This is a genomic window from Microbacterium sp. LMI1-1-1.1 (assembly GCF_040815675.1).
Taxonomy (GTDB): Bacteria; Actinomycetota; Actinomycetes; order Actinomycetales; family Microbacteriaceae; genus Microbacterium.
The window spans coordinates 504088-561249 of the sequence record NZ_JBFPNN010000007.1 but is presented as its reverse complement, the minus strand read 5'-3'; the positions used below and the strand labels follow the sequence as shown (position 1 = coordinate 561249).

48 protein-coding genes (2 of these 48 cut by a window edge) are annotated in these 57162 nt (G+C 72.6%); 23 read left to right on the top strand and 25 right to left on the bottom strand.

Features of this window, described 5'->3' with window-relative positions; genetic code table 11:
- The 6 genes from MRBLMI1_RS08495 to MRBLMI1_RS08470 all read left to right on the top strand — a co-directional run.
- On the top strand, positions 1 to 824 hold the 3' portion of the coding sequence (locus MRBLMI1_RS08495) for a DUF4350 domain-containing protein (RefSeq protein WP_367729916.1). Its footprint begins 358 nt before the window's first position; only the last 824 of its 1182 coding nucleotides appear in the window; its start codon lies beyond the left edge, outside the window; the stop codon is at positions 822 to 824.
- Positions 821 to 1813: an AAA family ATPase gene (locus MRBLMI1_RS08490; protein ID WP_367729915.1), complete on the top strand. Its 993-nt coding sequence runs from the start codon at positions 821 to 823 to the stop codon at positions 1811 to 1813. Before MRBLMI1_RS08495 ends, MRBLMI1_RS08490 begins: the two co-directional genes overlap by 4 nt.
- The gene (locus MRBLMI1_RS08485) at positions 1813 to 3114 is read left to right on the top strand and encodes a DUF58 domain-containing protein (protein ID WP_367729914.1); all 1302 of its coding nucleotides are present in this window, start codon (positions 1813 to 1815) and stop codon (positions 3112 to 3114) included. Before MRBLMI1_RS08490 ends, MRBLMI1_RS08485 begins: the two co-directional genes overlap by 1 nt.
- 133 nt (positions 3115 to 3247) lie before the next feature.
- Complete coding sequence (locus tag MRBLMI1_RS08480) at positions 3248 to 4270, top strand: 3-oxoacyl-ACP synthase III (protein WP_367729913.1); 1023 nt, start codon at positions 3248 to 3250, stop codon at positions 4268 to 4270.
- Positions 4267 to 6909 carry an alpha/beta fold hydrolase gene (locus MRBLMI1_RS08475; protein WP_367729912.1) on the top strand — a complete coding sequence of 881 codons (2643 nt, stop codon included), beginning with the start codon at positions 4267 to 4269 and terminating at the stop codon, positions 6907 to 6909. Before MRBLMI1_RS08480 ends, MRBLMI1_RS08475 begins: the two co-directional genes overlap by 4 nt.
- A complete protein-coding gene (locus tag MRBLMI1_RS08470; protein ID WP_367729911.1) occupies positions 6906 to 7865 on the top strand; it encodes an NAD-dependent epimerase/dehydratase family protein in 960 nt (319 codons plus the stop codon). The genes MRBLMI1_RS08475 and MRBLMI1_RS08470 overlap by 4 nt, the downstream gene beginning before the upstream one ends.
- 135 nt (positions 7866 to 8000) lie before the next feature.
- On the opposite strand, the gene katG is transcribed toward MRBLMI1_RS08470, so the two are convergent.
- From katG to MRBLMI1_RS08455, 3 genes are all read right to left on the bottom strand, one after another.
- Positions 8001 to 10259 carry a catalase/peroxidase HPI gene (katG, locus tag MRBLMI1_RS08465; RefSeq protein ID WP_367729910.1) on the bottom strand — a complete coding sequence of 753 codons (2259 nt, stop codon included), beginning with the start codon at positions 10257 to 10259 and terminating at the stop codon, positions 8001 to 8003.
- A 23-nt stretch (positions 10260 to 10282) separates the two neighbouring features.
- Positions 10283 to 10702 (bottom strand): Fur family transcriptional regulator, encoded by a 420-nt coding sequence (locus MRBLMI1_RS08460; protein ID WP_367730926.1) that lies wholly within the window; start codon positions 10700 to 10702, stop codon positions 10283 to 10285.
- A gap of 104 nt (positions 10703 to 10806) precedes the next feature.
- Entirely contained in the window at positions 10807 to 11802 is a 996-nt protein-coding gene (locus MRBLMI1_RS08455; protein WP_367729909.1) for a stage II sporulation protein M, read from the bottom strand.
- A gap of 16 nt (positions 11803 to 11818) precedes the next feature.
- Between MRBLMI1_RS08455 and MRBLMI1_RS08450 the strand changes: the two genes are divergently transcribed.
- Positions 11819 to 12667, top strand: coding sequence for an RDD family protein (locus tag MRBLMI1_RS08450; RefSeq protein ID WP_367729908.1), 849 nt, complete (start codon positions 11819 to 11821; stop codon positions 12665 to 12667).
- Between the two features lie 22 nt (positions 12668 to 12689).
- On the opposite strand, the gene MRBLMI1_RS08445 is transcribed toward MRBLMI1_RS08450, so the two are convergent.
- Positions 12690 to 12896: a DUF3499 family protein gene (locus MRBLMI1_RS08445; RefSeq protein WP_367729907.1), complete on the bottom strand. Its 207-nt coding sequence runs from the start codon at positions 12894 to 12896 to the stop codon at positions 12690 to 12692.
- A 162-nt stretch (positions 12897 to 13058) separates the two neighbouring features.
- On the opposite strand from MRBLMI1_RS08445, the gene MRBLMI1_RS08440 reads away from it, so the two are divergent.
- Positions 13059 to 13409 carry a metallopeptidase family protein gene (locus tag MRBLMI1_RS08440; RefSeq protein ID WP_367729906.1) on the top strand — a complete coding sequence of 117 codons (351 nt, stop codon included), beginning with the start codon at positions 13059 to 13061 and terminating at the stop codon, positions 13407 to 13409.
- Between the two features lie 20 nt (positions 13410 to 13429).
- Here MRBLMI1_RS08440 and MRBLMI1_RS08435 read toward each other — a convergent pair whose 3' ends face one another.
- From MRBLMI1_RS08435 to manA, 4 genes are all read right to left on the bottom strand, one after another.
- Positions 13430 to 14812 (bottom strand): DUF5719 family protein, encoded by a 1383-nt coding sequence (locus MRBLMI1_RS08435; RefSeq protein ID WP_367729905.1) that lies wholly within the window; start codon positions 14810 to 14812, stop codon positions 13430 to 13432.
- On the bottom strand, positions 14809 to 17655 hold the full coding sequence (locus MRBLMI1_RS08430) for a glycosyltransferase (protein WP_367729904.1): 2847 nt from the start codon (positions 17653 to 17655) through the stop codon (positions 14809 to 14811). The genes MRBLMI1_RS08435 and MRBLMI1_RS08430 overlap by 4 nt, the downstream gene beginning before the upstream one ends.
- 61 nt (positions 17656 to 17716) lie before the next feature.
- On the bottom strand, positions 17717 to 18040 hold the full coding sequence (locus tag MRBLMI1_RS08425) for a WhiB family transcriptional regulator (RefSeq protein WP_367729903.1): 324 nt from the start codon (positions 18038 to 18040) through the stop codon (positions 17717 to 17719).
- A 149-nt stretch (positions 18041 to 18189) separates the two neighbouring features.
- Positions 18190 to 19356 (bottom strand): mannose-6-phosphate isomerase, class I, encoded by a 1167-nt coding sequence (gene manA, locus MRBLMI1_RS08420; RefSeq protein WP_367729902.1) that lies wholly within the window; start codon positions 19354 to 19356, stop codon positions 18190 to 18192.
- Positions 19357 to 19417: 61 nt separating this feature from the next.
- Here manA and MRBLMI1_RS08415 point away from each other — a divergent pair, with 61 nt between their 5' ends.
- The 3 genes from MRBLMI1_RS08415 to MRBLMI1_RS08405 are packed head-to-tail and all read left to right on the top strand — an operon-like array spanning position 19418 to position 23172.
- Complete coding sequence (locus MRBLMI1_RS08415) at positions 19418 to 20818, top strand: O-antigen ligase family protein (protein ID WP_367729901.1); 1401 nt, start codon at positions 19418 to 19420, stop codon at positions 20816 to 20818.
- Positions 20819 to 20825: 7 nt separating this feature from the next.
- Positions 20826 to 22157: an O-antigen ligase family protein gene (locus MRBLMI1_RS08410; protein WP_367729900.1), complete on the top strand. Its 1332-nt coding sequence runs from the start codon at positions 20826 to 20828 to the stop codon at positions 22155 to 22157.
- 13 nt (positions 22158 to 22170) lie between these two features.
- Positions 22171 to 23172 carry a glycosyltransferase family 2 protein gene (locus tag MRBLMI1_RS08405; RefSeq protein ID WP_367729899.1) on the top strand — a complete coding sequence of 334 codons (1002 nt, stop codon included), beginning with the start codon at positions 22171 to 22173 and terminating at the stop codon, positions 23170 to 23172.
- On the opposite strand, the gene MRBLMI1_RS08400 is transcribed toward MRBLMI1_RS08405, so the two are convergent.
- From MRBLMI1_RS08400 to glf, 5 genes are read right to left on the bottom strand one after another with little or no spacing between them, the layout of a single operon-like run.
- Complete coding sequence (locus tag MRBLMI1_RS08400) at positions 23157 to 23897, bottom strand: ABC transporter ATP-binding protein (protein ID WP_367729898.1); 741 nt, start codon at positions 23895 to 23897, stop codon at positions 23157 to 23159. The genes MRBLMI1_RS08405 and MRBLMI1_RS08400 overlap by 16 nt on opposite strands.
- Positions 23897 to 24688, bottom strand: coding sequence for an ABC transporter permease (locus MRBLMI1_RS08395; protein WP_367729897.1), 792 nt, complete (start codon positions 24686 to 24688; stop codon positions 23897 to 23899). Before MRBLMI1_RS08395 ends, MRBLMI1_RS08400 begins: the two co-directional genes overlap by 1 nt.
- 26 nt (positions 24689 to 24714) lie before the next feature.
- Positions 24715 to 26766 carry an acyltransferase family protein gene (locus MRBLMI1_RS08390; protein WP_367729896.1) on the bottom strand — a complete coding sequence of 684 codons (2052 nt, stop codon included), beginning with the start codon at positions 26764 to 26766 and terminating at the stop codon, positions 24715 to 24717.
- Positions 26763 to 28658, bottom strand: coding sequence for a glycosyltransferase (locus tag MRBLMI1_RS08385; protein ID WP_367729895.1), 1896 nt, complete (start codon positions 28656 to 28658; stop codon positions 26763 to 26765). Before MRBLMI1_RS08385 ends, MRBLMI1_RS08390 begins: the two co-directional genes overlap by 4 nt.
- Before the next feature lies 1 nt (position 28659).
- Positions 28660 to 29802 carry a UDP-galactopyranose mutase gene (gene glf / locus MRBLMI1_RS08380; RefSeq protein WP_367729863.1) on the bottom strand — a complete coding sequence of 381 codons (1143 nt, stop codon included), beginning with the start codon at positions 29800 to 29802 and terminating at the stop codon, positions 28660 to 28662.
- A gap of 158 nt (positions 29803 to 29960) precedes the next feature.
- Here glf and MRBLMI1_RS08375 point away from each other — a divergent pair, with 158 nt between their 5' ends.
- Genes MRBLMI1_RS08375 through MRBLMI1_RS08355 form a run of 5 tightly spaced genes read left to right on the top strand, consistent with a single transcriptional unit; the run spans position 29961 to position 36439 of the window.
- A complete protein-coding gene (locus tag MRBLMI1_RS08375; protein ID WP_367729862.1) occupies positions 29961 to 31883 on the top strand; it encodes a DUF6541 family protein in 1923 nt (640 codons plus the stop codon).
- The gene (locus MRBLMI1_RS08370; RefSeq protein WP_367729855.1) at positions 31880 to 33100 is read left to right on the top strand and encodes a glycosyltransferase family 4 protein; all 1221 of its coding nucleotides are present in this window, start codon (positions 31880 to 31882) and stop codon (positions 33098 to 33100) included. Before MRBLMI1_RS08375 ends, MRBLMI1_RS08370 begins: the two co-directional genes overlap by 4 nt.
- Positions 33093 to 34283, top strand: a complete 1191-nt coding sequence (locus MRBLMI1_RS08365; RefSeq protein ID WP_367729854.1) for a glycosyltransferase family 2 protein — start codon at positions 33093 to 33095, stop codon at positions 34281 to 34283. Before MRBLMI1_RS08370 ends, MRBLMI1_RS08365 begins: the two co-directional genes overlap by 8 nt.
- Before the next feature lie 3 nt (positions 34284 to 34286).
- Complete coding sequence (locus MRBLMI1_RS08360; protein ID WP_367729845.1) at positions 34287 to 35417, top strand: glycosyltransferase family 4 protein; 1131 nt, start codon at positions 34287 to 34289, stop codon at positions 35415 to 35417.
- The gene (locus MRBLMI1_RS08355; RefSeq protein ID WP_367729790.1) at positions 35414 to 36439 is read left to right on the top strand and encodes a glycosyltransferase family 2 protein; all 1026 of its coding nucleotides are present in this window, start codon (positions 35414 to 35416) and stop codon (positions 36437 to 36439) included. The genes MRBLMI1_RS08360 and MRBLMI1_RS08355 overlap by 4 nt, the downstream gene beginning before the upstream one ends.
- On the opposite strand, the gene MRBLMI1_RS08350 is transcribed toward MRBLMI1_RS08355, so the two are convergent.
- The 3 genes from MRBLMI1_RS08350 to rfbA are packed head-to-tail and all read right to left on the bottom strand — an operon-like array spanning position 36423 to position 39713.
- Positions 36423 to 37841, bottom strand: coding sequence for a sugar nucleotide-binding protein (locus MRBLMI1_RS08350; protein WP_367729787.1), 1419 nt, complete (start codon positions 37839 to 37841; stop codon positions 36423 to 36425). The genes MRBLMI1_RS08355 and MRBLMI1_RS08350 overlap by 17 nt on opposite strands.
- Positions 37842 to 37845: 4 nt before the next feature.
- Positions 37846 to 38844, bottom strand: coding sequence for a dTDP-glucose 4,6-dehydratase (rfbB, locus tag MRBLMI1_RS08345; RefSeq protein ID WP_367729785.1), 999 nt, complete (start codon positions 38842 to 38844; stop codon positions 37846 to 37848).
- A complete protein-coding gene (gene rfbA, locus MRBLMI1_RS08340) occupies positions 38844 to 39713 on the bottom strand; it encodes a glucose-1-phosphate thymidylyltransferase RfbA (RefSeq protein WP_367729783.1) in 870 nt (289 codons plus the stop codon). Before rfbA ends, rfbB begins: the two co-directional genes overlap by 1 nt.
- Before the next feature lie 104 nt (positions 39714 to 39817).
- On the opposite strand from rfbA, the gene MRBLMI1_RS08335 reads away from it, so the two are divergent.
- The 5 genes from MRBLMI1_RS08335 to MRBLMI1_RS08315 all read left to right on the top strand — a co-directional run bounded on the left by MRBLMI1_RS08335 (position 39818) and on the right by MRBLMI1_RS08315 (position 44656).
- Positions 39818 to 40708, top strand: coding sequence for a glycosyltransferase (locus MRBLMI1_RS08335; RefSeq protein WP_367729781.1), 891 nt, complete (start codon positions 39818 to 39820; stop codon positions 40706 to 40708).
- A gap of 88 nt (positions 40709 to 40796) precedes the next feature.
- The gene (locus tag MRBLMI1_RS08330) at positions 40797 to 41720 is read left to right on the top strand and encodes a glycosyltransferase family 2 protein (protein WP_367729779.1); all 924 of its coding nucleotides are present in this window, start codon (positions 40797 to 40799) and stop codon (positions 41718 to 41720) included.
- Positions 41721 to 41745: 25 nt separating this feature from the next.
- Complete coding sequence (locus MRBLMI1_RS08325) at positions 41746 to 42966, top strand: lipopolysaccharide biosynthesis protein (RefSeq protein ID WP_367729777.1); 1221 nt, start codon at positions 41746 to 41748, stop codon at positions 42964 to 42966.
- Between the two features lie 96 nt (positions 42967 to 43062).
- Entirely contained in the window at positions 43063 to 43932 is an 870-nt protein-coding gene (locus MRBLMI1_RS08320) for an ABC transporter permease (protein ID WP_367729775.1), read from the top strand.
- Entirely contained in the window at positions 43916 to 44656 is a 741-nt protein-coding gene (locus MRBLMI1_RS08315) for an ABC transporter ATP-binding protein (protein WP_367729774.1), read from the top strand. Before MRBLMI1_RS08320 ends, MRBLMI1_RS08315 begins: the two co-directional genes overlap by 17 nt.
- A 58-nt stretch (positions 44657 to 44714) precedes the next feature.
- On the opposite strand, the gene MRBLMI1_RS08310 is transcribed toward MRBLMI1_RS08315, so the two are convergent.
- The 7 genes from MRBLMI1_RS08310 to MRBLMI1_RS08280 form a co-directional block, all read right to left on the bottom strand.
- Positions 44715 to 46856: an LGFP repeat-containing protein gene (locus MRBLMI1_RS08310; RefSeq protein ID WP_367729772.1), complete on the bottom strand. Its 2142-nt coding sequence runs from the start codon at positions 46854 to 46856 to the stop codon at positions 44715 to 44717.
- A 97-nt stretch (positions 46857 to 46953) separates the two neighbouring features.
- Positions 46954 to 48057, bottom strand: coding sequence for a glycosyltransferase (locus MRBLMI1_RS08305; protein WP_367729771.1), 1104 nt, complete (start codon positions 48055 to 48057; stop codon positions 46954 to 46956).
- A complete protein-coding gene (locus MRBLMI1_RS08300; protein WP_414685834.1) occupies positions 48054 to 49523 on the bottom strand; it encodes an LCP family protein in 1470 nt (489 codons plus the stop codon). The genes MRBLMI1_RS08305 and MRBLMI1_RS08300 overlap by 4 nt, the downstream gene beginning before the upstream one ends.
- On the bottom strand, positions 49520 to 49987 hold the full coding sequence (gene purE, locus MRBLMI1_RS08295) for a 5-(carboxyamino)imidazole ribonucleotide mutase (protein WP_367730922.1): 468 nt from the start codon (positions 49985 to 49987) through the stop codon (positions 49520 to 49522). Before purE ends, MRBLMI1_RS08300 begins: the two co-directional genes overlap by 4 nt.
- 103 nt (positions 49988 to 50090) lie before the next feature.
- Positions 50091 to 51224 (bottom strand): 5-(carboxyamino)imidazole ribonucleotide synthase, encoded by a 1134-nt coding sequence (locus tag MRBLMI1_RS08290; protein ID WP_367729769.1) that lies wholly within the window; start codon positions 51222 to 51224, stop codon positions 50091 to 50093.
- A gap of 72 nt (positions 51225 to 51296) precedes the next feature.
- On the bottom strand, positions 51297 to 51848 hold the full coding sequence (locus MRBLMI1_RS08285) for a PH domain-containing protein (protein ID WP_367729767.1): 552 nt from the start codon (positions 51846 to 51848) through the stop codon (positions 51297 to 51299).
- A 104-nt stretch (positions 51849 to 51952) separates the two neighbouring features.
- Positions 51953 to 52738, bottom strand: a complete 786-nt coding sequence (locus MRBLMI1_RS08280) for a biotin--[acetyl-CoA-carboxylase] ligase (protein ID WP_367729765.1) — start codon at positions 52736 to 52738, stop codon at positions 51953 to 51955.
- Between the two features lie 157 nt (positions 52739 to 52895).
- Between MRBLMI1_RS08280 and MRBLMI1_RS08275 the strand changes: the two genes are divergently transcribed.
- Both MRBLMI1_RS08275 and MRBLMI1_RS08270 read left to right on the top strand, forming a co-directional pair.
- Positions 52896 to 54485, top strand: a complete 1590-nt coding sequence (locus MRBLMI1_RS08275; RefSeq protein ID WP_367729763.1) for an acyl-CoA carboxylase subunit beta — start codon at positions 52896 to 52898, stop codon at positions 54483 to 54485.
- On the top strand, positions 54482 to 54730 hold the full coding sequence (locus MRBLMI1_RS08270) for an acyl-CoA carboxylase epsilon subunit (protein ID WP_367729733.1): 249 nt from the start codon (positions 54482 to 54484) through the stop codon (positions 54728 to 54730). The genes MRBLMI1_RS08275 and MRBLMI1_RS08270 overlap by 4 nt, the downstream gene beginning before the upstream one ends.
- 339 nt (positions 54731 to 55069) lie before the next feature.
- On the opposite strand, the gene MRBLMI1_RS08265 is transcribed toward MRBLMI1_RS08270, so the two are convergent.
- Positions 55070 to 56110: a hypothetical protein gene (locus tag MRBLMI1_RS08265; protein ID WP_367729731.1), complete on the bottom strand. Its 1041-nt coding sequence runs from the start codon at positions 56108 to 56110 to the stop codon at positions 55070 to 55072.
- Positions 56107 to 57162 carry the 3' portion of a sensor histidine kinase gene (locus MRBLMI1_RS08260; protein ID WP_367729729.1) on the bottom strand. It continues 201 nt past the right edge of the window, so 1056 of the gene's 1257 nt are visible here — the last part of the coding sequence; the start codon falls outside the window, past its right edge; the stop codon is at positions 56107 to 56109. The genes MRBLMI1_RS08265 and MRBLMI1_RS08260 overlap by 4 nt, the downstream gene beginning before the upstream one ends.

The following is a 57162-nucleotide window of genomic DNA, read 5'->3' as shown; positions in this document are numbered from 1 at the left end:
TCGAACCGCGGTCGCGCCTGCTCGACGCCCTCGTCGCGGGCTCCTCGCTCGGCGGCGTGACGGACGGGGAGGCGGTGGCGCCGTCGTGCGACCTGCCGGTCGCGCGGGCCGCGGGGCCCGCCGGCACGGGCGAGCTGCTGCTGCCGGGCGACGGCGTGCGCGCCTGCTACCCGCAGGCCGACGGGTTCGGCCTGCTGGTCGCCGAGATGGACGACGGTCGCACCGTGGCCGCCGTCGACGGTCTCGCGACGATGACGAACGACCGTCTCGCCGCGGACGGCAACGCCGCCCTGGCGATCGGGCTGCTCGGCCGCAACGCGGAGGTGGTCTGGTACGTCCCCGCCCTGACCGACGCGGACGCCACCGGCGAGCCGCCGACGCTCGGCGATCTGACCCCGCCGTGGGTGACGCCCGCGATCGTCCTGCTCATCGTGGCGACCGCGGCGGCGGCCGTCTGGCGCGGGCGGCGGTTCGGCCCCCTCGTGAAGGAGCGTCTGCCGGTCATGGTGCGGGCGGGCGAGACCACCGAGGGCCGCGCCCGTCTCTACGCCGCCTCCGGGGACGCCGCGCACGCCCTCGCCGAGCTCCGCCGCGCCGCGCGCACCCGCCTCGCCCGCTCGCTCGGACTCGCGGCGAGCGCCCCGCCCGAGCGCGTCGTCGACGCCGTGGCCGAGCGCCTCGGAGCCGACCGCGCGGTCGTCCGCGGCATCCTCCTCGACACCCAGCCCCGCAACGATCGCGAGCTGGTCCACGCGAGCGACCGCTTACGAGACCTGGAGGCCAGCGTCCACGCCGCCCTCCGTACGGAAAGGAACGCCCGATGACCGACACCACCGCCGGGACCCCCGCCGCTCCCGCCGACGACGCCGCGCTCCGCGAGGCCATGCACCGGGTGCGGCTCGAGGTGGGCAAGGCCGTCGTGGGACAGGACGGGACGATCACCGGCCTGCTCATCGCGCTCCTGTCGCGCGGCCACGTCCTGCTGGAGGGCGTGCCGGGCGTGGCCAAGACCCTCCTCGTGCGCTCCTTCAGCCGCGCGCTCGGCCTCGACACCCGCCGCATCCAGTTCACCCCCGACCTCATGCCGGGCGACGTGTCCGGCTCGCTCGTCTACGACGCCCGCACCGGCGAGTTCGAGTTCCGGGCGGGCCCCGTCTTCACCCACGTGCTGCTCGCCGACGAGATCAACCGCACCCCGCCCAAGACGCAGTCCGCGCTGCTCGAAGCGATGGAGGAGCGGCAGGTGTCGTCCGACGGCGTGACGCGTCCCCTCCCGGACCCGTTCCTCGTCGCCGCGACGCAGAACCCCGTCGAGCACGAGGGCACGTACACGCTGCCCGAGGCGCAGCTGGACCGCTTCCTGCTCAAGCTCACGGTCGACCTGCCCGGACGCGACGCCGAGGTCGACGTGCTGCGCCGCCACGCCGGCGGCTTCGACCCGCGACGCCTCGACGCCGCCGGGATCGCGGCCGTCGTGAGCGCCGACGACATCCTCGCCGCGCAGCGGGCGGCCGCCGCCGTGGCCGTGACCGACGACGTGCTCGGCTACGTGGTGGACCTCGCGCGCGCCACCCGCCAGAGCCCGTCGGTGCAGCTGGGCGTGAGCCCCCGTGCCTCGACCGGGCTGCTCGCCGCCGCGAAGGCGTGGGCGTGGCTCGGCGGATACCCCGCGATCACCCCCGACCACGTGCAGACGATGGTCGTGCCGGCATGGCGCCACCGCATCCGGCTGCGTCCCGAGGCGGAGATCGAGGGGGTCTCGGTGGATGCCATCCTGACCTCGGTCCTGCAGCAGACCCGCGTCCCGCTCTGATGTTCGTCACGGGTCGTCTGGCGCTGCTCCTGGCCGCGGGGGTGGTGCCGCTGGTACTGCTCAGCGCGGCGGGGGTGCCGCCGTGGGCGTTCGTCGGCGCGTGGGTGCTCCTCTGCGCGGCGCTGACCGCGTTCGACGTCGTCGCCGCCGCCGATGCCCGCGCCGTCGAGGTCACCCGGCGCCTGCCGGAACGGGTGCTGCGCGACGAGGCCGTCGCCGGCGAGCTCCGGGTGCGCAACCTCGGCCGCCGGACCCTCCGCGCGGTGATCCGGGACGCGTGGCAGCCCACGGCCGGCGCGCCCGCGGCGCGCCTGCGGATGACGGTCCCGCCCGGCGAGCGCCGGGGCGCCCCGCTGCCGCTGCGCCCCCGCCGACGTGGCGAGCTGCGCAGCGACTTCGTCGTCATCCGCGCGGCCGGCCCGCTCCGCCTCGCCGGGCGCCAGGCCCGTGTCGACGCGCCCGCCCGTCTGCGCGTGCTGCCGCCGTTCACCTCGCGTCGGCACCTCGCCTCGCGCGTCGCCCGACTGCGCGAGCTCGACGGCAACACGAGCCTGCAGGTGCGCGGGCAGGGCACCGAGTTCGACAGCCTGCGGGAGTACGTCCGCGGCGACGACGTCCGCTCGATCGACTGGCGCGCCACCGCACGGGCGGGCACGACCATGCTCCGCACGTGGCGTCCCGAGCGCGACCGGCACGTCGTCGTCGTCATCGACACCGGGCGCACCTCCGCGGCCCGCGTCGGCGACGGGGCGCGACTGGATGCCGCCCTGGAGGCGACCCTCCTGCTGTCCGCGCTCGCGACGCGCGCCGGCGACCACGTGCACCTCGTGATGTTCGACCGGATCGCCCGCGCCCGCGTCACCCGCGTGGACGGCGCGCAGCTCCTGCCGGCGCTCGTCGACGCCATGGCTCCGGTGGAGCCGCAGCTCATCGACACGGACTGGGATGCCGCCCTCGCGCAGGTGCGGGGGCTCGCGGTCCGCCCGTCGCTCGTGGTGCTGCTCACCGCGCACGATGATCCCGAGGCGGCGCGCGGCTTCCTCGCCGCGCTGCCCGCGGTGGCCCGGCGCTCCCGCCTGCTCGTGGCGACGGCCACCGACTCCCCCGGCGACGAGCCCGACCGCACGGACGCGCAGGCCGTGTACGCCGCCGCCGCGGTCGAGCGCGCGCGGCACGACGCGGAGCGCGTGCGCGACGCCGTCGTGCGCGCGGGCGGCGACGCGGTGACGGCGTCGGCCGAGGACCTTCCGCCGCTCGTCGCCGACCGGTACCTCGCCCTGAAGGCCGCCGGGCGGCTCTGACGCGTATCACACCGACCCCCTATGCGCCGGTCGACATACGACGCGGCTTATCCTGGGGGGTACCCTTCGAGCCGTCCGCGCGTCCCCTCCGTGCCCGGGCTGCCCCGTCTACGCACAGGATGCGGGAGATCTCTTGCCAGGAAACGCCACGACCCGCTTCGACGATGTGGCCCTCGTATCGGTGGCGAGCGTCCTGCCCAGCCGTGTGACGACCTCCGACGACATCGAGGACCGTCTCGCGCCGGCCCTCCACCGCCTGCGCCTCAAGCCGGGGCTCCTGCGCCGCGTCGCGGGCGTCAACGAGCGCCGCAACTGGGCGGAGGGCGAGTCCTCGGACGAGGCCACCATCGCCGCCGGTAAGGAGGCCCTCGCCCAGGCCGGGGTGGATCCGTCCCAGATCGGCCTCATCATCAACACGTCCGTGACGCGCAAGCACCTGGAGCCCTCGGTGGCGGTGCGCCTCCACCACGGCCTCGGGCTGCCGAGTTCGGCGGTCAACTTCGATGTCGCCAACGCCTGCCTGGGCTTCATCAACGGCATGAGCCTGGCGGCCGGGATGATCCAGTCCGGCCAGATCCGCTACGCGCTCATCGTCAACGGCGAGGACGCGGACGAGATCCAGGTCAACACCATCAACCGGCTCGTCCGCGAGGACCTCGACCGCGACGCCTTCATGCAGGAGTTCGCCTCGCTCACCCTCGGCTCGGGCGCGGCCGCCGCCGTCCTGGGCCGCGCGAGCGACCACCCCGACGGCCACCGCATCGTCGGCGGCGTCACGCGGGCGGCGACCGAGTTCTACGACCTGTGCGTCGGCAGCGTCGACGGCATGTTCACCGATGCCAAGGCCCTGCTGAAGGGCGGGCTCGACCTCGTCGTCTCCGCCTGGAAGGAGGCGAAGGACGAGTTCTCGTGGACGGGCATGGACCGCTACGTCACCCACCAGGTGTCGTCGGTGCACACCTCCGCCATCGTGCGCGCGGCCAAGCTCGACCGCAGCCGGGTGCCGGTGACCTACCCCCACCTCGGCAACGTCGGTCCGGCATCCATCCCCATCACCCTCGTCGACGAGCAGAAGACCCTGCGCCGCGGCGACCGCGTCCTGCTGATGGGAGTCGGGTCCGGCCTCAACACGGGGATGCTGGAGCTGGCCTGGTGACGGTGACCGGTCGGGCCGCGACGCTCCCCCCGGCGGGCCTGCCCGGGCTCGACCCCGCGCTGTCGCGGCTCGTCGACGTCCCCGGTGCCGGCGCCGACTCCGGCACCACCCGGCGCTGGCACGTCCTCGACACCGGCCCCGCTCTCGCCGCCCGCGGCGTCCAGCCGGTCGGCACGATCGTCGCCGTCCACGGCAACCCGACCTGGTCGTACCTCTGGCGCTCGTTGGTCGCGCAGTCGCTCGACCGCGCGGACGCCGGTCCCGCGTGGCGTGTCGTCGCCGTCGACCAGCTCGAGATGGGCTTCTCGGAGCGGACCGACGTGCGGCGCACCCTGGCCCAGCGCATCGCCGACCTCGGCGCGCTCGTCGAGGCGTGCGGCATCCCGGGTCCGATCGTGACCATCGGGCACGACTGGGGCGGTCCCGTCTCGCTCGGCTGGGCCGTGGAGAACCGGGAACGCCTGGCCGCCGTCATCGCGCTGAACACCGCGGTGCACCATCCCGAGGACGCGCCGCTGCCCTTCGCGCTGCGCGTCGCGACCGCGCGGGGCGTGCTCGCGCACGGCACGACCACGACGACGGCGTTCCTGGACACCACCCTCGCCCTGGCGGACCTCGACCCCGCCGTGCGGGCGGCCTTCCGCTCCCCGTACGCCACCGTCGCCCGGCGCGGCGGCATCGGCGGGTTCGTCGCCGACATCCCGGCCACGGCGGACGACGAGAGCACCCCCGCCCTGCGCCGGATGTCGTCGGGCCTGCGCGAGCTCACGGTGCCTGCGCTGCTCCTGCGCGGACCGAAGGACCCCGTTTTCGGCGAGGGCCACCTCGACGACCTCGCCGAGCGCCTGCCGCACGCCGACGTGCACCGCTTCGAGGGGGCCGGGCACCTGATCGCGGAGGAGCGCCCGTACGCCGAGGCCGTCCTCGACTGGCTGGCCGAGAAGGTCGAGCCGGGGAGGGATGCCACCGGCCCGGCGCCGACGCCCCCGTCGACGGACGCCGACGCCGACACGGCCGCCCGGCTGTGGGACGCGCTGCACGCCCGCCGCGACGACGACGACACCGCCGTGATCGACATGAGCACCGCCCGCGACGGGGAACCGCTGCGGGTGAGCTGGCGGCAGCTGGCCGCCCGCGTCGAGGAGATCGCCGCGGGACTGGACGCGTTCGGCGTCCGTCGCGGCGACCGCGTCTCGCTCCTCGTGCCGCCCGGGCCGACCCTCACCGCCGCGCTCTACGCGTGTCTGCGCATCGGAGCCGTCGTGGTCGTGGCCGACCGGGGTCTCGGCATCCGGGGCCTGTCCCGCGCGGTCCGCGGCGCCGTCCCCGACATCGTGATCGGCGAGACCGCCGGCCTCGCCGCCGCGCGGGCGCTCGGCTGGCCGGGCCGGCGCATCTCGGCCGCGGCCCTGCCCGCGCCGACCGCGCGCGCGCTCGGCGTCGACACGAGCCTCGCCGACCTCGCCCGCGCCGGCCGTGGCCGTGCTCTGCCGCCCGCCCCGCCCGCGGAGGCCGAGGCGGCGGTGCTGTTCACCTCCGGCTCGACCGGTCCGGCGAAGGGCGTCGTCTACACGCACGCCCAGCTGGTCGCGCTCCGGGACGCCCTCGCCGCGCACTTCGACGTGACCGCCGACACGGGACTGGTCACCGGGTTCGCTCCCTTCGCCCTGCTCGGACCGGCGCTCGGCACGCGCTCGGCCACCCCCGACATGGACGTGTCCGCGCCCCGGACGCTGACCGCCGCGGCCGTGGCGTCCGCCGTCCGCGCCTCGGACGCGCGGATCGTGTTCCTCTCCCCCGCCGCGGTGCGCAACGTCGTCGCCACGGCCGACGCCCTCGGTGACGAGGACCGCGCGGCACTCGCGCGCGTGCGGACGTTCCTGTCCACCGGGGCGCCCGTCGCCGTCGACCTCTTGCGGCGGGCGCAGGCGCTCATGCCGAACGCCGTCGCCCACACCCCGTACGGCATGACCGAGTGCCTGCTCGTCGCGGACGTGACCCTGCCCGAGATCGAGCGCGCCGCCGAGACGGGCGACCGCGGGGTGTGCGTCGGGCGCCCCGTCGGCCACGGCCGCGTCCGCATCTCGGCGCTGGACGCGGACGGGCGTGCGACCGGCACTCCGGACACCGTCGCCGGCGTCTCGGGCGAGGTCGTCATCTCGGCGCCGCACCTGAAGCGGGGATACTTCCGGCTGTATCTCACGGACCGCGAGGCCCGTCGCGACGTCGGCGAGCGCTGGCACCGCACCGGCGACGTCGGCCACCTCGACGCCGACGGCCGGCTGTGGATCGAGGGCCGGATGCCGCACGTCATCGCCACCGCCGCCGGCCCCGTGACGCCCGTCGGAATCGAGCAGGACGTCGAGTCCGTCCCCGGCGTCGGACGGGCCGCGGTGGTCGGGGTCGGACCGCGGGGCGCGCAGGTCGTCGTCGCCGTGGTCGAGACCGCCCCGGGCGCGCGGCGTCCCGGACTGGCATCCCCGGATCTGACGGCCGCCGTCCGCGCCGCGACGTCGCAGCAGCTCGCCGCGGTGCTCGTGGTCACGACGCTGCCGACGGACATCCGCCACAACTCCAAGATCGACCGCACCCGCGTCGGCGAGTGGGCCGCGCGGGTGCTCGCCGGCGAGAAGCCGTGAAGGTCCTCGCCACCGGGGCGTCCGGCTTCCTGGGCCGCGCCGTGGTCCGGGCCCTGCAAAGCGCCGGGCACGAGGTCCGCACTCTGCAGCGCCGGCCGTCCGGGGTGGCGGGTGCGGAGGACCGGCGCGGATCGGTGACGGATGCCGCCGTCGTGGCGGCCGCTCTCGACGGCGTCGACGGTGTGGTCCACCTCGCCGCGAAGGTCTCGCTCGCCGGCGACCCCGCGCAGTTCCGGGCGGTCAACGTGGAGGGCACGCGGACGCTGCTCGACGCCGCGTCGGCGGCCGGGGTGTCCCGGGTCGTGCACGTGTCGTCGCCGTCGGTGGCGCACGCCGGTCATGCGCTGGCGGGAGTGGGCGCCGAGCCGGCCGACCCCGCCGCGGCCTCGGGCGAGTACGCCCGCACCAAGGCCGAGGCCGAGCTGCTCGCCCTCGGCCGTGCGGGCGACGGACTCTCGCTCGTGGCGATCCGCCCGCATCTCGTCTGGGGACCGGGTGACACCCAGCTCATCGCGCGCATCGTCGCCCGCGCCCGGCGCGGGACGCTGCCGCTGCTGAACGGCGGGACAGCCCTCATCGACTCGACCTACGTGGACAACGCCGCCTCCGGCATCGTCGCCGCCCTGGACCGCGTCGACGACGTGAGCGGCCGGGCCTACGTGCTGACGAACGGGGAGCCGCGCCCGGTGGGCGACCTGCTCGCCGGTATCTGCCTCGCCTCGGGTGTACGGCCGCCGCGGTTCAGCGTGCCGGCCGGACTGGCCCGCGCGGCGGGCGCCCTCGTCGAGCGGGTGTGGGCCGTGCGCCCCGGCGAGGACGAGCCGCCGATGACCCGCTTCCTCGCCGAGCAGCTGTCCACCGCCCACTGGTTCGACCAGACGGAGATCCGCCGCGATCTGCGCTGGACGCCCGCCGTCTCGCTCGACGAGGGCCTGCGCCGCCTCTCCCGCGCCTGACTCGGCGGCATCCCCTCTCTGCATGTCCCACTCTGTGCAGAAATCAGCCCCCTGACCTGCACGAAGTGGGACACCCACTCCCGGGAACGGCGGAAGGCCCGCCCCCGCGAGGGGACGGGCCTTCCGGACAGGGGCTCAGACCAGGTCGAAGCGGTCCAGCTCGGTGACCTTGCGCCAGGCGGCGACGAAGTCGCGGACGAACTTCTCCTTGGCGTCGTCGGAGGCGTAGACCTCGGCGAGCGCGCGCAGCTCGGAGTTCGACGAGAACACCAGGTCGACGCGGGTGCCGATGCCGACCTTCTCGCCCGAGCCGTCCTTCGTGCCCTGGAAGGCGTGCTTGCCGCTGTCGAGCGGCTTCCACGTCGTGCCGAGGTCGAGGAGGTTCGCGAAGACGTCGTTCGTCAGCGCGCCCGGGGTGTCGGTGAAGACGCCCCAGTCGCTGCCGTCCCAGTTCGCGCCGATCGCGCGGAGGCCGCCGACGAGCACGGTCATCTCGGGCGCGGTGAGCGTGAGCAGGTTGGCCTTGTCGAGCAGCAGGAACTCCGCGGGCAGGCGCGCCTCGCGCGAGGCGTAGTTGCGGAAGCCGTCGGCGATCGGCTCGAGCCAGCGGAACGACTCGATCTCGGTCTGCTCCTGCGACGCGTCGGTGCGGCCCGGGGTGAAGGGCACCTCGACCTCGACGCCGCCGGCGAGCGCGGCCTGCTCCACCCCGGCGTTGCCGGCGAGCACGAGCAGGTCGGCGATCGAGACCTTCTTGCCGTCCGCGGCCTGCGCGTCGAACTCGGCCTTGATCCGCTCGAGGACCTCGAGGACGGATGCCAGCTGCTCGGGGTTGTTGACCGTCCAGCTCTTCTGCGGCTCGAGGCGGATGCGCGCGCCGTTCACGCCACCGCGCTTGTCGCTGCCGCGGAAGGTCGAGGCGGCGGCCCAGGTGGTGGTGACGAGCTGCTGCACCGACAGGCCGCTGTCGAGGATCTGCTGCTTGAGGGCAGCGGCATCCGTCGCATCGATCAGTGCGTGGTCGACGGCGGGCACGGGGTCCTGCCACACGAGCACCTCGGAGGGGACCTCGGAGCCGAGGTAGCGCTCGCGCGGGCCCATGTCGCGGTGGGTCAGCTTGAACCAGGCGCGGGCGAACGCGTCCTGGAAGGCCGCCGGGTCCTCGGCGAAGCGGCGCGAGATCTTCTCGTAGGCCGGGTCGACGCGCAGGGCGAGGTCGCTCGTGAGCATGCGGGGCTCACGGCGGCCGTCCGAGTGCGCCTCGGGGACCATGTCCGCTCCGCCGCCGTTCACGGGGCGCCACTGGTGCGCGCCCGCGGGGCTCTGGAACAGCTCCCACTCGTAGGCGAAGAGGATGTGGAAGAACTCGTTGTCCCAGCGGGTCGGGTGGTAGGTCCAGGTGACCTCGAGGCCGCTGGTGATGGTGTCGTCGCCCTTGCCCGTGCCGTGGCTGTTCTTCCAGCCCAGGCCCTGGTCGTTGATGTCGGCGGCCTCGGGGTTGACGCCCACGTGCGAGTCGCTCGCCGCGCCGTGCGTCTTGCCGAAGGTGTGTCCGCCGGCGATGAGGGCGACGGTCTCCTCGTCGTTCATGGCCATGCGGCCGAACGTCTCGCGGATGTCGTGCGCGGACAGCTGCGGGTCGGGGTTGCCGTTGGGGCCCTCGGGGTTGACGTAGATGAGGCCCATCTGCACCGCGGCGAGGGGACGCTCGAGCTCGCGGTTGCCCGTGTAGCGCTCGTCGCCGAGCCACGTGGTCTCGGGACCCCAGTACACGTCGTCGTCGGGCTCCCACTGGTCGGTGCGGCCGCCGGCGAAGCCGAAGGTCGGGAAGCCCATGTCCTCGAGCGCGACGTTCCCGGCGAGGATCATGAGGTCGGCCCACGAGATCGACTGGCCGTACTTCTTCTTGATCGGCCAGAGCAGACGGCGCGCCTTGTCGAGGTTGACGTTGTCGGGCCAGCTGTTCAGCGGAGCGAAGCGCTGCATGCCCGCGCCCGAGCCGCCGCGACCGTCGGTCACGCGGTAGGTGCCGGCGCTGTGCCAGGCCATGCGGATCATGAGGGGGCCGTAGTGGCCGAAGTCGGCGGGCCACCAGTCCTGCGAGGTCGTCATGACCTGCTGGATGTCGCTCTTGACGGCGGCGAGGTCGAGCGCCTCGAAGGCCGCCTTGTAGTCGAAGCCCTCGTCGAGCGGATCGCGGGAGGCGTTGTTCTTCGCGAGGATCTTGACGTTCAGGCTCTCGGGCCACCACACGCGGTTGGCGGATCCCTGGGTCGGGTGCGGCAGGGCACCGACGGGCTCGCTGTCGGCGGGGGCTTCGCCCACCGGCAGCCGGTTGTCGTCGGGGGCGCCTCCGTCGTGGAAGACGGGGCATCCGTTCAGCGTGTCGCTCATCGGAATCCTCTCGGGGAAGGGTGTCAGGACGTGGCTCGACAGTCGGGGCAGACGCCCCAGAACGTGACCTCGGCGGTCTCGATCGTGAATCCGCTGCCGACCGGCGCGTGCAGGCAGGGAGCGGCTCCGACGACGCAGTCGACGTCGTCGACGCGCCCGCACTGACGGCAGACCACGTGGTGGTGGTTGTCGCCGACGCGCAGTTCGAACATGCCGGGGTGCCCCGCCGGCTCGATGCGGGCGGCCAGCCCGGCCCCGACGAAATCGCCGAGGGCGTTGTAGACCGACTGCATGCTGGTGGCGGGGAGGACGTCGCGGATGCCGGCGAACACGTCGTCGGCGGTCGCGTGCGGGCGTGAGCGCAGCGCGTCCAGCACGGCGACGCGGGTCGCCGTCACGCGCAGGCCGGCCTCGCGGATGATCGCATCCGCCGAGGCATCCATTCGTCCGTCGAGCACTCGATCACTCTAGCTTGTTTTGAATTAATCAAAAACAACACGCCGGTGACGGATCGGATTCGGGATGCCGCCCCCCCCCGGCGGTGCGGTCACCCGGCGACGAGCGTCGGCGTCCCGGCCTCGTACTCGGTCAGATCCCCGGTCTCGCCGAGCCGCACCGCGCGCCGGCCCACGACGAGCATGTAGAGGAGGAAGACGCCGAGGGCCGCAGCACCGATGGCGACCTTCACCTGCCAGGGCCACTCGCGCGGGGTGACGAAGCCCTCCACGACCCCCGAGAGCGCCAGCGCGAACACCAGCCCGACCGCGACCGTGGCGAGGGACCGGCCCTCCGCCGCCAGCGCCTCGATGCGCGTGCGACGGCCCGGGGCGATCCAGGACCAGAAGATGTGGAGCCCCGCGGCGATCGCGACGAAGATGCACGTCAGCTCGAGCAGCCCGTGCGGCAGGATGAACTGGAAGAACACGTCGATGCGGTCGAACGCCGCCATGATCGCGGCAGTGACGCCGACGTTCATCGCGTTGAGGACGAGCTGGTAGACCGGCCAGATGCCGGTGATGCCGAAGATCACCGCCTGGGCCGAGATCCACGCGTTGTTCGTCCAGACCGTTGCCGCGAAGATCGAGTTCGGGTTCTCGCGGTAGTAGGCGACGAACTGCTCGTCCGCGAGGTTCTGGAGCTGCGACTGCGCGCCGAGGGACGCCAGCGCGGCCGGGTCGTTCGAGATCCATGCCGCGAAGAGCGTCGCGATCAGGACGAACACGACCCCGACGACCAGCGTCGTCCACCGCACGCGGTAGAGCGCCGCCGGCAGCTGCAGCACGAAGAAGCGCGGGAGCTGCCGCAGGACGTTCTCCCGCACCCCGGTCAGACGCAGACGCGTCCGCGCCAGCAACGTCGAGACCACGTCGCCCTGCGGCGTGCGGCCGGCGGAGCTCTTGATGTCGGCGAGGTCGGCGGAGGCGGCGCGGTAGCGCGTGACGAGCTCGTCGACCTCCGGGCCGGTCAGACGGCGGGTCCTGCTGAGCTCGTCGAGACGACTCCACTCGTCGCGACGGGCGGCCGTGATCGCGTCGAGGTCCATGTGGTCAACTGTACGCATGGCCTCGTCGCACCCCACGCCGGTCTCGCCCGCCCCCGCCGCAGGGGCGGCCGTCGTCGAGATCGCCCAGGACGAGACCCTCACCGGCGAGGCCGTGGCCCTGGACGTGCAGCCGGTCGGGTTCTTCCTCCGCATCGTCGGGGCGCTGATCGATCTCGTCGTCTCCGTCCTCGTCCTCATCGCCGGGAGCTTCCTGGCCGGCTGGCTGCTGCAGAGCGGCGTCGTCGACGCCGCGGCGCTCCCCATCGTGAGCGTCGTGCTCGTCGTCACCGTGCTCGTGGTCGTCCCGACCGCCGTCGAGACCCTGAGCCGCGGACGCAGCCTCGGCAAGCTCGCCGTGGGCGGACGCATCGTCCGGCTTGACGGCGGGACGTCCGGCTTCCGGCAGGCCCTCATCCGGGCGGTGGCGGGCGTCTTCGAGATCTGGTTCACCCTCGGCACGGTGGCGGCCCTCGTCGGCATCTTCACGCCGCGCGCGCAGCGCCTCGGCGACCTCCTGGCGGGAACGGCGAGCGAGCGGACGCGGACGCGCCCGCTGCCCTCGCCCGCACCCGGCCTCCCGGCGGGTCTGGAGGACTGGGCGCGCTCGGCCGACGTCTCCCGCCTGCCCGACCGCCTGGGCGCGCGTGTGGGACAGTTCGTCCGCACCGCCGACGCCCTCGATCCGGCGAGCCGTCTCCGCGTGGCCACCGGGCTGGCCGAGGCCGTGGCGCCCTACGTCGCCCCGCGTCCGCCGGTCGACGCCGAGACGCTGGTCCGCGCCGTCGCCGCGGTGCGCCGTGACCGGGAGTACCGCGCCCTGGTCTGGGAGCGCGAGCGCGCGGCATCCCTCACCGCCGACCGCTGACGGCCGGGACGTGCGCCGGGTGTCAGGCGCGCAGGGTCTCGTGCCGGACGACAACCCAGCCGCGCGGGACGGACAGCCGGTCGGCGTGGATGGCGCAGAGGTCGTGGGCGTGCGGATCGCCGGCCGGGCCGAGCGGGCCGAGCGCGGCCATCTGGTCGCCGTAGTCGTAGGTGAGGGTGCTCATCGCCTCGCGGGCGCATCCCACCTTCGAGCAGAGTCTGTCGCGCATCGCCGCTCAGCCTAGGCGAGGGCCCCTCCCCCGCCGACCGCGCCGCGCCGCCGACCGTAGGATGGGCGCATGGTGCGCAGACGATTCCGCGAGGCCGCATCGGTCCCCCGCCCGGCGCGTCCGTCCCGGCACGGACGTCACGGCCGGGAGAACCGCAGCCCCGTGGTCCGCCCCCCACTGCCGCCGCTGGACACCCGACCCGAGCGCTTCGACCTCGCGGTGAGCACGGCCGCGGAGTTCCTGCGGTCGGCGTGGAGCGAGCTGCGCGACGTCTCGTTCGAGATCGGGATCATGCCCCCGGCCGCGGGCGACGGCATCCCGCGCTGGCAGGTGCTCCGTGACGAGAAGCGCATCATCCTGTACCGCGTGCCGATCGAGCGTCTGGGGCACCCTCACCAAGACGACGACCTGCATCGACGCATGATGGTCGAGGGCGCCGTCTTCCGCGCGGCCGCCGAGTACCTCGACCGCGACCCCTGGGACCTCGGTCCCGAGCGCTTCCGCTTCCTCTGAGCCGGACGGCCGTCCCCGCGTCAGGGGTAGACGGTGACGGCGGCGGTGGCGGCCTCCGCCGGCCACAGCGGGTAGCCCGCGAGCGCACGGTCCGCCGTGTACGACACCGCGGCCCGAACGGGCGCCTGCGGCGAGAGCGTGTAGACCCCCGCACCGGCATCGACGACCACGCCGCCGTCCCCCGGGACGTCGATCTGGACCGGCGACCCTCCGTCGGACGGGGTCAGCGTCGCCGTCGTCGCCTGCCCGCCGTCCGCGACGAGGGCGAGCCGCGCCCCGGCACCCGGGGCGACGGCGACGACGCTCTCGGCGTCGAAGACGGGCGCCGCGGCGTACCAGGCGAAGTCCGCGCCCTCGCCGAACCCGGTGGTCGACCACACGCCGCCGACCACCGGCGCATCCGCGCGGACGTCGACGGTGTAGGTCCCGGGGGCGATGCCCGACAGGTCGAGGGCGGTCGGGATGCCACCGGCCAGCGGCACCTGTCGCGGGTCCCCCGCCGTCTGCCCGGCGGCGTCGGTGACGGTGACGGTGGCCGTGGCATCCCCTCCCGGGGAGAGCAGACGCACGAAGGAGCCGACCTCGCCCTCGCCGCTGGTGAGGATCTCCACGCCGGGGACGACCACGCGCGTGTCGGCTTGGGCCGCCGGCGCGGCCTGGTCGACCCCGCCGGCGAGCAGGGTCCGCGTGAGGGTCGACTGCAGCGACGCCTGCACGGGTGCCCCGGTGGCGACGACCCGGACGGCCGGGCTCTCCTCCCCGAGCAGCAGTCCCGCGAGGGGCACGATGCGCTGGCCGCGAGCGGGCACGATGACGTCGGCGCCGCCCGGCGGCGTGGAGACGCCCTGCGCGCCGTAGACGGACAGCTGCACCGTCGCGGGCACGTCCCCGGGGTTGCCGAGGACGACGAGGTCGTTCGCGCCCGTGGTCGTCGCCCCCGCGACGAGCCAGGACTCCGCCAGCGGCGGGCGGCACGCGGAGGCGACGAACCCGGCCAGGTCCTCCGCCGCGGAGGCGGCGCTCCCGGCCGCGGCCAGCGGCGCACGCGCCCCGTCCTGCGGCGCCGCACGGAAGGCGGGGGTGTCCGCCCCGGCGTCGCCCGACAGGGTGAACGCCTCGACCTGGGCCGCGCCGCCGCTGACCACGTCGGGCGCGGCCGCGACGCTGAGCGCCCCGGCCTGCTCGATCGTACGGCCGAGCGCGAGGATCGGACCGCTGCAGGCGAGAACGGTGTCGGACGGCGTCGGCAGGGCCTCGACGCTGACCGGGTCGGAGGCCACGACGGGCCAGGGCGCCGCGATGGCGACGACCGTGCCGACGACCGCAGCGGTCGCCACGGCCGTCCCGGCGATGACGCGGGCGCTGGTGGTGGCTAGTCGGACGAGACGGCGATCGGTGCTCATCGGTGTGCTCCCGGGGTCGGGCCGACCACGCGCGGCGTCCGGCGGGCCACCCGGCGGGAGGCGGCGGTGGGCACGGCCAGCAGGAGGGCGATCACGAGGACTGCGAGGGCCGACAGGGCGATCACGCGCGCGATGACCTCGTCGTCGCCGCCGATCGCCGCGCGGGGCTGCACCTCCCCCGTCACGCGCCACAGGTCTCCGCGGGCGGTCGCGCCCACGGCGTCGAGGCGGTCGCGCTGATCGAGCGCCGTCCCCGCCGAGAGGCGGTTGCCCCGGGCGATCTCGTCCTGCCCGTCCGGTGCGGTCTCGAGCAGGACGAACCCGATGCCGCGCGCGGCCAGCCGGGACACGGCGTCGTCGGACGACAGCGTCACGAGGTCGGCTGCGATATCGGCGAGCTCCCGATCGCCGGGGGTCGCCTCCGTGCGCGTGGCCAGGACGGTGCTCTGCCCGCCGAGGGTCGCGCTGCCGCCCCAGACCACGTCGACGCGCAGGCCGTCCGCCCGGGGGTCGAGCACGATCGTGCCGATCGCGGTCGAGCCGCGTCCCTCCGCCGCGACGAACGCGGGCAGCGTCGAGGTCGGGCCGTTCGTCAGCCGGCTGCGCGCCTGGTCGGCGGCGAGGTCCGTCTGGGCCGTGAGAGCGGGGACGGCCGAGACCGTGAGGGCGAGGAGCACGACGAGCGCGCCGATCGGCCGGAGGGCGTGCGCCCGGCCCACGACCCCCGCGTCGAGCGCGACGGCCGCCGCGCACACGACGGCGAGCCACGCGAGGCTGAGGCCGGAGCCCGGCCACAGCGCGACCGGCTCGGCGTGATCGAACGACACCGCGACGCCGACCGCGGCGAAGGCGGTGGCGATCCCCGTCGCCGCGACGACGATGAGGGCGGAGGCGGTGATCCACCGCGGGGTGAGGACCGACAGCACCGCGAGCACGGCGAGGGGCGCCGCGAGCAGCCCCACCCACCACACCGGACCGCCGTCGGTGAAGAGCGACCAGCCCCCGGGGTCGGCGGTCGGGAAGCCGGCGGCCAGCAGGGCGCGGCCGAGGGGGTCGGCGCCCACCTCGTCCCCGGCGTACGGCAGGCCGGGGTCGGCCAGCAGCCCCCAGGGGTTGCCCGCGCGCAGCTGCGTCCACACCAGCGGCGCGAAGACGACGGCCGACGGGATGAGGAGCCAGATGACGCGAGCGGTCCCGCGCCCCGCGACGAGCGCGACGACGATGAGGCCGGCGGACCACAGCACCACGGTGGCCGGGGCCAGCGACGGCGCGCACGCCAGCACGGCGACGAGGAGGATGGATGCCGCCCCCGCGGGCGCCCAGGAACGGTGGGCCACGCTGGCCGAGAAGAACAGCCAGGGCAGCAGCAGGTGCAGGAGCACTGCCGCGGGCCGCCCCTCGACGAGAGCGGCGAGGAACGTCGGCGCGAGGGCCCAGGCGATCGCCACGACGATGCGCAGGAGCGCCGACTCGGTCACCCGCGTCGCCGCGAACCACCCGCCGAGCACGGCCAGCGGGAGGGCGAGGACCCACAGCACCACGAACGCGCGGGACGGGTCGCCCGGGGAGAGGGACCCGAGCAGCGCGACGAGGGAGGCGAACGGGTCGGCCGGCCCGATGGCATCCAGCCCCAGGGGGCGGAGCCCCCAGCCGGCGTCCTCCCAGAGCTGGGACACGGTCGCGCGCAGCGGCAGCAGCCCGCCCCCGCCGAGGACGGGCCACGCCAGCAGGCGGGAGAACAGCGCGGCGGACACGGCCAGGGCGCCGAGCACGACCCACGCCCCGCCACCGGTGAAGAACCGCAGCTCGCTGCGGACCGGAGCCGTCGTGTCACCGTCGCCGTCCAGGCGCAGGCGCATCTCGCCGCGGGTGATCCGGAGCGGCGCGATCCGCGACCAGCCGACGCCGCGGGTCGTGCGGATGCGCCGGCGGGCGCGGGCGACGGCGGCGGGCCGCAGCATGACCAGGAGCGTCGCCCCCCATTCCGGCATCACCCGGTGCGGGGCCTTCGTGATCAGGTGCAGCACCGAGCGCCACAGGGCGAGCGGGAGGAACGAGAGCCAGTGGAACAGGACCGCCGGGGCCGGCGCGTAGGTCAGACGGCGGTGCAGCTCGGCCTGCCGCTGGGCGAAGGCGCGGCGGCGCGCACGGCGGCGGCCCTTCGCCATGGCGGCGACGCCGTCGCCGGCGACGGCGATCCGCGCGGCCGGGACGAGCGAGACGCGGTCGGCGGCGAGACGGGCGCGGATGCAGAGGTCCAGGCCCTCATCGGCGCCGCCGAGGGCGGGATCGAGGCCGCCCAGAGCGCGCCAGGTCTCGCGGCGGACCAGCAGACCGCGGACGTCCGCGCCGAGCACGTCGGCGTCGCCGTCGTGCTGCCCCTGGTCCAGCTCGCCCGCGGCGAGCTCGACGGTGCGCCCATAGCGGGTGACGCTGATGCCGAGGGAGACGATCTCGCCGTGGTCGTCCCACTTCACGATCTTGGGGGCGGAGATCGCCAGCGACGGGGAGAGCTCGAGCGCTCCGGCCAGCCGCTGCAGCGCGTCCGGCTCGGGGGCGGTGTCCTGCGCCAGCAGCCAGACGGCGTCCCCGGTCAGGCGGGGGGTGGCGAGCGCGGTCGCGCGGGCGAACGGCGTGCCCACGGGGGCGGTGATGACGCCCTCCGCGCCGGAGGCGGCGGCGAGCTCGGTGAGAGCCGCGTCCGCGCCGCAGAGGACGATGGTGAGAGCGTCGACGGGCCGCACCTGCGCATCGAGCGCGGCGAGCGTGCGCTTCAGATGGAGCGCGGCGGGCGTGCGTCCCTCGGGGCGCACGACGAGGATGGCGTGAACTCTCGCGGGCATAGCGTGGTCAGCCTAAGCGGGGCCCCCGGCGAACGGCGACGCCGCGCCGGGAGCGCGGGGATCAGGCGCGACGCTTGAGCTTGCGCCGCTCGCGCTCGCTCAGACCGCCCCAGATGCCGAAGCGCTCGTCGTTCTGCAGGGCGTAGTCGAGGCACTGCGCCTTGACGTCGCACGAGGTGCAGATGCGCTTCGCGTCGCGGGTGGAGCCGCCCTTCTCGGGGAAGAACGCCTCCGGGTCCGTCTGCGCGCAGAGGGCGTCGGTCTGCCAGGCGAGAGCGTTGTCGTCGCCGGCTTCGGTGTCACGCCGTACGCCCGGGACACCGAGGTCGACCGGGTCGACGAACCAGTTGTCCGGGACGCCGGATCGATACTGTGACGTCGCCATCTCGTCCTCCGCCTCGCTCGAGCCCCCATGACGCGATTTCGCGTACTCATAATTACACCGGTGTGATTCGCTCCGGTCAAGTCGCGGATACTAAAGGCTCAATGGCGGCTTGAACCTTCACGACGCGCCGCGGGCGTGTCGCGATGCGATCACGCTCCCGGCATGGCGACGAAGACCTCGCCGTCGCCGCGCACCGCGATCGGGCTCTCGTCGGCCGTGACGAGCGCGGCCTGCCCGGGCTTGAGCGTCAGCATGGCGCCGGACGCGCCGGTGACGTGCGCCTCGCCGGCCACGCCGAGCACGAGGGAGACACCCCGCAGGTCCAGGCGAGCGGTGGACTCCCCCGCGGTGAGGTGGCCCAGCGCGAAGTCCGCGATACGCGGGTCGAACACCTCGGCCCCCGCGCCCGCCGGGGACGGGGTGAGCAGCGGCGCCGGCGCCGGGCGGAAGTCGACGAGCGCGAGCAGCTCCGGGACGTCGATGTGCTTCGGCGTCAGCCCACCGCGCAGCACGTTGTCGCTCGCCGCCATGATCTCGACGCCGAGCCCGGCCACGTAGGCGTGCAGCACGCCCGCCGGGACGAAGACGGCCTCCCCGCGACGCAGCTCGACGAGGTTCATCAGCAGCGCGACGACGATGCCCGGATCGGCGGGATAGGCCGAGGACAGTGCGCGCGTCAGGGCGAGCTCCGCGGCGAACTCGTCGGAGGTCGTGGATGCCGCGGCGGAGACGATCTGCTCGATCTCCTCGCGCGCCGCCTCGCCCAGCAGCCACCCGATCGCGGCGCGGAGGGACGCGGCGGCGTCGTCGGCGCTCAGCCGCTCGCGCAGCGCGTCGACGCCCGCTCCGCCGCCGAGCGCGTCCACGAGCCGCCGGGTGGCGGCGATGTCGCGCAGGCCGGCGAGCGCCGTGAACGTCTCGCTGAGCGCGACGATGACCTCGGGCTTGTGGTTGTCGTCCTTGTAGTTGCGCGAGCCGGCGTCGCGCGGGACGCCGGCGGCCTCCTCGCGGGCGAACCCCTCGGCCGCCTGCTCTTTGGACGGATGCACCTGGATGGAGAGGGGCGCCCCAGCGGCGAGGAGCTTCAGGAGATAGGGCAGGTGGGCGGGGACGTCGACGTGTCCGGGCGGGTCCGCGAGCCACTGGTCGAGCGTCATGCCGGACCCGTCGTGCACGCGGGCCGGCGACCCCGGGTGGTCGCCGAACCAGACCTCGGCCTCGGGTGCACCGGTCGGGGTCCGCCCCTCGAGACCGGCGATGAGCGTCGGGCTGCCCCAGGCGTAGTCGCGGGGCGTGTTCGAGATCGCTACCAGCACGGCGTCAGCCTACCCGGGAGGCCCGTCGGCGCCGAGGTCGGACGGGTACCCTGAAGGCACCATGGCCATGCACACCCACCACCCCGTGACGGGGCCGCCCGCGGCCCCGGTGCGCGAGACCACGGGCCACCTGCTCCTGCGGGCGTGGTGCGTCGCCGTCATCGTGCTCGCCCTCGGCGGTGTCGGTCTGGTCAACGCGGTCGGGCCCGTCGCGGCCGGGGTCGTCGTGGTCGGGTCGGCGGTCGTCTCCGCCGTCGTCTGGGCGGTTGTGCGCCCGCCCGTCCTGGTCAGCCGGCTTCCGTGGCTGGCGTTCGGCTACGTCGGCTGGGCGCTGCTCTCGATCCTGTGGAGCGCCTGGCCCGCGGCATCCGTCGTCACCTGGCTCATGCTGGCCGTGACGACCTTCCAGGGGCTCTTCGTCGGGGCGATGCTGGCCTGGCGCGACGTCGTCCGCGCCGTCGCGTCGGCGGCCAAGTGGATCGTCGCACTGTCGCTGCTGTTCGAGCTGGGCGTGTCGCTCCTCGTGCACGGGCCCCTGCTGCCCGGCTTCGTCATCCCCGCCGAGCGGATGGACCCGATCGTCTACTGGTCGCGCGACAACCTCCTCGACGGGGGCCGCATCCAGGGGATCTTCGGCAACGCCAACCTCCTCGCCCCGGCCATGATCGTCGCGATCATCGTGTTCGCCGTCCGCTTCGCCGCCCGCGCCCCGCGCCGCCCGCTGCTGCTGGTGTGGATCGCCGTCGCGGCGTACCTCTTCGTCCGCGCGGGCTCCGCGACCGCCGTGGTCGCCGCGGCGTTCGTCGCCCTGGTCCTGGTCACGGTGCTCGTCATGCGCACCGCCCGTCGCCCCGGCGAACGCACGCGCTGGTACCTGCTCTTCGCCCTCCTCGGCGTCGGCGGCGGCGCCGTGCTGTGGTTCGGCCGGGACGCGCTGTTCGGGGTGCTGGGCCGCTCGTCCGATCTCACCGGACGCGACATGATCTGGCAGGCCGTCCTCGAGCGGGCGAACCAGCACCCGCTGCACGGCTGGGGCTACTCGACCCCGTGGATCGCCGACCAGCCCCTCATCGACGGGTGGATCGTCGATCACGGCGAGACCGTCGTGCAGGCGCACAGCATGTGGGTCGACTCCTACCTCCAGCTCGGCGGTGTCGGCGTGGTTCTGCTGGCGCTGGTGTACCTCGCCTACCTCTGGCGGTCCTGGTTCTTCGCGGTGGACCGCCCCCGCTGGGACCTGCAGGCGGACCGCCCGTACTCCCCGCTGACGCTGCTGCCCACCCTGATCGGTGCGCTGCTCGTGGTCCAGGGCCTCACCGAGTCCGCTCCGCTGCTGCTCTGGGGGTGGATGTTCGTCGTCCTGTTCGGCGCGAAGATCAAGCAGGCGCCCCTCGTCGGGGTCGGCCCGGCCGAGCGGACCCTGTCGATCGAACGCGGCGAGCTGCAGAGACCCGCCCCGTGACGTCGTCATGACGGTGAGTCCGCCGCCCGAGGCCTCGGGGGTCCGCCACCTCCTGGACTCCGCCTCTTTCGCCCGCGCCTTCACCCTCACGGCGTTCGCCGCCGTCTTCTCCTCGTTCGCCATCCGCGCTGTCGCCGGCGACGTCGCCTACGCGACAATCGTCTCCGGCCTCTGCGTCATCGGCGCCGCGATGCTCGTCGTCCGCCGGCGCGAGATCGAGCTGGTGCGGCTCGCGCCGACCACTGCGACGCTGCTGCTCGTGTGGGCCCTCGTCAGCGCTTTCTGGAGCGGCGACCCGGTCGTCACCCTCGGCAAGGCCGTCTCGTTCGCCGGCATCGCCCTGCTGGCCGTCGTGATCGGGCACGTGCGCGACGCCCTGCAGACCGTGCGCGCCCTGGGCGACGTGCTCCGGTGGCTGCTCGCGATCTCGCTCGGACTCGAGATCCTCAGCGGCATCCTGCTCGACCTGCCCATCCCGTTCCTCGGGATCGCCGGCGACATCGCGACCCTCGGACCGGTGCAGGGCCTGTTCGGCACCCGCAATTACCTCGGCTTCGTCACCGTCGTCGCCCTCATCACCTTCGTCGTGGAGTACCGCACGCAGTCGGTCCGCGTCGGGGTCGCCCTCGCCTCGGTCGTCCTCGGCGGCACGCTCGCGGTCCTGAGCGACTCCCCCACGGTGGTCATCGTGGCGTCGGCGACGGCGCTGGCGACCCTCGCACTGTGGACGGTGCGACGGATGCCGCCGGCGCAGCGCTCCATCGCGCAGACCGCGCTCGGCGTCGCGGTGGTCGCCCTCATCGCCGTCGGGTACGCGATGCGCGGGGCGGTCGTCGCGGTCCTGGGCGCCCGCACCGACATCTCTCTCCGGACGGACCTGTGGACGGAGATCCTGTCGTTCGCACGGTCCCGGCCCGTCGAGGGCTTCGGCTTCTTCGGGCCGTGGCGCCGCAGCGAGTTCCCGTTCAACGCGCTGAACTTCCGGCTGGGCGAGACGCACGCGTCCGCCCTGAACGCCTACCTCGACGTCCTGCTCCAGCTCGGCTGGGCGGGCCTGCTGCTGTTCCTCGCCCTCGGCGGCATCGCCCTCGCGCGCGGCTGGCTGGTGGCGAGCGAGCGGCGGTCGGTGGTCCACGCCTGGACGCCCCTCATCCTCGTCGCCCTGCTGTGCGTGTCGCTCTTCGAGAGCTTCACCCTGTCCGGAGCCGGGTGGCTCCTGCTGGTGGTCTGCGCGGTGCGCGCGGGGCAGTCCCGTTCCTGGCGCGAGCGGCTGGAGGCACGGATGCCGCGCGACGGCGGAGCCGCCCCGGCGCAGGATGCCGATCGGGCGAACGGGTAGGATCGACGGCGCTATGACCCCCGCAGACGACGCCACGGCGCCCGCCCCCGAGGCATCCTTCGATCCCGCGTCGGCCACCATCGTCGTCGTCACCTTCAACCGGACGCACCTGCTCACGCGCCTGCTCGAGAGCGTCGAGCGGATGAACCCCGCGCCGGGCCACCTCGTCGTCATCGACAACGCCTCCACCGACGACACCACCGCCGTCGTGGAGTCGTTCCGCGACCGCCTCCCCACCGAGCTCGTCTACCGCCGCCTCGAGACGAACACCGGCGGCTCGGGCGGGTTCAGCGAGGGCATGCGCGTCGCGTACGAGCTCGGCTCGCAGTGGATGTGGCTCATGGACGACGACGTCGAGGTCGTCTCGGACGGCCTCGCCCGTATGGGTCGCTGGGCGCCGCGGTTCAAGAGCATCCAGGGCCGCCGCTACGACTACGACGGCAGCGAGTTCTACTGGCAGTACCGCATCGCCGAGGCCATGGGCATCCCCATCCCCTTCGCCCCCGCCGGCTTCGACGACTCCGGGTTCAAGCCGATGAACTCCGGATGCTTCGAGGGCATGTTCATCCACCGGGACGTCGTCGCGCAGATCGGCCTGCCCGACCCGCGGTTCTTCATCTACTGGGACGACCAGGTCTACGGCTGGCTGGCCTCGCGCCGCACCCCGTCGGTGATCGTGAACGAGTTCGTCCTGCGCCGCACGCGCGAGATCAAGCAGTGGGACATGGGCATCCGCCACATGAACGCCTCCAGCGACGCGTACCGGTACTACATCATGCGCAACCGCGCCTTCATCCAGAAGTACTACCGGTCGGTGGGCGTCTACCGAGCGCTGCCGTTCACCGCGGGCACGGCGCTGACGTTCGTCAAGGAGCTCATCCGCCTCGTCGTGGTCGAGCGCAAGCTCCGCGGCACCAGCCACCTGTTCCGGGGTCTCCGCGACGGTCGGAAGATCAGCCGGGATGCCTCCTGGAAGCCCATGCCGCCGCTGGAGCAGTCTCAGCCCGTCGTGTAGTCGCTGTTGTAGCGGTCCAGGACGTCGGTGATGGCGGCATCCATCTGCAAGCTGCCCTTGTCGAGGTACAGGCCGCGCGTGCAGAAGCGGCGCAGGTCCTTCTCGTTATGGCTGACGAAGAACAGCGTGCGCCCGTCGGCGAGCAGCTCGTCGATGCGGCGGTAGCACTTCTCGCGGAAGGACCGGTCGCCGACGGCGAGCACCTCGTCGACGAGGAGGATCGGCTCGTCCAGCTGCGACACGACCGAGAACGCCAGGCGCACCTTCATCCCGTTGGAGAGGTGCTTGTACGGGGTGTCGACGAAGTCGCCGATCTCCGCGAAGTCGATCATGTCGTCGAACCGGCGCGAGACCTCGGCCCGTGGCATCCCGTGCAGTCCCGCCGTCAGCCGGACGTTCTCGCGCACGGTGAGGTCGCCGACGAAGCCGCCGGTGATCTCGATGAGCGGGGCGACTCCCCCGCGCACCTCGACGCGGCCCTCGTCCGGGAGCAGCACCCCGGCCACGAGCTTCAGCAGCGTCGACTTGCCCTGCCCGTTGCGGCCGACCACGCCGATCGACTCGCCCGGCTGCACGTCGAACGACACGTCGCGCAGCGCCCAGAACTCGTCCGGACGGGCCCGGCGCGTGGAGCCGCCGAACAGGTCCTTGATACTGCGGCCGCCGCGCCTGTTGCGGCGGAAGCGCACGCCCAGGTCGCGGACCTCGATCGCGGGTCGCTCCATCACAGCTCCTTCAGCACGGGACGCTCCAGCCGCGGGAACAGCAGGATCCCGAGGATCAGGATGCCGACGCTCAGCGCCGCGCCGACGACGACGGTCAGCGTGTCCCACTGGTCGCCGAAGAAGCCCACGCGGTACAGGGTGAAGATGCCCGACAGCGGGTTGAACGCGGCGATGTCGGAGAACGCGCCGGGGAGGTTCTGGACGCCGTAGATGATCGGCGAGGCGTAGAACAGCGCACGGAGGATGAGCCGCGTCGTCCGCTCCAGGTCGCCGAACATGACGCACAGCGGCGCCACGATGAGACCGAGTCCCGTGAGCAGGACGATCTGCAGCAGCACGGCGACGGGGAACAGCAGGAGGTTCCACGACACCTGCGCGCCGCCGAAGACCGCGAACAGCACGAGGACCGGCATGGAGAAGAGGAACTCGATCCCCTTGCTGAGCACGATGCGGTTGACCCAGATGCTGCGCGGGATCGACGTCGACCGGACCAGCCGGGCGTCCTTCTTGAACGCCTTGGTGAAGTCCGTGACCGCGGAGTTGAACCACACCCACGGCAGGAGCGCGGTGATGAGGAAGACGATGTACGGCTCCTCGCCGACCGAGCGGTGGAACACCTGCGTGAAGACGAACCAGTAGATGCCGCTCATCACGAGCGGGTCGAGGACCGACCACAGGTAGCCCAGCGCGCTCGTGGAGTAGCGCACGCGCAGGTCGCGCGCCGACAGCAGCCACAGCGAATGCAGGTAGCGCCGCGCGGATCCGGGGGCGCCGACGGCGGCGGGGGTCACCCGCTCGATTCTACGGGGGGAGCGCATCAGCCGATGCTGAGCGGCAGCAGCTCGGTGAGAGACGGACCGAGCGTGGTGGCGTAGAGCCGCGAGAGGTGGTTGTCGTCCCGGTAGACCGCGACGTTGCCGATGATCGCCGGGCACCGGTCCTGGGGGCAGATCCAGGGGGTGAGGTCGATCAGGTGGACGCCCTCGCGATCCAGCGCCGACGCGGGGTTGTCGTCCGCGAGCGAGTCCGCGCGGTCCACGACGCACTCGTCGGGGTCGGGCCCGGTGGCGCACTCGAACATGTCGACGTCGAAGCGGGGGTTGTCGCGGACGGCGAGCACCGGGATGCCGGCCGAGACGAAGCGGTCGAGGGTCCGATCGATCCCGGGTCGCACGACCTCGGGCTCCCCGTCGACGCCGGCGCGGGTCACGATCGTCATGACGGCGGCGGGACGGAGGTTCTCGATGAGGTCGATCGCGGCGTCGCGCCACTGTCCGCACCCCTCGGGGTCGCGGCGGGACTCGTCGAGGCCGAGGGCGCAGCCGCCCTTGACGAGCGTGATGACGCCCCAGCCGTTCTGCTCGGCGTGATCCAGGACCGTGGCCGTCAGTTGCTGGGCGTGGGAGTCGCCGGCCACGACGATCGTGCGATCGGCGTCCGGGGTCGAGGGGGTCGAGAAGCAGGTCCCGTAGATCACGTCGCTGTCGGCGCCGACGCTCGCGTCGCAGACGCGCTCCAGCTGCACCCACTCCTCGTCGAGGGTGGTGGGAAGCGGCAGCAGCGGCGCGTCGAGCTCCTCCTCCGCCAGGAACGCGTTGCGGAGCACGGCCGCGCCGGGATTGTCTCGGACCTCGACGGAGGCGAGGCTGCGCTCCCGCAGGGTGACCGTGGTCTGCCAGGTGCTCACGACGGCCGCGACGGCGACGACCGACACGACGATGACACCCACGGCCGGCAGGAGCGAACGGGCCCCACGACGCCAGGAGCGGATCGGGGCGTCGACGAGTCGCGTCAGGAGCCGGGCGAGCAGCAGCGACAGGGCGACGACCCCGATGCCGGCGAGGATGCCGACGTGCTGGTCGCGCTGCAGGACCATCCACGTCACGAGGATGGGCCAGTGGACGAGGTAGAGCGCGTAGGCGTCGGTGCCGATCGCCCGCATCACGCGCGACCCGAGGATGCGGGTCGGCAGCGGCGGCGCGTCGCCGGACCCGGCCGCGACGATCGCCGCGGCGCTGAGGATCGGCCAGAGGGCGAGGAAGCCGGGGAAGCCCCCCTGCACGTCCAGCAGCATCCCCACCGACACCAGGCCGATCAGGCCCAGCCAGCCGAGGACGACGCGCACCGGCGCCGACAGGCGCAGCAGGGGCAGGGCGACGACGAGCAGGGAGCCGGCCGCGAACTCCCACAGCCGGGCGAAGGTGTCGAAGTACGCCGCCTCCTGGACGGTGGCCGTCCGGATGACGGAGTAGGCCAACGACGCCGCGAACACGACGCCGAAGGTGGTACCCACGACGCGGGCCGGCGCGAGCAACCACCGGCGCACGACGACCTGGCACGCCGCGAGGAGGATGATCCAGAGGACGAAGGCCTGCCCCTGCACCGACAGCGACCAGAAGTGCTGGAGCGGGCTGGGGATGTCCGAGCGCACGTAGTAGTTGACCGCCTCCGCGGACAGCACCCAGTTCTGCACGTAGAGCAGCGACGCCCAGGTCTGCTCCCAAATCGACGGCCAGCGCGAGGCCGGGTAAAAGGCGTGTGCGGCGGCGAGGACGGCGAGCAGGGTGACCGCCGCCGCGGGGAGCAGACGCCGGAACACCCCGACGAGCCGCTCCAGCGGCGAGACGCGGACACCCGCCTGCATCCGGGTGAGGAACGTCCGCGTGAGGAAGAACGCGGAGAGCATCAGGAAAACGTCCACGCCGCCCGAGACGCGCCCCAGCCAGACGTGGTACCCCACCACCAGCAGGATCGCCAGGGCGCGCAGCCCGTCGATGTCGGGGCGGTAATCGGATCGGACCGTCGTCGACGGCCGGTCGGAGAGCGGACGGGCCTCAGCCGGACGCCGAGTGCACGTCCGGGCCGTCATCGCGCGTGTTCGCCGAAGATCCGCTGCCAGGCGTCGGCGGACACCAGATCGGGCATCTCGTTGCGGTAGCGGCGGGAGAGCTCGTTCCAGCGTGCGGACAGACGGAGGCTCAGCAGGGCTCCGCGGAAGATCGACCGGCGCATCTGCTTGCGGTCCCGCTGGTACCACGCGACACCGATGCCGTCCGGCGCCGTGACCAGCGCCGAGTCGATGTCCGCGAACCGCCACCACGTGATGTCGGGGGCCGGGATGATGCGCTCCGGGTTCTGCTTGCTGCCCGGCGACTCCTTCACGAGGAGCTGACGGAACGTCACCCGCAGGGCCAGCGCGAACGTGGCGAACGGGTTCGTGGGCCGGCGGACGGCGCCGAGGAAGGCCCGCGACGACCGGCGCACCGGCGGGATCGAGGAGAGGTCCTCGACCACACGGGCGTCGACGAAGTGCGTGCGCATCTCGCGGACGTCGCCCTGGCGGGAGCCCAGCCACTCGGGCAGGGAGGCCGGACCCGCGAACACGTCGGCGAGCGCCTGGTGGCGCAGGCGGACCGTCGAGTACTGCAGCATGAACAGCAGCTTGAGGTCGCCCAGGAAGGAGTGGAGCGGCAGGTACCCGCCGCGCGGCACGTCCGAGTGCAGCAGACCGGTGATGACCCGGTTCCGGTGGATGAAGTACTCCTCCCACGTCCGGGTGGGGTCCTTGTCGTGCCAGGCCATGTGCCAGACCGCGACGCCGGGGAGGCTCACCGTCGGGAAGCCGTGGCGCGCCGCCCGCAGCGAGTACTCGATGTCGTCGAACTTGAGGAAGACCGGGAGCGAGAGCCCGATGCGGCGCAGGATCTCCGTGGGGATGAGGCACATCCACCAGCCGTTGAAGTCCGCGTTGAGCCGGCGGTGGATCTCCGGCGTCTCGCGCAGCGTGTCCTCGGCGAAGTCGTGGTCGTACTCGCTGTCGCCGGAGGCGACCATCCAGGACTTGCGGGCGTCCCAGACCTCGCCCTGGGTGTACAGCACGGCCCGCTCGTCCAGGTGGAGCATGCCGCCGCCGACGATCGTGGGCGTGACGGCGAAGTCGGCGAAGCGCACGGCGCGGAGGATGGCCTCGGGCTCGCTGATCGCGTCGTCGTCCAGGAGCAGGACGTAGTCGCTCGACGATGAGGCGAGCGACTCCAGCATGGCCCGGGAGAACCCGCCCGACCCTCCGTAGTTCGGCTGGCGCACGACGTGCAGGAGGTCGCCCAGTCCGGCGGCGATGTCGTCGAAGCCCGGCTGGTCCTGGACCAGCTGCGTGCCCTGGTCGACGACGATGACGCGGTCGAGGGCCTCCTGGATGTACGTGTTCTGCCCGACGGCGCGGATCTGGTCGAGGCAGTAGGTGGGACGGTTGAACGTCGTGATGCCGACCGTGGCCCGACCGCCGACCCAGTCCTCCTCGACCTCGACGCTCCACTCGGCCTGCACCAGCGTCGCGTCCGACTGCGCGCAGGCGAGGTCGAACCAGTAGTAGCCGCCGTCGACGAACGAGCGCACCGGCAGGTCGAACTCCACGACCTCGTTCTCGAACTGCTTCGAGGCGACCGCCGACGAGCGGCCCCGCGCGCTCGACTTGTAGACCGAGACCAGCCCCTCGCCCTCCAGCTGCAGCCGGAGGCGCACGTCGCGGACCGACGTCCAGCGCTGCCAGTAGCTCGCGGGGAACGCGTTGAAGAACGTCCCCATCGAGATGCGCTTGTGCGCGAAGACGCGCACCGACCGGCGGCCGACGATCTCGTAGGCCTCGCCCGGCTGGGAGCCGTCGCCGGTCCCCGTGTCCACGTACAGCGAAGAGACCTCGGCGACGCCCTCGACGGGGAAGACGACGTTGTTGACGGCGATGCGGCGAGCGGTGTCGGTCATCTCAGCCCTCGTTGAGCGTGTTGTTCCACATGGACAGGGCGGAACCGATCGCCATGTGCATGTCCAGGTACTGGTAGGTGCCGAGGCGTCCGCCGAAGTGCACGCCCTGCTCGCCCTTCGTGAGCTCGCGGTAGGCGAGCAGGCCCGAGCGGTCCTCCGGCGTGTTCACCGGGTAGTAGGGCTCGTCCTCGCGCGTGGCGAACCGCGAGAACTCGCGGACGATGACGGTCTTGTCCGTCGGATAGCGGTCCGCGCGCTCGGGGTGGAAGTGCTTGAACTCGTGGATGCGGGTGTACGGGGCGTCCGCATCGGCGTAGTTCATGACGCTGGTGCCCTGGAAGTCGCCGATCGGCAGGACCTCCTGCTCGAAGTCGAGCGTGCGCCACGACAGCTCGCCCTCGGCATAGTCGAAGTAGCGGTCGACGGGGCCGGTGTAGACGATCGGCACCTGACCGACGGTGGCCTTCTTGTTCAGCGGCTGCGACTCGTCGAAGTAGTCCGTCGAGAGCTTGACGTCGATGTTCGGGTGGTCCGCCATGCGCTCGAGCCAGGCGGTGTACCCGTCGACGGGCAGACCCTCCCACGTGTCGTTGAAGTAGCGGTTGTCGTACGTGTAGCGCACGGGCAGGCGCGAGATGACCTCGGCGGGGAGGTCCTTCGGGTCGGTCTGCCACTGCTTCGCGGTGTAGTCGCGGATGAACGCCTCGTACAGCGGACGGCCGATGAGGGCGATCGCCTTCTCCTCGAGGTTCGCGGCATCCTTGGCGTCGAACTCGCCGGCGAGCTCCTGGACGAGCGCGCGCGCCTCGCCCGGGGTGTACGCAGCCTGGAAGAACTGGTTGATGGTGCCGAGGTTGATCGGCAGCGGGAACACGACGCCCTTGTGGGTCGTATAGACGCGGTGCACGTAGCTGGTGAAGTCCGTGAAGCGGTTCACGTACTCCCACACCGTCGGGTTGGAGGTGTGGAAGAGGTGCGCGCCGTACTGGTGCACCTCGATGCCCGTCTCGGGCTCGTCGGCCGAGTACGCGTTGCCGCCGATGTGGTGGCGACGGTCGATGACCGTGACCTTGCGGCCGGCAGCGGCGGCCCGCTCCGCGATCGTGAGACCGAAGAAGCCGGAGCCGACGATGAGAAGATCCATGAAGATACGCTTTCGTGTGATCGAGCGGCCGACATCGCGGCCCGCGCCTGTCGAGCGCAACGACAGATCACTTTACCCAACGAAGCCGGGCGCCCGATCTGACCCTCACCGGGGCGTCGGCTACGATTGCTTGCTATTGCCGACGAGACGGGAGACGCATGTCCGGCAGCTGGCTGACGGCGCTTCCGTCGATCGCCGTCGCACTGGCCGCCGTCCTTCTGCCCGGCATCCTCATCCGCCTCGCCGGGTGGAACGTGCGCGACGTCCTCCCGTGGCTGCTCGTCCCGGCGATGTCGGTGACGGTCCTCGCGGTCGCCTCCAACGTCGCCCATTTCGTGCGACTGCCGTGGTCCCCGCTCCCCGTCGCCCTCGTCGCGGTCCTGATCGCCGCCGTCGCCTTCGTCGTGCGACGGGTGCTCCGGGCCGGGGAGGTCGTCTCCGTCCGCCCGGCCCACGCGGTCGGCATGACGGTGGCCCTCGCGGTGAGCGCCCTCGCGATCGGGGTGCAGCTCGTCGTCGCGTTCGGGCGACCGGATGCCATCTCCCAGACGCTCGACAACATCGTCCACCTCAACGCGATCAAGCTCGCCACCGACACCGCCGACGCGTCCGCCGTCCAGATCGGCGCGACCTCGGACATCCCGTTCTACCCGAACGGCTGGCACAGCATCGTCGCGCTGGTCCAGCTCCTCACCGGTGCGCCCATCCCCGTCGCCGTCACCGCGGGGAACATCGTCATCGGCGCGGTGGTCTGGCCGTTCTCGGCCGCGGCGCTGGCCTGGGCGGTCTTCCGCCGACCGCTCGCCGTCGTCTTCGCCGCCCTGCTGGCCACCGGCTTCGGCGCGTTCCCCCTGCTCCTGCTCGACTTCGGCGTCCTGTACCCCAACTTCGCGGGCTACGCCCTGATCGGCGCGGCGCTCGCGGCGGTCTGGCCGCTCGTGCAGGCGTCCGGGTGGCGTGAGCGCGTCCGCCCGTTCCTGCTCCTCCTCCTCATCTCGGTCGGCGTGGGCATCTCCCACCCGAACGCCCTCCTCGGGGTGTTCGCGCTCGCAGTGCCGGCGGTCGTGCTCCTCCTCGTCCCGTTCACCCGCGCCGAGCGCACGCGGGGACGCTTCCTCGCCCTGGCCCTCGTCACGGTGGGGCTGCTGGTGATCGGCTACGCGGTCTGGACCGTCGCCCGCACCAACTACGACATGTCCCGCTGGGGTCCGTGGCAGACGGCGTCGCAGGCGGTGGGCGAGGCCCTCACGCTCGCTCCGCGGCAGTTCCCCATGACGATCGTCCTCGCGCTCCTCCTCGCGGTCGGCGCGGTCGTGATCGCCCGGCGACCCGCCCGTCTGCCCGCGGCCGGTCCGTTCCTCGCCGCGCTCGTCCTCTTCGTGCTGTGCTCCGGCGCCGTGGTGGCGAACCCGATCCGCGAGTTCCTCGCCAACCCCTGGTACAACGACCCCTACCGTCTCGCGGCGCTCCTGCCCGTCGCCGCCATCCCGCTGGTGACGCTCGGCGCGCTGGCCGTGTCCGACGGGCTGCGGGCGGGCCTCGGTCGTCTGCCCGGAGCCTCTGCGTGGGCGCCGGTGGCCGCCGTCGCCGTCGTGACCGCCCTCGCCGCCTCCGTGGCGGTGGGACAGAACGTCCGCGCGACGATCGTGCAGACGCAGGGTCAGTACGCGCTGCGGGCCGATGCGAACGTCCTGAGCGAGGACGAGCTCGACGTGCTCACCCGCCTCGACGAGACGACCCCGCCGGATGCCGTCATCGTCGGCAGCCCGCTGACGGGGGCCTCGCTCGCCTACGCCATCGGCGACCGCACGGTGACCGAGCGCCACGTCTTCGGCACCCGCACCCCCGACGAGCAGTACCTCACGGAGAACCTCCGCGACATCGACTCGGACCCCGAGGTGTGCGAGGCCGTGCGCGCCGTCGGCGCGACCTACGTCCTGGACTTCGGCGACCGCACGGTGAACGGCAACGACGGCTCGGCCTACACCGGCCTGGAGGACCTCGAACCGTCCGCCCGGCTCGTCCTCGTCGACTCCGAGGGCCCGGATGCGAAGCTCTTCAGGATCGAAGGGTGCTCATGACGGACCGTCGCCGCCGCGTCGCCATCGCCTACGACTGCCTCTTCCCGTTCACCGTCGGCGGCGGGGAGCGCCAGTACCGGGCGTTCGCCGAGAGCCTCGCCCGATCGGGATACGACGTCGACTACCTCACCGCCGACCAGGGCGCGGGCGCTCCGCTGACCGCCCCGGACTTCGACGTGGTCACCGTCTCCCCCGCCCTGCGCCTGTACGACGAGAACGGGGTGCGCCGCACCGGGACCGCGGTGGTGTTCGCCCTGCGTCTCGGCTGGGCGCTCCTGCGACGGCGCCGCCGTTACGGCACCGTCGTCGTGTCCGGACTCCCCGCGCTGAACGTGCTGACCGCTCGCGCCGCGCTCCTCGGCTCGGGCACCACGCTCGTCGTCGACTACCTCGAGGTGTGGGGCCGCCGTCAGTGGGCGGAGTACGCCGGCCGTGCCGTCGGCGCCCTCGCCTGGGCGGCCCAGCGAATCGCCGTTGCTCTGACCCCCGTCGCGACATGCCACTCCGCCCTCACCGCCGGGCGCCTGCACGCCGAGGGCTTCCGCGGCACGCTGCTGCGCAGTCCCGGCCTCATCGACGACGACGCGGCGCCGGAGCCCCGGGCGGGGGCAGCGGCCGAGCCCCCGTACGTCGTGTACGTCGGACGCCACATCCCCGACAAGCAGGTCGAGAGCATCCCGGCGGCCGTCGCCGTCGCGCGGCGGACGGTCCCCGGGCTGCGCCTGGTGATCCTCGGCAGCGGCCCGAGCACCTCCGACGTCCGTGCCGCCGTCGACGCCGCGGACGCCGCGGCCTGGACGGAGCTCCCCGGCTTCGTGAGCGAGGACGATCTGCACCGGATCGTGGGCGGCGCCGCCGCCGTCGTCAATCCCTCGCGGCGGGAGGGCTACGGTCTCGTCGTCGTGGAGGCCGCCCGCCACGGCGTCCCGGTCGTCCTCGTGGAGGACCCCGACAACGCCGCGACCGAGCTCGTCGAACCCGGGACGAACGGCGCCGTCGCCGCCTCCCCCGCGCCCAGGCCCCTCGGCGACGCCATCGCCGAGGTCGTGCTCGCCGGTCCGACCCTGCGCGACCGCACCCGAGAGTGGTACGACCGCGCCCGGCGCGAACGCACGATCGACGCCACCATCCGACAGCTGCTGGAGGTCGTCGACCCCGGCCGCTCCGCCGTACAGCAGCAACCGCAAGACGCCCCTGGAGGGGACCCCCGTGACTGAAACTCGTGACATCGAGCTGACCATTCTCATGCCCTGCCTCAACGAGGCGGAGACACTCGAGACCTGCGTCCGGAAGGCCAAGGGCTTCCTCGACCGCACCGGCATCTCCGGCGAGGTCGTCGTCGCCGACAACGGCAGCACCGACGGCTCCCAGGCGATCGCCACGGGTCTGGGCGCCCGCGTGGTCCCGGCGTCGCGCCGCGGCTACGGCGCGGCCCTCCTCGCCGGCATCGACCAGGCTCACGGCACCTACACGATCATGGGCGACGCCGACGACAGCTACGACTTCACGCGGCTGGAGCCGTTCGTCGAGCGCCTCCGCACCGGCTCCGACCTCGTGATGGGCAACCGCTTCGCCGGCGGCATCGAGCCCGGCGCGATGCCGCCCCTGCACAAGTACCTGGGCAACCCGGTGCTGTCCTTCATCGGTCAGCTCTTCTTCCGCCCCGGCATCGGCGACTTCCACTGCGGTCTGCGCGGCTTCAACACGGAGCGCATCCGCGCGCTGTCGCTGAAGACGACGGGCATGGAGTTCGCCTCCGAGATGGTGGTGCGCTCCTCCCTGGCCCGGTACCGCATCGACGAGGTGCCCACGACCCTGAAGAAGGACGGCCGTTCGCGCCCGCCGCACCTGCGCAGCTGGCACGACGGGTGGCGCCACCTGCGCTTCCTGCTGCTCTTCGCGCCCCGCTGGCTCTTCGTGTACCCGGGCCTGTTCGCCTTCCTGCTCGGCGCGCTCACCGTCGGCATCCTGTCCTTCGGCGGGGTCCGCATCGGTCAGATCGGCTTCGACGTGACGACGATGGTCTACGCCAGCGCCCTGTGCATCCTCGGCTTCCAAGCCCTCCTGTTCTTCTGGCTGACGAAGCTGTATGCGACGCAAGAGGGGTTCCTGCCGACGAGCGAGCGCTATCGACGCATCATGTCGAGATGGACGACGGAACGCGGGCTCCTCGCCGGCACCGTGCTCTTCCTCCTCGGCGTGGTTCTGGGCGTCGTCCAGGTCTCGCAGTGGGCCGCCCTCGGATTCGGGCAACAGGATGCCGTGGACGTCATCCGCGTCGCCATCCCGAGCTCCCTCGGCATCATCCTGGGCTTCCAGACGATCATGATGAGCTTCTTCTCCGGTGTCCTCACCGTGCCGCGCCAGGACATGGAGCCGGAAGCCGTGATCGAGAGCTGACGGATGACGCGCACCCTCGTCGTCGATCTGCTGGGGTTCACCGGCGGACGCGGCGGCACCGAGACCTACGCCCGCGAGATCACGGGACGGCTGCCGGCGCTGCTCCCGGGGACGAGGCTGGCGGCGCTCGTGTCCGCTCCGGGCGCGGCCGAGGTGCGGTCGTTCTTCCCCGGTGACGTCGAGCCGGTGCCCGCCGTCGGCGCCTCGCCGTCGTCGTGGGCTGCAGGAGAGGTGTTCCGGGCCGAGCGCGCGGCACGGGGTCTCGGCGCGACCGCCCTCTGGGCGCCCGCCAACTTCGGTCCCGTCCGTCGCGGCATCCCGCGCGCCGTGACCATCCACGACCTCATCTACCACCAGGTCCCGGGGGCCGGCCGGGAGCGCCTCTTCCGCCGGGTCACCGCCGAGCTCATGGCCCGGTCCGCCCGCACGGCCGACGCGGTCATCGCGGTCTCGCACGCCACCGGCGAGGAGGTCCGCCGCCGCCTCGGGCTTCCCGCGGACCGCGTCCACGTCGTCCCCAACGGGACCACGCCGCCCCCCGTGCCCGCCGATCGGCGGACGGATGCCACGGGTCGGCGTCTCGTGCTGAGCACGGGCAACCGGATGCCGCACAAGAACCACGTCGGCCTGCTCGAGGCCGTCGCGGTGATGCCGCCGGCATCCCGCCCCGACGTCGTCATCACCGGCGGCGGGACGGACGACCCCCTGGCCGCCGACGTGCACCGGCTCGGCCTCCAGGACCGGGTGCAGCTTCCTGGTTGGGTGAGCGGCGCAGAGCTCGAGGAGCTCTACCGGCGCGCGGACGTGTACGTCTGCCCCTCCCTGCTCGAGGGCTTCGGACTGCCCGTCCTGGACGCGCTCGGCCGCGGCTGCGTGGTCGTGGCCAACGACATCCCCGTCCTCCGCGAGGTGGGCGGCGACACCGTCTTCTACACCGACGCGGAGGACCCCGGCGCGCTCGCGCGCACGATCGACCGCGCCCTCGCCTCGGCCGACGACGAGACCCGGCGCGCCGCCGGCCGCGCGTGGGCCGGGCGCTTCACCTGGGACGCGGCCGCCGCGGGCACCGCCGCCGTCCTCGACCGGCTGCTGGACGGCCGCGCCGGCACCGGACGCGAGGAGCATCGCCCATGAGCACCACCGGCGGCACCGCCCGCATCGACGTCGTCGTCCCCGTCTACGGCGGCTGGGCGCACGTCGAGGAATGCCTGCGATCGCTGCGCGCGCAGACCTCGCCGGTCAACGTCTTCGTCGTGGACGACGTGTCTCCCGACGACACCCCCGACCGCGTGGCACGCGAGTTCCCGGAGGTCACCCTTCTGCGGAACCGCGTCAACAGCGGGTTCGCGACGTCCTGCAACCACGGCATCCGTGCGGGCGCCGCGCCCTACGTCGTCCTGCTCAACAGCGACGTGATCGCGGAGCCGTCCATGGCGGCTGATCTGCTCGCGACCTTCGACGCCGCCGACGAGCGGACCGGCAGCGTCTCGCCCGTGCTCTCCGACCGGGAGGGCAACGTCGACGCGTTCGGCACCTGCGCCGACGTGACCCTCGCCGGCTACGTGCGGTGGCACGGCGTGTCGTCTCTGCCCGCCGACGCGGCGCGGCGGGCGCCGGTCAACCTCGGCCCCTACGGCGCCCTGGCGGCCTACCGCCGGGCGGCGCTGGACGACGTCGGCCTCCTCGACGAGAACATCTTCATGTACGGCGAGGAGCTCGAGCTGTCGCTGCGCCTGGCCGCCGGCGGGTGGACGTCGCTGCCGCTCCCCCGGGTGCTGGGCTCGCACATCGGCGGCGCGAGCGCGGGCGTGGAGTCGCCCCGCCAGCGCTATCTCAGCGCGTTCGGGCGGGCGTACACGCTGCGCGTGTACGACGTCCTCCGCAGCCGCCACGCGGCTCGGACCGTCTTGACCGAGCTGGTCGTCGTCGGCGCACGCCTCGTGCTGCGCCGGGACGTCGCCTCCCTGCGGGGGCGCGTGGCGGGCTGGCGCGCGGGCCGGGGCGTGCCGCATCGACGTCGCCCCTCGACGGGACTCGACCGCGGCATCACCTTCACGCAGTCGCTCCGCATGCGTGGCGACGGCTTCTGGCAGGGTCTGGCGGCCGCCCCGTCCGGCACCGACGGGGACGGCCGTTCGGTCACGCCTCAGGCGTGAGGTAGCCCTCCAGGCGCTGTGCGGTGGGCGCCGTGGGCGTCCAGGCGCGGGTCTTGGCGAGGTCGAGCACGCTGTTGCGCGGACGCGGGGACACCGGGGCCGTCGCGGCCGAGAAGTAGTCCGCCGTGGAGGTGCCGCTGACGCGCTCCGGGTCGTGGCCGGTCAGCCGGAACACCTCGCGCGCCGCCTCGAACCAGCTCTGGGGCTCGCCGTCGCCGGTGACGTTGTAGACGCCCGACGGCGCCCCGCCGTCGATGAGGCGTCGGATGGCCGCGGCGATGTCCGCGGTGAACGTCAGGCGGCCGATCTGGTCGTCCACGACCTTCGGGTCGATGCCGCGCTCGGCCAGCGACGCCATGGTCCGCACGAAGTTGGCGCCGTCGCCGATCACCCAGCTCGTGCGGACGATGTAGTGGCGTGGGACGACCGAGACCACGGCATCCCCCGCCGCCTTGGTCTGCCCGTAGACGCCGAGGGGGCTGACCGGGTCGTCCTCGCCGTAGGCGCCGTCCTTCGCGCCGTCGAACACGTAGTCGCTCGAGACGTGGACGAGCGTGATGCCGTTCAGCGTCGCGATGCGGGCGAGGGCCGCGACGGCGGTCACGTTCGCGGCCCAGGCCGCGGTTCGTCCCTCCGGCGTCTCCGCGGCGTCCACCTTCGTGAAGGCGGCGGCGTTGATGATCGTGCCGTAGTCGCGCCAGCGGCGCGCCGTCCCGAGGTCGGGCGCGGTGAGGTCGAGGTCCTCACGGCCCGCGTACTCGATCCAGGGCTGGTCGCCGTACTCGGCCCGCAGCGCGCGACCGAGCTGGCCGTTCGCTCCGGTCACGAGCACCTTCTTCGGCGGCATCGGGACCACGTCGGCCAGGCGCGGGTGGTTCTTGTCCTTCTCGCTGATCTCGACCTGGTCGAGCGGAATGGGCCAGGCGACGGCCGCGGTCTCGTCCGCGAGGTTCAGGAACGTGTACGTGGCGTCGGGCGACCAGTGGTCGTTGACGAGGTAGGTGTACGCCGTGTCGGGCTCAAGCGTCTGGTACGAGTTGCCGACACCGCGCGGCACGAAGATGGCCTTCGAGGGGTCCAGCTCGGTCGTGTACACCGCGCCGAACGTGTCGCCCTCGCGGAGGTCGACCCACGCGCCGAAGATCCGGCCGGTCGCGACCGACACGTACTTGTCCCAGGGTTCGGCATGGATGCCACGGGTCGTGCCCACCGCGTCGTTGAAGGAGATGTTGTTCTGCACCGGCCCGAAGTCGGGCAGGTCGATCCCCGCGGCGGTCATCTTCTCGCGCTGCCAGTTCTCCTTGAACCAGCCGCGCGAATCGCCGTGCACCGGGAGGTCGAGGACGACCAGCCCGGGGATCGGGGTCGTCGTGACGGAGAGCTGCTTGCCGAAGGCGGTCACCGGGTCACTGGCCCTTCGAGGCGTAGAAGGCTTCGACGCCGTCCTTGGCGGGGGCCCACCAGGACTCGTTGGCGCGGTACCAGTCGATGGTCGCGGCCAGGCCGGACTCGAAGTCGCCGTAGGCGGGGGTCCAGCCCAGCTCGGTGCGGAGCTTGGTGGAGTCGATGGCGTAGCGCAGGTCGTGGCCGGCGCGGTCGGTGACGTGGTCGTAGGCGTCGGCGGGCTGGCCCATGATCTGCAGGATGAGCTCGACGACGGTCTTGTTGTCCTTCTCGCCGTCGGCGCCGATGAGGTAGGTCTGACCGATCTCGCCCTTGTCGAGGATGGTCAGCACGGCCGAGGAGTGGTCGTCGGCGTGGATCCAGTCGCGCACGTTCTCGCCCTTGCCGTAGAGCTTGGGGCGGATGCCGCGGATGACGTTGGTGATCTGTCGGGGGATGAACTTCTCCACGTGCTGGTACGGGCCGTAGTTGTTGGAGCAGTTGCTGATGGTGGCCTGCACCCCGAAGGAGCGGACCCAGGCGCGCACGAGCAGGTCGGAGCCGGCCTTGGTGGAGGAGTACGGCGAGGACGGGTTGTACGGGGTGGACTCGGTGAACCGGGCCGGGTCGTCGAGCTCGAGGTCGCCGTACACCTCGTCGGTGGAGATGTGGTGGAAGCGGGTCTCGTGCCGGCGGGCGGCCTCGAGAAGGGTGTACGTGCCGATGATGTTGGTGTCCAGGAACGGACGCGGGTCGTGCAGTGAGTTGTCGTTGTGCGACTCCGCGGCGTAGTGGACCACGGCATCGGCCTCGGCGACGAGGGGGTCCACCACCGCGGCGTCGGCGATGTCGCCCACGGCCAGGCGCACCCGGTTCTCCGGCAGCCCTGCCAGGGAGGCCTGGTTGCCGGCGTAGGTGAGCTTGTCCAGCACCGTGACGGTGTGGTCGGTGTGCTCCACGACGTGGTGGACGAAGTTGGACCCGATGAACCCGGCACCGCCGGTCACGAGAAGGTGCGCCATCAGCGGCCTCTTTCCAGAATCTCCAGCAGGTACGTCCCGTACCCGGATTTCACCAGCTTGTTCGCCCGCTCCCGGACCTCGTCATCACCGAGGAAGCCCTGCCGCCAGGCGACCTCCTCCGGCACGCCGATGCGAAGACCCGTGCGGCGCTCGATCGTGCGGACGTAATCGGCCGCGTCGGTCATCTGATCGAACGTGCCCGTGTCCAGCCACGCCGTCCCGCGCGGGAGCACCTCGACCTGCAGCGTGCCGCGACGCAGGTACTCCGCGTTGATGTCCGTGATCTCGTACTCCCCCCGCGGGGAGGGAGCGAGGTTGCGGGCGATCTCGATCACGTCGTTGTCGTAGAAGTACAGCCCCGGCACCGCATAGTTCGACTTCGGCTGCGCCGGCTTCTCCTCCAGCGACACCGCCGTGCCGTCGGCATCGAACTCCACCACCCCGTACGCGGCCGGCTCGGCCACCCAGTACGCGAACACCGCACCGCCGTCGACGTCGGCGTACCGCTTCAGCTGCGTGCCCAGACCCGGGCCGTACAGCAGGTTGTCGCCCAGGACCAGGGCCACCTTGTCGTCGCCGATGAAGTCCGCGCCGATCGTGAACGCCTGAGCCAGCCCGTCCGGAGACGGCTGCTGCGCGAAGGACAGATTGATCCCGAACTGCGACCCGTCCCCCAGCAGACGCTCGAAGAACGGCGCGTCGTGCGGCGTCGTGATCACCAGGATGTCGCGGATCCCCGCCAGCATCAGCGTCGACAACGGGTAGTAGACCATCGGCTTGTCGTACACCGGGATCAACTGCTTCGACACGCCCAGAGTGATCGGATGCAGACGCGTACCAGACCCACCGGCCAGAATGATGCCCTTCACGGCTCCATCGTCGCATACCGGGCCTCCCCGACCCGGCCGCGACGGCGCGGGCGACGGGACCGGCCGATTAGGCTCGGGACGTCGTCCTGATGGAAGGTTCCCCCGTGTCGTCCGACCCCGCCGCACCGCTCTCCCCCGTCGTCGTGGCCGTGGTCGCCGCGCACAACGCGCCGGCGGACCTGCCCGCGAGGTGCGCCGAGCTGGCGCCGCAGGTGGCCTCGACGGTGATCGTCGACGACGGCACCTTCAGCGTGGATGCCGCGGACTACGCCTCCCACCCGACCCATGTCGTGTCGCTGCAGGAGAACCGCGGCATCGCGGGCGCCCTGAACGCCGGAGTGGCCCGCGCCCGTTCGCAGGGTGCGACGCACGTGCTGGTGCTCGACCAGGACTCCCGCGTGGCGCCCGGCTACGTCGCCGCCGGGCTGGACGTCTTCCGCGCGGAGGAGGCCGCGGGGGTGCGGCTGGTCGCGGCCGTGCCGGAGACGGTCGAGAACGAGCGCATCACCGTGCTGCGCGACGGGCGGCCCTTCGACCCGATCCAGTCCGGTCAGCTGATGTCGGTGGCGGCGATCGCGCAGGTCGGGGCGTTCGCGGACGACTTCGTCATCGACTCCGTCGACAGCGAGTACACGCTGCGCGCCCGGGGCGCCGGCTACGAATTCGCCGTCGTGCCGGGCAGCGACCTGGAGCACACCCTCGGGGAGCCCTCGCCGCTCGTCCTGTTCGGTCGCCACCTCACGTTGCTCGGCAAGCCCCGCTTCCGCCGGTACCACCGCCCGTTCCGCACCTATTACATGGTGCGCAACGGCCTGACGCTCTGGCGTCGGCACCACCGCGGCAACCTCGGCTGGCTCGTGCACCGCACGGCCTTCATGCTCGTGGACGTCTCGTTCAACACCCTGACCGCGCCGGACCGGTGGCAGCAGTTGCGCGCCGGCCTCCGCGGGCTCCGCGACGCCGCGCGCGGCCGCATGGGCGCCATCCGCCCCTGACCCGGTCCGCACACGGCCCGCGCCGCCCTGAAAGGGGGCCGCGGGTCGGTATGTCATAGTTGACGACGCATCTGACGAAGGGATCGGCGTGACGTTTGCTGCAGTGGTGGTGTCGTACAACCGGCGGGAGCTGCTCGAGAAGTGCCTGACGGCGCTCGAGAACCAGACCCGACCGCTCGACGAGATCATCGTCGTGGACAACGGGTCGACGGACGGCAGCGCGGAGTACGTCGCCGAGCACCACCCCGACGTCTTCCTGTTCCGCACCGGTGCCAACCTCGGCGGCGCGGGCGGATTCGCCTGGGGCGTGGAGATCGCCCTCGCCCACGGGCACGAGGGCGCCTGGCTCATGGACGACGACGCCGAGCCCGAGCTCGACGCCGTGGCGCCGCTCATCGAGGCGTTCGAGACCGTCACCCCGACGCCGTCGTTCGTGGCATCCCTCGTCACCGCCGGCCGCGGCACGTACAACAAGCGCAACCCCCCGGTGATCAGTCACGACGCGGAGCGCCAGGTCGTCGCCCACGCGCACGGCGGCATCGCCATCGACACCGCCACGTTCGTCGGCGTCATGGTCAACCTGCGCCTGGCCGCGAAGACGCACCTCCCTCTCAGCGACTTCTTCATCTGGCTCGACGACTCCGAGTACACGCACCGGCTCTCGCGCCGGGAGCTGGCCCTCGTGCTGCCCGCCAGCATGATCAACCACCCGGACAACAAGCCCGTCAGCAACGACATGGCCGGGCGGCTGTTCTACTTCCTGCGCAACTACCTCTGGTACATCCGCGAGCGTCAGGGCAAGCTCAGCACCGACATGCTCGACCGCGTGGGGCTCGTGGTCCACGCCGCGAAGCAGTTCCCCGTCGCCGCCGACAAGAAGCTCTGGGCGACCTCGGTGGCCAAGGGCTTCGCGCAGGGCCTGTTCTCGCGTCCGCGGCGCCAGAAGCCCGGCAGCCTGCTGGCGACCCTCGCGCCCGAGGAGCGCGCGCGGGTGGCCGGCAGCGCGACGTGAGCCCGGTCCCCCCGACGGCTCGGGCATGAGACGCGGCAGCAGCGCCCGCCGTCTCGGAGGGTTCGTCCTCTCCACGGGCTTCGGCTCGGCGGTCACTCTTCTCGCCGTCCCGGTCGTCATCGACGGCGCGGGCCCCCTCCTGTGGGGCGTGCAGGCGGCCATCCAGTCCGCGGCGGGCCTGTTCGGCGTCCTCGTCGCGTTCGGCTGGGGGACGACGGGCGCGGCCGAGGTCGCCTCGATGCCGCCCGGCGCACGCCCCCAGTGGTACGCGGACTCGCTCGTGAGCCGCCTGTTCCTGTTCGCCCTGGGCTACCCGCTCATGGTGCTCGTGATGTGGCTGCTGAACCCGACGCTCCTGCCGCTGGTCGTCATCGCCTCCGCGGCCTACCTCGTGCCGTCGCTCGGAGGCGCCTGGTACTTCGTCGGCGAGGCCCGCCCCGACCGCCTCTTCCGGCTGGAGGTCCTCCCGCAGGCGCTCGGCATCCTGGCGAGCCTGCCCGTCATGATCTTCACGCGCGACCTCGCCCTGACGATGCTCGTGCAGCTGCTCTTCAACGTGCTCGCCGTCTCGCTGTCCGCCCGCGTCATCCTGCGCGGCTCGGGTGCCCGCGTGTCCCCCGGCCTCGCTCCGGCCTTCCGCCGGCTCGGCGGCCAGCGCCACGCCGTGGTCACCTCGGCGACCTCCGCCCTGTACGTGGCGACTCCGCTCCTCGTCCTCAACGCCCTCGCCCCCGCGGCGCTGCCGGTCTACGCGATGGGCGACAAGCTGTTCCGGTTCGCCCTCACGGCCTTCGCCCCGATCCTGCACTTCGTCCAGGGCTGGATCTCGGAGCGCGGGCCGGAGCACCGCCCGGAGCGCATCCGTCGCGTGATGACGCTCATCCCCCTCGTCAGCCTGGCCGGGGGCGCGTGCATCGTCCTGCTCGGCCCGTGGGCGGCGGGTCTGCTCTCGCAGTCCGCCATCCCGTTCGGTCCCGAGCTCAGCGTGCCGTTCGCGGTCGTGCTCTTCGCCGTGACCCTCAGCCAGGTGCTGGGTCTCGCGTGCCTCGTGCAGCTCGGCCGCGCCCGCGATCTGGCCGCGTCCACGCTGCTCGGGGCCGTCGTCGGCGCGCCGATGCTCGTCGCGGGCGCGCTCGCCTTCGGCGCCCCCGGGGTGGCGTGGGCGCTCGCGCTCTCGGAGGTCCTGGTGGTCCTCTACCAGGGCGCGGTCATCGTCCGGCTGCTGCGGACGCGTCCGGCATCCTGACCTCCCCCGCCGCGGCGGTCGCCCCGCATCCGCATCCCATCGCCGCACATAAGATTGACTGGTCCCTCGACGGATCTCAGAAAGGTCCCGCCGCCTGTGTCGCCCCACCCGACCGCTGATAACGCACGTCTGACGACCCCCGGCGCGACGAGCGGTCTCCTCGAGGTCTTCCGGCGTCGGTACCTGCTCAGCCTGATCATCCGCAAGGAGGTCGGCATCCGCTACCGGGGCTCGGTCCTCGGCTGGCTGTGGTCCTACGTCAAGCCGCTCGTCCAGTTCGTCGTCTTCTTCGTCGCGCTGGGCATCTTCCTGAACCTCAACGCCTCCATCGCGTTCTACCCGATCTACATGCTCGCGGGCATCACGATCGTCACCTTCTTCAACGAGGCCTTCTCCAACGGCACGCGCTCCCTCATCGACAACGCCTCCCTGATCAAGAAGATCTACCTGCCGCGGGAGATGTTCCCGGTGGCGAGCGTCCTCGTCGCCGCCGTCAACACGCTCCCCCAGATCGTCGTGATCGTCGTCATCGCGCTGTTCCTCGGGTGGGCGCCGTCGGCGCTGCAGCTGCTCGCCATCGTCCTCGCCCTGGTCATCGTGACGATCCTCTCCGTCGGGCTCGGGATGCTGTTCGGCTCGGTGAACGCCACGTTCCGCGACGCGCAGAGCTTCGTCGAGATCATCGTCATGTGCGCCGTCTGGGCGTCGCCGGTGATGTACCGCTGGCAGATGGTCGCGGACAACGTCCCCGAGTGGGTCTTCGACCTCTACCGCCTGAACCCGCTCACCCCCGCCGTCGAGCTCTTCCACTGGGGCATCTGGGCCCCTCTCGGCGGCTCGAACTCGGAACCCATGCCCGGCCTGCTGACGTATGCGCTCATCGCGCTCGGCACCTCTGTGCTCGTCCTCGGCATCGGGCAGCTCGTGTTCCGTCGACTGGAGGGTCGCTTTGCCCAAGATCTCTGACCAGCGGGAGGCGAGCGTCCTCGTCGAGGGCGTCCGGAAGAACTTCAAGCTCCGTCACACGCACTCGTTCAAGGAGACCTTCGTCGCCGCGATGCGACGCAAGCCCCTGTCGACCGACTTCCGCGCGCTCGACGACGTCTCCTTCCGCATCGACGAGGGCGAGGCCGTCGCCCTGCTCGGCTACAACGGCTCCGGCAAGTCGACGATGCTCAAGCTCATCTCCGGCGTCCTCAAGCCCGACGAGGGCAGCGTCATGACCCGCGGCCGGGTCGCGGGGCTCATCGAGGTCGGCGCCGGCTTCCACCCGGACCTCTCCGGCCGCGAGAACATCTTCCTCAACGCCGCCATCCTCGGCATGAGCCGCAAGGAGATCGAGGACCGCTTCGACGAGATCGTCGCCTTCAGCGAGATCGAGCAGTTCATCGACACCGAGGTGAAGCACTACTCCTCGGGCATGTTCCTGCGCCTCGCGTTCTCGGTCGCCATCCACACCGAGGTGGACCTGCTCCTCATCGACGAGATCCTCTCGGTGGGCGACGAGCCGTTCCAGCACAAGTGTCTGGCCCGCATCCGCGAGCTGCACGCCCAGGGCAAGACGCTGGTCGTCGTCAGCCACGACCTCGACATGGTCTCGCAGCTGTGCGACCGCGGCATCCTGCTGCGTCACGGCAACGTGATGTTCGACGGCGACAGCCGCGAGGCCGTCGCCCTCATGCGGAGCTGACCGGGCGCGAATCGACGAAGGGCCGGCGCGCGGACGCGGCCGGCCCTTCGATCCGTGCTCAGGGAGTGCGCGCGAACGACACCGTGTTGGTGGCGCGGTCCCAGGTGGCGGTACCCGTCTGGAAGCGCTGCGTCTGACCGGCGGTCTGTGCCGTGACGGCGCCCACCGGGTAGCCGAGCGTCCCGGCCTCGTAGCCGTTCTGACGCCAGTAGGTGCGGATGGCGCCGTAGGTCTCCCAGGCTCCCGTCGCCGCGGACCAGCTGATGGCCCCCTGCTGGAAGTTCTGGTAGCAGCCGTTGTCCTTCGTCCCGCACGTGTACGGGCCGACGGGGGCGCCCAGCACGCCGGACGCGGCCGACAGGGCGACCCAGCGCTTGCCGACCTCACCGGTCACCGGGAACGCGCCCGCCGTCGAGGACCAGCCGATCCCGCCGCCCTGGAACGTCTGCGAGGCGCGGCCGTCCGCGTTGACCGGTGCCGCGGTCGGGTACCCGAGGGCCCCGCCCTCGAAGCCCGCGTTCTGCCACGCGCCGCGGATCGCGCCGTACGTCTCCCACGCGCCTGTCGCGGACGACCAGGAGATCGCACCGAGCTGGAAGTTCTGGAAGCAGCCGCCGTCCTTCGTCCCGCACACGGGCGCCGCGACGGGGTAGCCCAGGACGCCGGACTCGAAGCCGATGGCCGACCACCGGGCGCGGATCTGCCCGTAGGACTCCCACGCGCCCGTCGCCTTCGACCAGCTGATGGCCCCCTGCTGGAAGTTCTGGTAGCAGCCGTTGTCCTTCGTCCCGCACGTGTACGGGCCGACGGGGACGCCCAGCACGCCGGACGCGGCCGACAGGGCGACCCAACGCTTGCCGACCTCACCGGTGACCGGGAACGCGCCCGCCGTCGAGGACCAGCCGATCCCACCGCCCTGGAACGTCTGCGAGGCGCGGCCGTCGGCGTTCACCGGCGCCGCGGTCGGGTACCCGAGCGCACCGCCCTCGAAGCCTGCGTTCTGCCACGCCGTGCGGATCGCGCCGTACGTCTCCCACGCGCCGGTCGCGGACGTCCACGAGATCGCGCCGAGCTGGAACTCCTGGTAGCAGCCGCCGTCCTTCGTCCCGCACACCGGTGCGGCGACGGGGTATCCGAGGACACCGGTCTCGTAGCCGAGTGCCGCCCACCGGGCACGGATCTGCCCGTAGGTCTCCCAGGCGCCCGTCCCCGGCGTCCAGCTGATCGCTCCCAGCTGGAAGTTCTGGAAGCAGCCGCCGTCCTTCGTGCCGCACGTGAACGGACCGGTCGGCAGCCCCAGGGTGCCGGTACGGCCGCCCAGCTCGTTCCAGCGGTCCACGACGGCGCCGCCCACGGGGTAGGTGGTGGAGCCGAACCAGTCGGTGAAGTAGTTGAAGAAGTTGCGGTTGCCGTAGGCCGAGCAGCCGTCGCCCTCGCCGTATCCCGCGCGCAGCGCGGCGGCGTTGGGCTGGTAGGGCGTGTAGTAGTAGAGGTTCGACGTGGCCTGGTTCGCCACCGCGACCGGCGACGATCCGCACGACTCGCTGGGGTTGTACCGGATGTTCCAGGTCTTCCCCGGGGCGTACCAGGTGAAGTACTGGCTCGTGCCCGGCGGGTTGGCGTAGCGCTTGAACTGCCAGGCGGCGCCGTAGACCTGGTTGAAGAAGCCGTAGTACCGCGTGTCGCACGCGGCGGTGTCCGGGCAGCCCTGGCCCATCGCGATCCGGTAGCGCCAGTCGCTCGGCCACGTGTGCGTGACGAGCCCCTGCTCCTTCTGGAGCGTCGTGAGGATGACCTGCGGGTTGATCCCGCAGGCCTGCGCCACCTTTAAGATGATGCGGGCCGCGCGTTCGCGGGTCCCGCCCGAGTACGCGCCGCACATGGCGTCCGACGAGGTCGTGCGCGACGTGTCGTACCAGTCCTTGAGGCAGGTGTAGCCGGACTGGCAGACGGGCACCTTCGACTCGAGGAAGGACTGGATCTGCGCCTCGGTCATCGTGCCGCTCGCGAAGAACGCGTCGTTCGTGATGATCTGCGAGGCGTTGAACCCCGACGGCGCGGCGGCTGCCGCGGCGACCGGCGCGACCGCTGCCGCCGATGCCGTCGCGGGCGCCTCGACGGGCGCGATCGCCCGCGCCGGTGTCGTGCCGGTGAGGAGGCTCACCGTCACCGCCCAGGCGGCGACGATGACAGAGGCCATGCCCAGCACGCTGCGGCGCCCATGTTGCTGCATGTGCTCAGTGTGACTTATGAGGAAGGTGAGAACCAAATGTCTTCTCGGAACTCCTCGCGCGCCGCTACAGTTCCGCGTGCAGCGCCCACACCCGGTCGGCGCACGCCTCCCACTGGAATCCCTTCGCCCGGTCGCCGGCGAGCACCCGCAGCCGCTCCGCCCCCGCGCCCAGCGCGTCGGACAGCACGGGACCGAGCTGGTCGGCCGGGGCGAGCGCCGCGGCATCCGCCAGCACCTCCCGGTGCACGGGGGTGTCCACCGCCACGATCGGCACGCCGACGGCGAGCGCGTCGACCGCCCGCCACGGCCAGTCGGTGCGCGCGCAGGCGGTGACGTAAGCGTCCGCGTGCGACAGCACGGCGGCGCGGTCCCACCGGTCGAGGGAGCCGCGCGCGTGGACCCGGGACTCCGGGATGCCGGCAGCGGACGCCAGCTCCGCCACCGCGGGCTCCTCCCCCTCGGGAACGTCGAGCACGACGACAGGGCCGTCGTACGACGCGGCAGCCACCGCGGCGAAGGCGTCCGCGAGCGCGTCCGACGGGGCGGCCCCGCCGGAGACGGCCACGAACGTCGACGGCAGATCCAGCGCGCGCAGGCGACCGACGGCATCCGAGGGCACCCGGAGTCCAGCCGCGGGTGCGCCTCCGACGACGCGCACCTTGGACGCGAACTTCGTCTTGGCCACCTCGTTGAGGCGCTCCGCCATGGCGTGCGTCGGCACGACGACGGCGTCCGCGTGCTTGCTCACGCGCTTCAGGAGGGCCCGCGCGGCGAGGACCTCGGCCGTCGGGAGCTCGTCCGGCGTCTCCCAGGCCCGCAGGTCCCAGAGCGACACGACGATCTGGTGCGTCTCGTTGACCCGGTCGTGACGGACGAGCGGCGCGAGCGCGGTCGGCGAGTGGATGAGCCCCTTGCCGACGCCGGCCACGACGCCCAGCTGCCAGGAGGCGGCGAGCTCGCGCCGGCGCATCGGCAGGCGCGTCTCGTCGACGAGCCCGGTCACGCCGGCGGCGTCGGGGAGTCCGGGCGCGGGCACGATCGCGGCCACGTCGCACCCGCGGGGGGCGGTGTCGACGAGGGCCTGGGCCAGGGACGCCGACGCCTCGGCGAGGTCGCGCGAGGTCTCGGCGACGAGCTGGTCCAGCACGACGCGAAGGGTGACGGTCACGATGCGGGATCCTCCGTGGCGGCGGGCGGGTGGAGCGTCGCCTGCACCAGCTGCTGCACGTACGCGTAATCGGGGTCGTACTCGTCGATGCCGCCCTCCGGCGTGAGCTCCAGCGTGGTGACCGGCTGCTCCTTCGCCTTGAGCGCGAGGTCGACGAGGGTGGGGGCGATGAGGCCCTGCGGCAGGTCCGTCTCGACGATGGCCGTTCCGGCGGCCGCGACGTCCTGGAACCGGGTGAGCACGTTCTGCGGCGTGGACTGCGCGAGGATCGCCTCCTGCAGCACGCGCTGGCGCTTCATGCGGTCGAAGTCGCTCGTCGTGTACCGCGACCGGGCGTACCACTGGGCGGTGTCGCCGTCCATGTGCTGCGGGCCGGCCTCGATCCATCCGATGGCCCAGTCCTCGGCGGGCTGACCCGAGTACGCCGGGCCGCCGCCCTTGGGCAGGCGCTGCTCGACGGTGATGTCGACCCCGCCCAGCGCGTCCACGAGGGCGGCGAAGCCGTGCATGTCGATGAACACGTAATAGGGGATCTGGATGCCGAGGATCCCCTCGGCCGCATCCTTCGTGGCCTCGACGGCCGGTGTCGAGCCGGCGCTGCGGGCGTCCGGATAGAGGGCGTCGCCGTCCTGGCAGACCTCCACCTCGGTGCGCAGCTGGTTGATGCCGCTCCCCCACCCGCAGGTGGCGTTCGCGACGCCCTGGTGGCCGTTCGGGTACTTGTCCTGCATCGGCCCCGGCGCGAACGGGAAGTGCGGCATGTCGCGCGGGATGCCGGTGATCGTGGTCGCGCCCGTCTCGGCGTTGATGGAGACGACGGAGATGCTGTCATAGCGCATCGAGTCGCGCCCCTCGCCGGAGTCCGCGCCGAGCAGGAGGATGTTGTAGTAGCCGTCCGAGGGCGGGACCACCGCCGCGGACTGCCCGAACAGATCGGCGAAGGCGTCGCGGGTCGTCCCGGCGGCTTGCGCGGCCCACGCCGCGCCCGAACCGGACAGGACGAGCAGCACGATGGAGACGACGGCGATCGCGAATCGCGCGATGCGCCCCGTCCTGACGAGCCGCACGAGCCGGAGCGTGTCGATCGTCAGCACGATCCAGAGGACCGCGTAGCCGACGGCGGCGACCTGGACGAGGGTGAGCGGCACCCACCGCAGCCAGGCGAGGAAGTCGGGGATGAAGGCGCCCGTGGCGATCGCGAACGTCTGGCTCGGCATGAGGACCGCGCCGAGCGCCACCAGGACCAGGACCGTCCAGAGCGCCAGCGTGGCGCCGAGCCCGAAGCGGCCGAGACGACGATCGCCGGCGAGCACCTGCGCCGATCCGGGGACGAGGAAGTTCAGGACGACGAGCCACCACCCCCGCCGTGTCATGACCTGCGGCGACCCGATATCGGGGTTGCGGAGCGGACGCTGCTCGATCACCGTCGCCCGCGTCCGCGGACGCGACGGGGCGGCCGTGCTCACAGGGAGTCCTTCAGCCGGCGGTTCTTCTCCTCGACCTGCCCCTCGAGGTCGCGCGCGTACGCCTCGACGCGCTCCGCGGTCTCGGCGTCGGCGGCACCCAGGATGCGGACGGCCAGCAGACCCGCGTTCTTCGCGCCGTTGATCGACACGGTGGCCACCGGGATGCCGGCGGGCATCTGCACGATGCTGAGGAGGGAGTCCAGTCCGTCCAGTGTCGACAGCTGCACCGGCACGCCGATCACGGGCAGGGCGGTGACCGAGGCCAGCATGCCCGGGAGGTGCGCGGCGCCGCCGGCCCCCGCGATGACGGCGCGCAGGCCGCGCTGTCGGGCCTCGCGGCCGTAGCGGATGAGCTTGTCGGGCGTGCGGTGGGCCGACACGACCTCGACCTCGTGCGGGATGCCGAACTCGGTGAGGATCTGCGAGGCGTCGCTCATCACGCGCCAGTCGGAGTCGGAGCCCATGACGACGCCGACCACGGGCGTCTCGGAGGAATGCAGCGGTCGGGTCACCGGTCCAGGGTAGGGCGGGTCGCTGGAAGAAGCCGGAACGGCGCGCAGCGGCCCGTCAGTCGAACAGCGCGGCGGCCGCCCGCCCCTCGTAGACCACGTCGTCGAGGTCGTCGCCGACGACGTTCACGTGCCCGACCTTGCGCCCGGGGCGGGGCGCCTTGCCGTAGGTGTGGAGCTTGGCCGTCGGGTGCGCCGCCATCGCCGACGCGAAGCGGTCGTCCATGCCGCCCTCCGTCGGACCGCCGAGGATGTTGATCATTACGGACCAGGGGGCCGTGGCATCCGTCGCCCCGAGGGGGAGGTCGAGCACCGCGCGGACGTGCTGCTCGAACTGGCTCGTGACCGCGCCGTCCTGCGTCCAGTGGCCGCTGTTGTGGGGGCGCATCGCCAGCTCGTTGACGAGGATGCGCTCGTCGGCGGTCTCGAAGAGCTCGACGGCGAGCATGCCGGTGACGCCGAGGCCCTCGGCGACGGCGACGCCGATCTCCGCCGCCGCGCGACGCAGGCGCTCGCTCGCGCGCGGGGCGGGCGCGATGACCTCCGCGCAGACGCCGTCGCGCTGAACCGTCTCGACGACCGGGTAGACCCGCACCTCGCCCGACGGGCGGCGGGCGACCTGCTGCGCGAGCTCGCGCGTGAAGTCGACCAGCTCCTCGACGAGGAGCCGGCCGCCGTTGGCGTCCTCGGCCAGTGCCGCGAACCAGTCGTCGGCCTCGGTGGCGGCCGAGACGACGCGGACGCCCTTGCCGTCGTAGCCGCCGCGCGGGGTCTTGACGACGGCGCGTCCGCCGTGCGCGTCGAGGAACTCCTGCAGCTCCCCCGCGTCGGCGACGGCGGCCCAGTCGGGCTGCGGCATCCCGAGCTCGCTCATCCGGCGGCGCATGACGAGCTTGTCCTGTGCGACGCCCAGGGGCGCCGGACCGGGGTGGACCGCGACTCCGGCGTCGACGAGGGCCGCCAGCACGTCCTGCGGGACGTGCTCGTGGTCGAACGTGATCACGTCGACCTCGCGAGCGAAGGCGAGGACGGTCTCGGCGTCGCGGTAGTCGCCGACGGCCGTGGCGGCGAGCGCCGCGGACATCCCCTCGTCCTCCGCGAGCACGCGGATCTCGACCCCGAGCTCCACGGCGGGCGCGATCATCATCCGCGCCAGCTGTCCGCCACCGACCACTCCGACTCGCAGCGTCATGCCGCTCCTTCCGTCCCGACCATTGTGGTCTGCCCGCGCCGCCGATGCACACTGCGGCGCCGCGCGCGGGGATCAGCGGTCGGTGCCGAGGGCGTTCGCCTGCGAGTCGCGGTGGGCGAGGATCTGGTTGACCTCGACCTGGTCGACGAGGGTCTCGTGGACGAGCACCGCGCTGGGGATGTTCTTCAGCCGCAACGGCGGCTCGACGCCGTTGGACAGCGTGAGCGTCCCGGCGCCCCAGAGGCGCTGCAGGATGCCGCGGCGCATGGCGATCGCATACCCGCGGACGTGCGAGATCTCGCGGCGGCGGCTGCCGAACAGTCCGGACCGTTCGATGACCCGTCGCGTGGTGATGGTCCACGTGTGCGACATCCAGATCACCCACGGCACGACGACGAGGAGGAGGACGGCCGCGCCGGCGGCGGAGAGGAGCATCCAGTTCTCGTACCCGTCGGGCAGGTTGTCGTAGAAGAACGCGGTCGCCCCCGACACGGCGATGAGGACGAGCGCGGACCAGAACAGTCGGCGGGGGTGGCTCCGCAGCCGCGCGATGCGCAGCTCGGGCGCGGGGCTCCCCGGCGCCGGAGTGCGCGGGCGCCCTCCGTAGCTGGTCGGCTGGGTCACCCTCTCATTCTGCGGGGTCGGCCGCGCCGCGGCGCGCGCACACGCGGGACGTCACGCGCACGGGCCGCTCGTCGGCGCGGCCCGCCCGCCCTCGGGCGCGCGCGTCAGCGCACGTGGACGACGTCGCCCGCCGACACCGCCGTCTCGACCGTGCCCGAGGTCACGACGAGCCGTCCGGCCGCGTCGAGCCCGGTGGCCGTCCCCTGCAGCGTCGTGCCGTCCGGCAGCGACACCTCGACGTCCTTGCCCACCGTGACGCACAGGTCCGCGACCTCGCGGCGGACCCGCTCCACATCGCCGCGGCGGAGGTCGTCCACGAGGCTCGACAGGGCGGACAGGTAGTCGGCCAGCAGCCGGTCGTCGTCGCAGTCGCGTCCGATGGCCGCGAAGGAGGTCGCCGTGGTCACGGGGAGGTCGGCGCGGCTCATGCGGGTGTTCACCCCGGAGCCGACGACGACCTTCTCGAACGTGCCCGGCACGGCCTCGGCCAGGATGCCGCAGATCTTGCCGCCGTCGACGAGGACGTCGTTCGGCCACTTCAGCTCGGCGGTCGAGGCGCCGTGCCCCTTGAGCTGACCGCGGACGGCACGGGTCATGGCCGCGCCCGCGGCCAGAGGGATCCAGCCGCGCGCCTCGACGGGGACCTCGGCCACGTCGAGCACCACCGACGCCGCCAGGGCGGTGCCCGGCGGGGTCGTCCACGAGCGGTCCAGGCGCCCCCGCCCGGCCCGCTGGTCGTCGGTCACCAGGAGCGAGAGATGCGGCCACGCGGCCGGGTCGGCGGTGACGGCGGCGACGACGTCCGCGTTGGTGGACGCGGTCGTCTCGACGGCCTGGACACGGGGGCTGACGGCGGCGGTGGCGGGGTATCCGGACTCGGGGATCGGCATGACCCACACCCTAGAGAGTCCGCGGGTCGGCGGCATCCACTTGCCTTTCCCCCCGCAGGGCACGAGGAGGGGAATGAAGGGATGCCACAGCGAATCGTCCCGTGACCTGTCTGCACCCTCCAACGCGGGGGCGGACGCGGTCGCTAGGGTGGAAAGCGTGACCGACCAGCCCGATCTCTTTACGACCGCCGGCAAGATCGCCGACCTGCGCAGCAGGTACCAGGAGGCCGTCGTCGACGCCGAGTCCTCCGCGCGCGACAAGCAGCACGCGAAGGGCAAGCTCACCGCCCGCGAGCGCATCGAGCTGCTGGTCGACCCCGGCTCCTTCGTCGAGATCGACGAATACGTGCGCCACCGCACCACCGCCTTCGGCATGGACAGGTCACGCCCCTACGGCGACTCCGTCGTCACCGGCACCGGCACAATCCACGGCCGCACGGTCGCCGTGTACGCGCAGGACTTCTCCACCTTCGGCGGCTCGCTCGGAGAGGTCGCGGGCGACAAGATCATCAAGGTCATGGAACTCGCGCTGCGCAGCGGCATCCCGATCATCGGCATCCTGGACTCGGGCGGCGCGCGCATCCAGGAGGGCGTCGTCGCCCTCGGCAAGTACGGGGAGATCTTCCGCCTGAACACCGCCGCCTCGGGCGTCATCCCGCAGCTGTCGATCATCATGGGGCCCGCCGCGGGCGGCGCGGTCTACTCCCCCGCCCTCACCGACTTCGTCATCATGGTCGACAAGACCAGCCAGATGTTCGTCACGGGCCCCGACGTCATCAAGACCGTCACCGGCGAGGACGTCGGGATGGAGGAGCTCGGCGGCGCGCACACGCACAACACCCGCTCCGGTGTCGCGCACTACCTCGCCGACGACGAGGACGACGCGATCGACTACGCCCGCTCGCTCATCGGCTTCCTGCCCGACAACAACCTCGCCGAGATCCCGGTCTACGACACCCCCTTCGAGTTCGAGACGACGGATGCCGACCGGGCGCTGAACACCGTCATCCCCGACTCGCCCAATCAGCCCTACGACATCCACACCGTCATCGACGGGATCGTGGACGACGCCGACTTCCTCGAGGTGCAGCCGCTGTTCGCCCCGAACATCGTCATCGGCTTCGGTCGGATCGAGGGCCGCACGGTCGGCATCATCGCCAACCAGCCGTCCCAGATGGCCGGCACCCTGAACATCGACGCCGGTGAGAAGGCCAGCCGGTTCGTCCGGTTCTGCGACGCCTTCTCGGTGCCGATCGTCACCCTGGTCGACGTCCCCGGGTACCTGCCCGGCACGGATCAGGAGTGGACCGGCGTCATCCGCCGCGGCGCGAAGCTGCTGTACGCCTACGCCGAGGCCACCGTGCCGCTGGTCACGGTGATCCTCCGCAAGGCCTACGGCGGCGCCTACATCGTCATGGGCTCCAAGCAGCTGGGCGCCGACATCAACCTCGCGTGGCCCACCGCCGAGATCGCCGTCATGGGCGGTCAGGGCGCGGTCAACATCCTCTACCGCGGGGAGATCAAGCGCGCGGAGGAGGCCGGCGAGGACGTCGCCGCAGTGCGCGCGCGTCTCGCGAGCGAGTACACGTACAACGTGGCATCCCCGTTCCTCGCCGCCGAGCGCGGCGAGCTCGACGGGATCATCGAGCCGGCGCAGACGCGCGTGTCCATCGCCAAGGCGCTGCGCGCCCTGCGGAACAAGCGCGCGAGCCTGCCCGCCAAGAAGCACGGGAACATCCCGCTGTGAGCCCGACGTCGCCCGACCCCGCGGCCGGGGACGACCGTCCGCAGGTCGTCGCCGAGGTGGTCCGCGGAACGGCCACCGAGGAGGAGCTCGCCGCTGTCGTCGTCGTCGTGACGGAGGCCTACGAGGCGGAGGCGGCCGCGGCCGTCGCCCCCGAGCCGGCGACGCGGTCCCGGTGGGAGCTCTCGGCCCGCGGCCTGCGCCGTCCGCTCGACCGCCTGTCGGGCTGGCACGGCTTCACCGGCTGACCCCTGTCCCCCGAAATACCTACAGACGGCGCCGATCCGCTCCCGAATACTGGAGGAGCTGGAACGCATTCACTGCGTTCGGTCGGGCCGCTCCTCGAGCCGGTCCCGGCCTTGCGGACGGTTTTCGGGTAGCCGTTCGCCGGAGTGAGGGGTGGGCGGCTTCGCCGCCCCTCACCCCTAGACGACCCACCGCCCCGGTTCTCCCCCCGGACGGGGCGGTGGGTCGTCTCATGATCTCGGGACCGTTCCCGGAACGGCCGCCGGCCCGGTGTTCGGTCCGCGCGCGGTCGGGATGCCGCCCTGATCGCGCGTCAGCCCGCGTGCGCAGGTCGCGGCGCGTCAGCGCGGGCGTCGGATCTCGTGCCAGAGGTCGACGTCGTCGTCGTCGCCTCCCGCGCCGTCGCCGGCCGACCGGCCCACGACGGTCACCGCCACCGCGGGGTGCGGCGAGGTGCGGATGATCAGGCGCTCGGACGCGGAGTCGCGCAGCACGTCGGCGAGCTCGGCGCGGACCGCCGCCAGCTCGGCGCCCTGCAGGCCCTCCAGGCCGCCCTCGTCGAACAGCGTGACCGCGGCGCCCCGGCGCCGAGCGGCGTCGATCCCCGCCCGCACGGCGTCGTCGAGCAGTCGCGGTCCGCGGAGCTCGTCGCGCAGGCTCTGCTCGGCGAGGCGGGCCGCCTCCTTCTCCGCCGCGCGGAGGTTGCCGCCGGTCTCGATGGTGCGACCGAGCACCGGACCGGCGACCTGCAGCGCGCGCTGCACATGGATGCGCCGCTCCCGCTGGCGTCCCGACTGCGACGCCTGCCAGGCCGAGGCGGCCTGCTGCAGCTCCGCGAGACGCTCCGCGTCCCGCGCGGCGCGGGTGAGGGCGATGCTGAGCAGCTGCGCGGCTCCCACCCAGACGATGGAGCCGACCAGCCCCTGGCTGAGGGCGCCGAGCGGGCCGAGCCACAGCGAGGCCGACAGCGCGATCACCCCGATGCCGATCCAGGCGACGACGGGACGTCCGCGTGCCATCACGATCGTCATCAGGGCGCCGATCGCCCCGATCGACGAGGTCGCGAACGGCTGCGTGCGCCCGTCCTCCGCCACCGCGAAGAACGTCGCGTTGGGGACGACGACAGCGACCACGAGCGCCAGGCCCGCGGCCCACCCCGGCAGTCCGGCGCCGGCCGGGGCCACGTCGACCCGCGTCGTCGTCGCGCGCGACGGACGGCCCCACAGGATCCACAGCCACGCGACGGGAAGGTACAGCGCGAGCGAGGCGACGAGGAGCCACCCGTGGACGACCGTCTCCGGCCGCGTCCACAGGAGGCCGCGCGCGGCGAGGTACGCCGTGAAGGCCAGCCCGATGGCCGAGAGGACGCCGCGGACGGTCACCAGCGGTCCCCGCTCTCCCACTCGAGCAGCACCGTCGTCCCGGCGGGACCGGTGTCGATGTCGCTGCGTCCGCCGACGGCGGTCACGCGCGCGATGATCGACCCGCGGATGCCAAGGCGGTCCTCCGGGATGGCGGAGAGGTCGAAGCCGCCCCCGGCGTCGCGGACGCGCACCGCGACGCTGCCGGGATCGGCGTAGCCGTTCAGCTCGACCGACAGGCCGCGGGCCTCCGCGTGCTGGACGGCGTTGGCCACGGCCTGCATCGCCGCGAGGACAAGCGCCCGCGCGACGCGTCCGGGCACGCGAGGCGTACCGGACTGGACGCGACGGGTCACCGTGAGGTCGACGCCGAACTCGTGCGCGGCCTCCTCGATGTCGTCGGCCAGGCGGGCGGCATCCACGGGCTCGTCGCTGCCCTCGAGGGCGTCCTTCTCGGCGTTGGCCAGCCGCATGAGCGCCTCGCGGGCCATGCTGACGGCGAGGGTCCGCTCGCGCGGGGTGGTCGCCCGCTCGGCCGCGAGGAGCGCGCCCAGCACGCTGTCGTGCATGAGGGCCGCGACCGCGACGCGCTCGCGCTCGGTGGCCTCCGCGGCGGCGGCCGAGGCGTAGCTGCTGACGGCGCGGCTGCGGGTCTCGTCGACGTTGCCGGCCACCGAGCGGTACATCCAGCCCAGCGTCACGAGAACGCTGCCGAGGATGCAGGCGAACGACACGTCGAGGAGGACGGGGAGGAGGAAGTCCGGCGCGAAGTCGGCCTGCACGAGACGGGCGAGGCCGAACAGCAGCGGGACGGCGATCGTCCAGACCACCTGCAGCGGCAGCGGGAACGCGACGACGGCCGCGACCGTGGCGACGTTGATGAGGAAGAAGATCCAGGGGTTCTCCGTCACCGAGGGGGCGGACCCGTCGACCGTGGCCGCCGGCCACAGCGCCAGGGCCACGACGAAGGCGACGGCGAAGATGCCGGAGAACAGGCGGGCGAAGCGCCCGATCGTGCAGGCGACGACCATCGCGATCAGGGGCAGGAAGACTCCGACGACCAGCGGGAGGTG

Excerpts from the sequence above, each read along its gene's own strand:
- MRBLMI1_RS08360 (WP_367729845.1), top strand. The coding sequence starts at position 34,287 with ATGACGCGCACCCTCGTCGTCGATCTGCTGGGGTTCACCGGCGGACGC.
- MRBLMI1_RS08445 (WP_367729907.1), bottom strand. The coding sequence starts at position 12,896 with ATGCGCGACAGACTCTGCTCGAAGGTGGGATGCGCCCGCGAGGCGATG.
- MRBLMI1_RS08430 (WP_367729904.1), bottom strand. The coding sequence starts at position 17,655 with ATGCCCGCGAGAGTTCACGCCATCCTCGTCGTGCGCCCCGAGGGACGC.
- katG (WP_367729910.1), bottom strand. The coding sequence starts at position 10,259 with ATGAGCGACACGCTGAACGGATGCCCCGTCTTCCACGACGGAGGCGCC.
- MRBLMI1_RS08310 (WP_367729772.1), bottom strand. The coding sequence starts at position 46,856 with ATGGCCTCTGTCATCGTCGCCGCCTGGGCGGTGACGGTGAGCCTCCTC.
- MRBLMI1_RS08490 (WP_367729915.1), top strand. The coding sequence starts at position 821 with ATGACCGACACCACCGCCGGGACCCCCGCCGCTCCCGCCGACGACGCC.
- MRBLMI1_RS08400 (WP_367729898.1), bottom strand. The coding sequence starts at position 23,897 with ATGGAGCGACCCGCGATCGAGGTCCGCGACCTGGGCGTGCGCTTCCGC.
- MRBLMI1_RS08355 (WP_367729790.1), top strand. The coding sequence starts at position 35,414 with ATGAGCACCACCGGCGGCACCGCCCGCATCGACGTCGTCGTCCCCGTC.
- MRBLMI1_RS08485 (WP_367729914.1), top strand. The coding sequence starts at position 1,813 with ATGTTCGTCACGGGTCGTCTGGCGCTGCTCCTGGCCGCGGGGGTGGTG.
- MRBLMI1_RS08435 (WP_367729905.1), bottom strand. The coding sequence starts at position 14,812 with ATGAGCACCGATCGCCGTCTCGTCCGACTAGCCACCACCAGCGCCCGC.
- MRBLMI1_RS08450 (WP_367729908.1), top strand. The coding sequence starts at position 11,819 with ATGGCCTCGTCGCACCCCACGCCGGTCTCGCCCGCCCCCGCCGCAGGG.
- MRBLMI1_RS08325 (WP_367729777.1), top strand. The coding sequence starts at position 41,746 with ATGAGACGCGGCAGCAGCGCCCGCCGTCTCGGAGGGTTCGTCCTCTCC.
- rfbB (WP_367729785.1), bottom strand. The coding sequence starts at position 38,844 with ATGGCGCACCTTCTCGTGACCGGCGGTGCCGGGTTCATCGGGTCCAAC.
- MRBLMI1_RS08415 (WP_367729901.1), top strand. The coding sequence starts at position 19,418 with ATGGCCATGCACACCCACCACCCCGTGACGGGGCCGCCCGCGGCCCCG.
- MRBLMI1_RS08375 (WP_367729862.1), top strand. The coding sequence starts at position 29,961 with ATGTCCGGCAGCTGGCTGACGGCGCTTCCGTCGATCGCCGTCGCACTG.
- MRBLMI1_RS08410 (WP_367729900.1), top strand. The coding sequence starts at position 20,826 with ATGACGGTGAGTCCGCCGCCCGAGGCCTCGGGGGTCCGCCACCTCCTG.
- MRBLMI1_RS08290 (WP_367729769.1), bottom strand. The coding sequence starts at position 51,224 with ATGACGCTGCGAGTCGGAGTGGTCGGTGGCGGACAGCTGGCGCGGATG.
- MRBLMI1_RS08405 (WP_367729899.1), top strand. The coding sequence starts at position 22,171 with ATGACCCCCGCAGACGACGCCACGGCGCCCGCCCCCGAGGCATCCTTC.
- MRBLMI1_RS08280 (WP_367729765.1), bottom strand. The coding sequence starts at position 52,738 with ATGCCGATCCCCGAGTCCGGATACCCCGCCACCGCCGCCGTCAGCCCC.
- MRBLMI1_RS08390 (WP_367729896.1), bottom strand. The coding sequence starts at position 26,766 with ATGACGGCCCGGACGTGCACTCGGCGTCCGGCTGAGGCCCGTCCGCTC.
- MRBLMI1_RS08425 (WP_367729903.1), bottom strand. The coding sequence starts at position 18,040 with ATGGCGACGTCACAGTATCGATCCGGCGTCCCGGACAACTGGTTCGTC.
- MRBLMI1_RS08385 (WP_367729895.1), bottom strand. The coding sequence starts at position 28,658 with ATGACCGACACCGCTCGCCGCATCGCCGTCAACAACGTCGTCTTCCCC.
- MRBLMI1_RS08455 (WP_367729909.1), bottom strand. The coding sequence starts at position 11,802 with ATGGACCTCGACGCGATCACGGCCGCCCGTCGCGACGAGTGGAGTCGT.
- MRBLMI1_RS08460 (WP_367730926.1), bottom strand. The coding sequence starts at position 10,702 with ATGGATGCCTCGGCGGATGCGATCATCCGCGAGGCCGGCCTGCGCGTG.
- purE (WP_367730922.1), bottom strand. The coding sequence starts at position 49,987 with ATGGGCTCCGACTCCGACTGGCGCGTGATGAGCGACGCCTCGCAGATC.
- MRBLMI1_RS08370 (WP_367729855.1), top strand. The coding sequence starts at position 31,880 with ATGACGGACCGTCGCCGCCGCGTCGCCATCGCCTACGACTGCCTCTTC.
- glf (WP_367729863.1), bottom strand. The coding sequence starts at position 29,802 with ATGGATCTTCTCATCGTCGGCTCCGGCTTCTTCGGTCTCACGATCGCG.